Genomic DNA, 57,223 nt, shown 5'->3' with positions numbered 1-57,223 from the left:
TAGCGGCCTTTTCCGATGCCTACTTTGACCCGAAACGCGGCGCGGCGGCCCTCACCCACTACATCAAGCCCTCGGTGGATCGGTTTACCCAGCGCTACCGCCACGCCACGGAGGTGCTGCGGGAAGCCCGCAGCCAGATGAAGGCGATTGCAGCCGCTGGCGGCGACACCGAGAAGGCCAACGCCGAACGCTCGGTGAAAGAAGCCGAGGAGAACCGCAACTCCCTCGACCTGTTCAAGAAGGACGTACAGAGCTACATCCGCTTCTACGAGTTCGTCTCCCAGATCGTGCCGTTCGAAGACCCGGAACTGGAGCAGCTGAACGTCTTCTGCCGTCACCTGCACCCCATGCTGCGCCAGGAAGTGATCGAGGAAGACGACATCGACCTCTCCGCCGTGGTGCTGAGCCACTACAACCTCAAGTACAAGCGGACGCAGGATTTGAAACTGCGAGAGGACGAGGGCGAGTATTTGAAAGGCATTACCGGTATCGGTACCGCCAAGCCAAAGGAACCGAAGAAGGACCTGCTGTCGCAGATTCTTGATGCCCTGAACGACCTGTTCGGATCGGAAACCACCGAAGGCGACCGCCTCAACTTCGTGCATGGCCTGGCCACCAAGCTCAGCGAGAACACCGCGGTCATGGACCAGATCCGCCACAACTCCGACACCGCGGTGATGAACGGCGACTTCCCGAAAGCGCTGGATGAGGCGGTCATCGAGCGCATGGACACCCAAAAGGATATGTCGATGGAGTACCTGGCCAAGCCAGAAGTGGCAAAGCAGATACAGGCGTGGATGCTTCAATTGCTGCGGCAACAGCTGACTGGCGAGGCCTCGGGAAGCCCGGAAAGGCAGAGATGATCACGAGTTATTCAGCGGCTCTTTGATCGACAGCACCGATCCATGAAACGACGCATGAGGCGCAGGTACTCGCCCTGGTGCAGGTGCATGGCATGATTGCCGGGAAACCAGTGTATCTGGCTCCCTGGCCAGTGCTCGTGCAGGGCCTGGACACACTGCGGTAGCGTGAACCGGTCTCCGGCCCCGCCGATCACCAGCAGCCGTTCTGGCGCGATCACCGGCTGCCAGGTCAACGGAGAGTGCACGGCGGTGACATGGCGAAACTCCGACACGTCGATGCCGTAGCGGGCCATGTGGTGGCGGAGGATCCAGTTCAGGGGCGGTAAATGCAACGCCGTATCGACCAACATCACCGCGGGCGCATTGGGAATGGCAAAGGCCAGGCGAGCGTCCACCGATGCCGCCAGCGCGCTGACGTATCCCCCCAGGCTCAAGCCCGACACGCCAATGGCGGGCGCCCCCTGCCGTTGCAGATAGTCCATCCAGATGCGCAGATCATACACCGCCTGCAGGAAGACCTCGTTCATGTGCGACAGGCCATGAGCAACGATGCCGACCCCGCTGAAAAGGTCGTAGCGGTCGCTGCGATAGCCATGGAACGGCATGGTGTAAAGCAGGATGTCGTAGCCTTTGCGGTAAAACCAGCGCAGGGAAAACATGGTGCTGTTAAGCCAGAAGCTGTCGGCAAAGTAACCGTGCAGGAAGATCAGTGTCGGTCGGGGGCCGTCCGGGTGCCGCCAGTACTGGGCCACCACCTCGTGGCTGTAGTCATGGCGGGCATAATCCTCCCTGATTTCAGGATTCAGCGCGATATAGGGGCTCTGAAAACCGAGCAGCTCGAAATCAACGCCTTTGGGCTTGTAGCCGAACCGTCGCGGTTGCAGGGGGGCAACCTCCACGTTTTTAGGAGGCCGGGGGAACACTTCCTTGATATCCGCGCGATCGGCGCAGCCCTTATAGAACTGCACCATCTCCAGATCCCGTTCGAGTTTCTTGCGGGCAGTCAGATTGGCGGTTATGGCCAGCGTCACCATAGAGGCCAGACCGGTACGCAAGAGGATATCAATGGCAGCGGCGGCCTTGATTTTGACGGTGTGATGCTTGTCGATGCTGGTCACGTAGGAGTTCTGATTGAAATCCTGTGGCAATGCAGTCCACCAGGGGGGATTATTCATCTTGGCATCCCGGTCCCGCGACCATTCAGTCAGATTTCTTGATTGGATATGGCTCCAAAAGCCTGAGGAGCTCCGGAGTTAATCAGAGGCTTCTTAATCAGAAGCTCCTTAGCTTATTGTAGATAAAGCCAGCGATTCGGCCATTTCCGGCCCCATAACGCGCCACCAGCGGCGCTCATCCCCTTCTGACGCTGAAGGTTTCCCAATCGTCAGGGCGAAGTTGGCAGGCACAGCATTCACCGGCCACCCTGCAGGGTCCACGGGTAGGCTATCCTTAAGGAGTCTTTGAAAAACGCCTAAATCCAGCAAGGTATGGACCCCAACGGTAGGAACCACCCCGGTATGGACGACGTTGCCAACCAGTTTCTCACCAACAACCAGACCACCTTCCACCTCGCCATTGCCCTGCTGCTGGGCGCGTTGATTGGTCTGCAGCGAGGCTGGAAGGCGAGGGAGCGAAAATCCGGCGAGCGTATTGCGGGGATTCGCACTTACGCCCTGGTGGGGCTGCTGGGGGGCATTGCCGCCCTACTGGCCGATGCGCTGACACCCTGGGCCTTCCCGATGATTCTGCTGTGCCTGCTGGGGGCCACGCTGATTGCCTTTCACCATCGCCTGCAGGAGACCCGTAACTTCAGTATTACCGGTATCATCGGCCTGCTGCTGACCTTCTGTTTCGGCGCCATCGCGGTCGCAGTGGACCCGGTGCCCGCCGCGGCTGCGGCTGTGGGCACCGCCATTTTGCTGGACAACAAGGCCGAGATTCACAGCCTGATCAGCAAGCTGCAGGCCAACGAGCTGGATGCCGGCCTTAAGCTGCTGCTGATTACCGTGGTGATGTTACCGCTGCTACCCAACACCCGCATGGGTCCAGGCGGCATTCTCAATCCCTACGAGATCTGGTGGATGGTGGTGCTGATCGCCTCGGTCTCCTTTGTCGGCTATTTCGCCATCCGCATGGCCGGGGCCGCCAAGGGCATTTTGTTCACCAGCCTGTTTGCCGGTCTGAGCTCGTCCACCGCGCTGACGCTGCACTTTGCCCGCCAGTCACGGCAGACACCGGAGCTGAGTCCGCAGTTTGCCTCCGGCATCCTGATCGCCTGCGGCACCATGTTTCCCCGCATTCTGGTGTACTGCCTGCTGATCAATCGCGAGCTGCTGCCAACGCTGGTGTGGCCGGTGGTGGCGATGACGGTGGCGCTGTACGTTCCGGCCTTCGCCATCTGGCGCTCAAATCAGGATTCTTTGGCCGTGGAGCAACCTCAGCTGAGCATGAATCCCCTCGATCTGAAGACCGCCCTCGCCTTCGGCGTGTTGCTGACCGCCATCCTGTTTGTCGGCGAAATGCTGAAGGAATGGTTCGGCAACACCGGTATCTACGTGCTGTCGGCGACATCGGCCATCGCCGATGTGGATGCCATTACGCTGTCCCTCACCCGGCTGTCGCACACCTCCATCAGCGCCCCGACCGCAATTCTCGGCATCATCATCGCGGCGGCGGTGAACAACCTGGTCAAAACCGGGCTGGCCACCTCCATCGGCACCAAGGCCCTGGGGTTTCGGGTTGCAGGCCCCATGGTGCTGTCGATGATTGCCGGCCTGGCGGTCATCGCCCTGCAGTAAGTACCTACTGACCATCGAAAATTACGATAACCCGTCCGCATTTTCACGACATGCACTCTGCATCGACAGACGAACCGTGAATCACTTCATCTTTTACCTTACAGGAAATTAATAGCATGGACGGTGGCTAACCAGATCCACGGATTTATTCAATAACAAACGCAGTCGGGGAGCCTCAAAAAAACGAGAAAAATAGAGTAAAACAGAGAAGGGATGTCACATGAACGGCCTGAAGAAAAGGATCTACCCACTGCTACTGTCACCGGCCCTGCTGTTGCCGATGATCACCCACGCCCAGTTCAAGCCAATGACGGATGACTCGTTGGCCAGCGTAACTGGGCAATCCGGCATTTCCATCGACCTCAGCGCGAGGCTGAGCATCGGTGAGCTGCGTTACCAGGACGAAGGCAGCCTGGCGATCCGCAACATTCGCCTGGGCGGCGCCAACAAAACCGAATATTTCGGTTCCAACTGGGGCGCAGCCACCCATTCTGGCGACCGCCTCGACCACCTGCAACTGAACATCGACGTACTGGCGGACGGTGATCTGGTGCTGTTCGCCAAACCCGAGCCGGGCTTTGGCCAGGCGATCGACTTTCGCCTGAGCACCGACGAATGGGTGCTGCAGAAATCCACCGGCGGCGACGGCACCCGGCTGCTCAACTACCTGGACATGACCGGCCTGGCGCTGGACCTGCGCATGAAGGTAGACAACGAAACCAGTCACCTGCTCATTGAGAGCACCTTCGGCATCGATGACCTGGACACTGAGATCGGATTTCTCGGCATTGGCATTCAGGACATGAAGGTCGCCGGGATGAGCTATTTCGAATCGCTAGGGCAATGGGGCAGCATCGGCCTACCGGACATTGGTGCCGAGTTGGATTTGGACATCTACCACCGGCAGGTCCCAGGGCAGGTTGATGGGCTGGCCATCGATATCACCAAGTTCGAGGCCGATATCGACATGCCAATCATCACCCTGGGCAGTGGCCCGTCCATCGGCGCCGTCACCATCAACGACCTGCAGCTGAACAACACCTCAATGGTGATCTACGGCCATGACTGAAGCGCAGGCCGGGCGGTCGCCTCAGACCGCCCGGCGCAGGGTGAGATTGTAGCGACAGCCGCCGGTCAGCGGGTGGTGGCCCGGCTTCAGCGCCAATACTCCGTGGTAGCGTAAACGGGCGGGACCGCCCCAGACCACGACATCGCCGTGTTCCAGCAGTATTCGCTGGGGCCTGTCGTTTCGCCTGAGGCCACCAAACTGGAACAGCACCGGTAATCCCAGGGATACCGACACGATGGGCTGGTCGAAATCCCGCTCATTCCTATCCTGGTGCAACGACATCTTCGCCCCCGGCAGATAGCGGTTGATCAGACAGGCATCCGGCTCAAAGCCGTCGAAGCCCGCCGTACTGGCAGCGGCGTTGGCAAGCTGGCGAAACGGCTCAGGCATCGGTGGCCAGGGCTGGCCGGACTGTGGATCGGTAGGCTGGTAGCGGTAACCGGTGCGGTCGCTGACCCAGCCCAGCGGGCCGCAGTTGGTCATGGCGGCGGACATGGTGAAGCCACCGGGCGTTTCCATCTGGCGGAACGGCGCCTGCGACTGGACGCGGTCAATGCCGCTGACCAATTCGGCGGCCTGGTCTGTGGCGAACTGGCGCAGCACCACCGCCCCCGCCACCAGCGGCTGGATCTGGCGCTGGGTCACGGCCTGGTCAAACAGATCCCCGGTACGGCTATCGTACGGATTCACCTCATGCCTCTACATGCCTCTACACGCATCTACCGAACAACGTTAAGCCATTGTACCGCCAGTAGCTCAGCGCCCCCAGTCCCGCTCACACCTGAGCGTCGGCGCCCGGTGGCAACCGCCCGTGCAGTTTGCTCAGGCGCCGCATTGATCGCTGTAGCGTTTACGCATCCGCTCACGAAGGGCATCCCCCTCGGCATCGCTGAGAAATTCCCGTTCGCCTTGCGCATTAAGCCGATAAAACGTCGATATCGAATCCATATGACGAAGCCGGGCCGCCAGTTTCTGGCAACTCTGCTGGGCTTGCATCTCGATCCGGCTCTGCTCCGCGAGGCTTTGTTCGCGGGCCAGCCGCTCCTGTTCGAGACGATCCGCCATGGAGCGTAAGCGTTCACTGGCGCCGGACCCCGCTCCCCCGCTACCCAATGACGTGGGCGGAACCACCGCCACCGGCTCCGCCTCCACCGACGTCGGCGGCCGATCGCCGAAATGCACGCGTCCGTCGGCATCGGTCCATTTGTAGACGCCAGCACTGGCCGATGCCAGACACGCCCAGGCCAACGCGACGGTGACGAATTTGGCCCCAATTCCAAAGCGAATCATAACGAACTCCCCTGTTCTCACCTGTTTCCTCGACAAAAAACCGTATACTCTGCCGCTATGCATTAACCGGTAAGGATAGCACCATGTTGTTTCCCATCATCATCGGCGGCCTGATTGGCTACCAGTTCGGCCGGTTTCCAGGCTTTCTCATGGGTGCGGTCGCCGGTGTGCTGCTGGCGAGCTACCTGAAGAACCGGCTGAGAAGCCGTCTGGCCGATCTCCAGTCCGCCTTTATCGAGCCGATGTTCGCGGTGATGGGCGCGCTGTGCAAGGCCGATGGCGTGGTCACCCAAGACGAAATCCAGGTGGCGGAGCAGTTCTTTGACCGTTTCCGGCTGTCCGACCGCCAGCGCGAAACCGCCAAGGCGGCTTTCAGCCGGGGCAAGTCGCCAGACTTCGACCTCGACGCCGAACTCGACCGCTTCCTCCGTGTCAGCCGGGGCCAGGCCATGCTGCTGCAACTGTTTTTACAGCTACAGGTTTCCGCCGTGGCCGCCGACGGCCAGGTGCATCCGCAGGAGCACGCCATGCTGGTGCGGATCGCCCGCAAGTTGGGGCTACCGGATTCCCAGGTGGACCAGCTGAAGGCCATGCTGCGTGGCGCCCATGCCGACACCGCCGGCACCAGTGCCAGCCAACAGCTGGCGGACGCCTACCAGGTGCTGGGGGTTCCCGCCAGCGCCAGCGATCAGGAGCTGAAACGCGCCTATCGCAAGCTGATGAGTGAAAACCACCCTGACAAACTGGCCGGACGCGGCTTGCCGGAGAGTATGCGGGACATGGCGGAAGAGAAGACCCGGGAGATCAGCCACGCCTACGACATCATTAGCAACGCCCGCCGTAACGGCAACTAACCCACCGTCTGTGACGTGATTCGGACTCCCTGATGCCCCAGCAACGCCCTACCCCCTTGCACGCCTTCGGTGATGACGCTCTCGCGGATCACGATGCCACCGCCCTCGCCCAGTTGATCCGAACCGGAAAACTCAGCGCCGAGGAGGTGCTCTCGGCAGCCCAGGCCAGGGCCGCCCGGATTGCGCCCCAGCTCAACGGCGTGGTTGGGCATGGAGACGACGAGGTGCCGCCGGTGCAGCGCACCGCCAATTCCGGCTGTTTTGCCGGCGTGCCTACTTACGTCAAGGACAACACCGATGTCCGTGGCTACCGCACCGGTCATGGCAGCGCCGCCGTGACCGCCCCCATCAGCCGCCAGGACAGCCCCTTCGCCCGCCAATACCTGGCCCAGGGCTTCGTCTGCCTCGGCAAGAGTGCGCTGCCGGAGTTCGGTTTCAATGCCAGTACCGAACCTGCCCACGCCGAGCCCACCCGTAATCCGTGGCATACCGGCCACTCCGCGGGTGCCTCCTCCGGTGGCGCCGCGGCACTGGTGGCCGCCGGCGTAGTACCCATCGCCCACGCCAATGACGGCGGCGGCTCCATCCGCATACCCGCCGCCTGCTGTGGTCTGGTGGGGCTGAAACCAAGCCGGGGGCGCCTGGTGGACAACCCCGCTGCCCGGGCACTGCCGGTGAACATCATCGGTGAGGGGGTCGTGACCCGGACGGTGCGGGATACCGCCAATTTCTACGCCGAGGCCGAGGCCTACTACCACAATCGCAAGCTGCCGATGCTGGGCCGGGTCAGCGGGCCTGGCACACAAGCACTGCGCATCGGCCTGGTGACGGACTCGATCAATGGTTACCACACCGATGCGGATACCCGCACCGCCGTGGAGGCCACCGGCAGACTGCTGCAGGAGCTTGGCCACGATGTCTCGCCGATGCCGGTCCCGATTGATGCCCAGTTTGCGGAGGATTTCGCCCTGTACTGGGGCATGCTGGCGGCACTGATGAAACACTCCGGCCGCTGGTTGCTGGCGGGCGGCTTCGATCGCCACAAGGCGGATGGACTGACGGACGGCCTCAGCCGCATGTTTCGCAAACAGGCCCACCGCCTGCCCGGAGCGCTATGGCGCCTGCGCCGTTCCGGCCAGGATTTTGAAGCCGGCATGGCCGGCTACGACGCCGTACTGATGCCAGTGGTCGGCCATACCACCCCGCCACTCGGTCACCTGAGCCCGCGGCTGCCGTTCGACACCCTGTTTGAACGGCTGACCCACTACGTGGGATTCACGCCCCTGGCAAACGCCACCGGAGCACCCGCCATCGCCCTGCCCATGAGCAAAACCGAAGACGGCCTGCCAGTGGCGGTGCAGCTCATGGCCCGCCCCGGCCAGGACCGAGTCCTGCTGGAGCTGGCCTACGCACTTGAACAGGCAGCCCCCTTCCCCACGCTCGCAGATTGGACAGCCCCATGACCCGTTGCCATTATTAAGGAGCCTATGAATGTTCAGAGTCTCCCTGATAATGGCCCGGTGCTTGGGCTACGGCGGTGAGCCCCGACTAACCGTTAACCTGGAGCGGTGATCGCCCACCATGTCAGACAGCCGGCTCTTTACCCGCTTTCACGAACAGCTGATGCAACTCAGCCACAGCGCGGAATTCATCAACGATCACCGCGAGCAAAAGCTGGCGGCGCTGACGGAATTATGCGCGAAGGCGCTGGGCATGGACCGTGTCAGCGTCTGGCAACTGAGCCACGGTCATGACCGGCTAAACCGCGAGCACCTGTTTGACCGCAATCGGCGGCCAGCCGACGCGCCCGCCCCGGATACCGCCGAGCCCCCGGTGCTGTATCGGAGCGACCATCCCCGGTATTTCCAGCAGCTGGAAAAGGCCAGGTTAATCGATGCCAGCCATGCCCAGACCCACTCCGCCACTCAAAGCTTTACCGCCAACTACCTGATTCCTTTAGGCATCCAGTCCATGCTGGACGCGCCAATTTTCGACGGCGCCCGCCCCAGTGGTGTGATCTGCATTGAAAGCCTGGCACTCCACCACTGGACCCTGCCCGAACTGTCGTTCGTGGTGGCGGTGGCAGACACCATTAGCCTGATCAACACCCAGGAAGCCTGGCTCGACTCCAAGCGCAAACTGGAGTATGTCACCCGTTTCGATACCCTCACCGGCCTGGCCAACCTGAACAGCCTGCGGGACCGCATGGGGTATCTGATCAGCAAGATCCGGCGCAGAAAAACGGGCCGGTTTGCGTTGTTGTGGCTTGATCTGGATCGGCTGAAGACGATCAACGACGGTCTGGGGCCCCAGGTTGGGGATGCGGTCATCGCCGAGGTGGGGCGCCGGCTGAGCGATCTCAAACTACCGGGCAAGGACCTGCTGGCCCGCATCGGCGGCGATGAGTTTGCGCTGATTGTAGACCATGGGCCACTGCTGGACGCCCTGGACGAGCTCGTCAACCGCATTCGCCAGGAAATAGAGCCCCCGCTCAAGATCCATGGTCAACATCTGAGTTTGAGCGCCAGCCTGGGCATCTGCGAGTATCCCGACGACGGCCACGACGCCGAGTCCCTGCTGCGCAGTGCCGAAGCCGCCATGTATCACGCCAAGCAGCGGGGCCTGGGGCAGACCTGCCGATTCGACAGTTCCATTCAGACCACCGCCCGCTCACGATTCGCCATGGAGCGGGAGCTCCGCCAGGCCATCCTCAACGAAGCCCTGGAAGTGCACTACCAGCCCATTTACAGCAGCGATGTCCGCACTCCCGCCAGCGCTGAGGCTTTGGTCGGCGCTGAGGCTTTAGTCGGCGCTGAGGCACCGGTCAGTGCTGAGGCACTGGTACGGTGGGAACATCCCGACCGGGGCCTGTTAACGCCCATTGAGTTTCTGGAGGTCGCCCGCGGCGCCGGCCTGATGTACGAACTGGGAAGCTGCGTGCTGCGACTGGTTTGCCGGCACCTACAGCAAGCTCGCGCCCGACAGGCAAAATTGCCCGTCATCTCGGTTAACCTTGCCTCAGAGCAGGTATTGAACCCGAAGTTGCCGGATGACATTGCCTCAATCTGTCAGGAATTTGGGGTATGTCCGAGCGTGCTGCATTTCGAGGTGACCGAAGACGCCATACAGGGCGATTCCAAGACCCTGCGCACCACCCTCAACCGGATTGTCGCCGCCGGCTCCGAACTGGCCATCGACGATTTCGGCACCGGTTATTCCTCACTGGCCCGCCTCAAGAGCCTGCCGTTTTCCAAGATCAAGATTGACCGTTCGTTCATCATGGACATTCCCGACGACGAGGATGATTGCGCCATCACGCTGTCAATCCTCGGCCTGGCCCGGGGACTGGGACTGTCGGTGGTGGCGGAAGGGGTGGAAACACTGGCCCACGAGCAATGGCTGCGAGCTCAGCACTGCGAATTCCTGCAGGGATATCGCTACAGCAAGCCCCTGCCGTTTGAGGCATTCCTGGAGCGCTTTATCCTCAACCACGCCACGGCGATCCGGACGTAGCCGGGCTGAGGTATCCAGGCATGGTTTTCAGGCATGGTTTTCAGGCATGGTCTCCAGGCACAGTTTTCCAGGCTGCAGTACCAGGGAGACCTTTTGCCTATTGGCCGCCCCACGGCAGTGACGGCACCTCGGGAAAGATGTCCATCGCCTGCAGGAAGCTGGCCTCCGGCGGCGCCTCCAGGGTGATCCGCTGCCCGCTGACGGGATGACGAAAAGCCATGCTCACAGCAGCCAGCAGCAGCCTTCCCTGCCCAAACCGCTGGGCAAAGTAACGGTTGTGCCGGCCGCGGCCATGGTTGGCATCCCCAATGATGGGGTGGCTGATGTGTTTCATGTGGCGGCGAAGCTGGTGCTTGCGGCCAGTCTGAGGCATCAGCTCAACCAATGCGTAACGGCTGGTGGGATAGGTTTCAATCGCCACCGCCAGTTCGGTGGTGGCCAGGGTCCGGTAGAGCGTCCGAGCCTCCCGGACTGTCTGCTCACGGTGCCGAAGTCGACGGTCCTCTGGCTCATCCCTGAGGGGGTGATCGATCTCGCCACTGGCCTGGGGCCAACCCCGCACCACCGCCAGATAGGTCTTCTCAATCTCCCCCGCCATCATTTTCTGCCCCAGCAACCGTGCGATGTCTGGGTGGCGGGCAAACACCAGCACCCCGGATGTGGGCCGATCCAGGCGATGAACCGGGTACACGTGACGCCCGCCGTTCAGCGCCCGGGCATACTGCAGGGCAAACTCGGTTTCATGCCGGTCGATGGGGCTGCGGTGTACCAGCAGTCCCGCCGGTTTGTGGACCACCAGCAGGGCATCGTCCTGGTACAGCAGTGTCAAAGGATTGCGTGGGGTAAGCGAGGCAGTCATCGGATACGGTAGCTCTGGGGTTCCGCGCATTCTAAGCGGTTTTCCAACCCGTTCCCAACTGTTCCTGTCTCTCCCTTATTTTGACGGAGCCTCTGAACGCCCCCGCAGGACGCGCGCTGGAGAAGGCACCTGCCGCAGCTACCGCAAGGAACGACTATGTCAGCCGATCGCGCTCAGCCAATAGCGCTCACTAACACCAGCACGCCGGCAACAAAGGTGGCCAGGCCCAGGCCTACCGCCGCCAGCTTGAGTCCTTCGTGCACTTCCGCTTCGGTTGTCATAGCTCCCTCCGACGAGTCGATCCCTACACCACTCAAATAGTAACTGATAATGATTTTCATTTAAAAGGGAAAATGTCCATTACTTTCGTACGCCTGTTGCTGGTAACAAATATCAAACAAGCGTCACAATTAAGGCACAGATCGAACGCTGTCTTCAGCTAGACTGTTCGACTTTTTGCATCAACCAAACCCGATCGGAGCGCTCCCATGCAATGGTATTCACGCAGCATTCTCAATCGGGTACTGACCATCGTGCTCGCGGCCAACCTGGCCGTGGCGGTCGTTGCGGCGTTCTACCTTGCGTATTCGCTGCAGGCCAAGGATGAATATGACCACCTCGCAGGCAAGGATATGGTGAGTGCCCTGGAAGCCCAGGACATCCTGATCAGCTTCAAGACCCAGGTACAGGAATGGAAGAACACCCTGATCCGCGGCACAGACCCGGACCAGCGGGCAAAGTATTGGGACCGATTCCAGGAGCAGGAATCCGAGATCCAGTCCCGCCTGGAGCAGCTGCTTGGCAACCTGGACCAGGCGAAGGTTACCCAACTTCTGTCTGACTTCCAGCAAGCCCATCGGCGGATGGGCGATGCCTATCGTCAAGGCTACCAGGCGTTTGTGGATGCCGGCATGGACCCGTCGGCCGGTGACCGGGCCGTCGCCGGCATCGACCGGGAGCCCGCCCAACTGCTTGGAGACGCCACCGCGTTAATTCGCGCCCAGGCCCTGGCAGACGCCCAGAGCATCAGCAATGAGGTCTCTGCCAACACCTGGCGAGTCGGCTCCCTCCTGTTGCTGGCGATTGTGTTGGGGACGGTGGCCTGTCTTGTGGTGTTGATGCGTGCGGTTATCAAGCCCACCCAGGTCATCACCGCACAGCTGCAAAAACTGAGCGACGGCGACCTGTCCGAGCGCGTCAGTCTGCAGCGTGAGGACGAACTGGGCCGGCTCGCCGAGGCGGCACGGCGGCTGCACGACTTCCTCGCCACCACCGGCCGCCAAATGACCAGCACCGCGGAGCAACTGAACCACACCCGCGACATCATCGCCGGGAACGCCGACAAGGTGTCGTCACAATCCAGCGAAGCTCACCTGCGCATCGATCAGGTGGCGACCGCCATGAATGAAATGTCCGCCACGGCCCAGGATGTAGCGCAACATGCAGCGTCGGTCGCCACCCAGGTGCAGGAGACCTCCCAGCAGACCGGGCAGGCGGACCAGGAAATCCATCGCGCGATGGAAAGCATGAACCGGCTGGCGGCGCAGATTCGGACCTCGGCGGAAACCGTCAACCAACTGGCCGACGATGGCCGTCGGGTCAGCGACGTGATGAAGGTGATCCGGGAAATCGCCGATCAGACCAACCTGCTGGCCCTCAATGCGGCTATCGAGGCGGCGCGGGCGGGCGAGGCCGGCCGGGGCTTCGCCGTGGTGGCCGACGAAGTTCGAACCCTGGCGGCCAAAACCCAGGACGCAACGGTGGAGATCGATCGCATCATCGACGCCATCGCCTCCGGCTCCCGGGATGCCACGGAGTACATGCAGGCCAGCGAGATCGTCACCCAGGAAACCACCGAGGCAGTGTCGACGGTGCGAGAGACCCTGGTCCGCATCAATGGCAGCATGACCAGCGTCAGCGACGCCACCACCCAGGTGGCCACGGCGGCGGAGGAACAAACCAGCGTCAGCGAGGACATCAACCGCAATATCACGGAAATTGCGGAGATCTCCGAGACCATGAAACAGGCCGCCACCGAAAACCTGCAAACTGTGCCGCAACTGGAAGGCATGGCGACAGAGGCGGAGGCCATCGCCGGCCGTTTCCACCACTGACCACGGTCGCCACAACGATCCTTGCCGGCGGGTCCGCAGCCAAGACACGCCTCGCCGGCTAATCCCCCCGCCCCACATATAGACAGCCCACCCGCTGGCAGTCCCAGTTGCTGACAGTTCTACTTGCTGACAGTCCCAGGGGGCCTAATTCATCACGATTAGTGACAGTGTATCACGTATACTTTACTCTTCCGGACAACCCTTGGAACAACACCTGCGCAGGACCCCCGCCCATGTACACCGCCGGTTGGAGCAAACAGCAGATCCAGCTCACCCCGCAGGGCTATGCCATGCACGGTTATGGCCAGTGGCACCATCGCGCCACCGGCGTACAGTTGCCGCTGTACTGCCGCGCCTTGTATCTGGAGGATCAACGGGGACAGACGCTGATTTTCTGCTGCCTGGACCTGGGTTACGTGACCCACGCCATGCGCAGCGGGATCTGTGCCCGCCTGACCGACCTGCTGGGGGCGCGATTCTGCGAGCAACAGCTGGTGCTCACCTGCACCCACACCCACTCCGGGCCCGGCGGCTGCAGCCATGAGGCGCTCTACAATCTGGTCACCCCTGGTTTCGTCCCGGCCCATGTGGACGCCATCGTGAACGCCACCACGGCCGCCGTGACCGAGGCTTGGCAAACTGCACAGGCAACCGACATCAGCGTGGCCGAAGCGTCCTTCTCCCCGCAGACGCCGGTGGCCTGGAATCGTTCCGTGGAAGCCTACAACCAGAACCCGGAAGTCACCCAGCGCAACGCCCGAAACAGCCACCTGGCGCTGGATCGCACCATGCCGGTCATCGCGTTGCGGCGTCAGGGCCGCACCGAGGCACTGCTGTCACTGTTCGGCGTTCATGCCACCTGCGTCGGCAACCGCCGGCACCGCTACGACGGTGACAACAAGGGCTACGCCGCTGCCGAGGCCGAGGCCCGACTGCGGCGGGACGGTGCCCACCAGCCGGTGGCGATCTTCGCCCAGGGCACGGCGGGGGATGTGTCGCCTCATTATCACGGCCCAGGCGCCGCCCGCCGGCGTCGACGCCTGCGTGGCGAGGCCGAATACACTTACGCCCGCCAAAATGGCAGCTACCAGAGCGACCTTGCCTTCCAGGCGCTTCACCGCCAGCACCGCGGGATCAATGGCAGCGGCATCCAATCCCTGTTGAGTTACGTCGACTTTACCAATCGACAGGCCGATGCCCGCTTCGCCGATGGCGAGCAGATGGCGTGCACCAGCGAGCCCTGTCACGGTGTTTCCTTCTTTGCCGGCACCCCCATTGATGGCCCCGGCATGCCGGCGGTTCTGGCCAGGGGCGCCCGTTGGCTGGCACGTCGACTGCGTAAACAACGCCTTCAGGGCGCAAGCGCCACTACCGCAGAGCGAGCCTATTACCAGCGGCTCTACCAGGCTCAGGGGCCAAAGGACATCCTGCTCGAAGGCGGTCGCAAGCAGATTCTGGGCATGCCGCTGCAGCGACTGAAACTGCCAGACTTCGCCGACCCGGTGGTGGCGGAACTGAAACGGCAGGCCCGTGCCGGTGCCATCGAGCAGAGCGCGCTGGTGCCGACGGTACTGCCCCTGCAGATCGTCACGCTCGGCCAACTGGCCCTGGTGTGCTGCCCGGGCGAGTTCACCACCGTGGCCGGCCAACGGCTGCGGGAAACCGTCGCACAGGAACTGGCCGGTACGGGCGTTGAACAGGTGTTGCTATGCACCTATTGCAACGACTACATGGGCTATGTCACCACCCGTGAGGAATACCAGCTGCAGCACTACGAAGGCGGCCACACCGTCTTCGGCCAGTGGACCCTGGCGGCCTTCCAGACCGAGTTTTCCAGACTTGCCCGAGAGCTTCGAAAGCCGGCTGCCGAGCGCAACCACGACCGCAAAACCCGGCCGCCGCTGCCCCCGGCGGCGGAGCTGGCACTGCGCTCCAATCTCGCGCCCCCGGCCTGAGCAACGAACGGGGAATAATCCATTGAACTCAAAAAATGCTTGAAAGCCGATCAGCCCCTGGGGTAGATTCTGATCACTGTTGTCCCATTTTTAATTGCGAAGCCCGTAATTTCATGAAGTTCAACGCTGTGATCGTCCTAGTGAAACTGGTCCTGGTGGTCGTCGTACCACGCGGGGGCTTTTTCGTGGACGAGCAGGTGAAATAGCGACAACACCTGAACCGAACACCAAGAGCCCCCGGCATCGAAAGATTCCGGGGGCTTTTTTTTACACCCAGTTTTACATCCAACAATGTCATTGCGGCCATAACGAACCAGGGAATTCATCATGAACGGCGCACAACACATCTTGAAGGCGTTCCAGAACCACCACATCGACACGGTTTTCGGCTATCCCGGCGGCTGCATCATGCCGCTGTACGATGCCCTGGTGGATGCGGAGGGCGTGGAGCATGTGCTGTGTCGCCATGAGCAGGGCTGTGCCCTGGCTGCCGATGGCTACGCCCGCGCCAGCGGCCGGCTCGGTGTGTGCATCGCCACTTCCGGCCCTGGTGCCACCAACCTGATTACCGGCGTGGCCAACGCCCACCGGGATTCGATCCCCATGCTGGTGGTGACCGGCCAGGTGCCCTCCAGCCTGATTGGTACCGACGCGTTTCAGGAAACCGACGTACTGGGCATGGCGCTGGGAATTGTCAAACACAGCTATCTGATCACCGATGCCAACGAGCTGCCCTCGGTGATGGAAGAAGCGATGACGCTGGCCCAGAGCGGTCGCCCCGGCCCGGTCTGGGTAGATATTCCCAAAGACCTGCTGCTTGCCGAGGTCACCCGTCCCGCCCCCGCCCCGAACCAAGCCGTCGCGCCGGAAGCGATGGCCATCAGCGCCGCCCTGGAACTGCTGTATGACGCCCAACGTCCCCTGCTCTACAGTGGCGGCGGTGTTTCCCTGGCTGGCGCCGAATCCGCCTTCCGACGCCTTGCCGAAGCCTCCGGCCTGCCGGGCGTGGTGACGCTGAAGGGGATTGGCAATCATCATAAGGCCGATCCCAATCACCTGGGCATGCTTGGAATGCACGGATCCCGTGCCGCCAATGAGGCCGTGGAAGCCTGCGATCTGCTGTTTGTTATCGGTGCCCGCCTCGACGACCGGGCCACCGGCAACCTGGCTGGTTTCGCGCCGGGTGCCCGAGTGATCCATCTGGATGCCGATCACGCCGAGTTTGGCAAGCTGCGCGCCGCCGATGTCGCCTTGGGCGGAGACCTCGCCACCCTGCTGGACGGTTTTACCGAGGCCTTGCAGGCCCGCCCGCTGGCCACCCAAGCCTGGACCGAGCAGTGTCGCCGACAACGCACGCTCAAGGGCCTGCAGACCGCAGATAACGAGGAGGCGCTGGCGCCCATCAGCGGCCCCGGCTTTATCCGCCAGTTGTCACGGATAACCCCAGATGATGCCATCATCGCCTGCGATGTCGGCCAGCATCAGATGTGGGTGGCCCAGCACTACCAGTTCGACCATCCCCGTCACCACCTCAGCAGCGGTGGCCTCGGCACCATGGGTTTCGGCATGCCCGCCGCCATTGGCGCGCAGTTCGCCTGCCCCGGCCAGACCGTGATCAACGTCAGTGGCGACGGCTCGTTCATGATGAATGCCCAGGAACTGGCCACCATTCGCCGCTATAACCTGCCGGTGAAGTTGATCATCATGGACAATCAATGCCTGGGCATGGTGCGGCAACAGCAGGAGCTGTTCTACGGTAACCGGGAAAGTCAGATCGACCTCAATGACAATCCGGATTTTGTCACCATGGCCCGGGCCTTCGATATTCCCGCAATGCGCATTGAACGCAGCGACCAGATTCGACGGGGCATTGAAACCATCCTCGCCCTCGACGGCCCGATGCTGCTGCATGTCGCCATTGCCCGCGAGGAAAACGTCTGGCCGATCGTGAAACCCGGTGCCAGTAACCGGGACATGCTGGATGCCAGCCAACAACGACAACACCCAACCACCAGCAAGGAGATCACGGCATGAGCCAGCCAGCCCCCCGGGAGTACCAAATTGAGTGCCGCATGACATTCGAGCCCGCCGCGCTGGAGCGGGTGTGTCAGGTCGTTCGGATTCGGGGCTTCGAGGTCACCGAGGTCAACGCCTCGCTACAGGACACTGGCTGGCGCATCGCCTTGACGGTGCGCGGCAGCCGATCACTGGACATGCTGCGCAAGCAACTGGAAAAGCTTCACAACGTGGAGCGGGTGGTGGCAGACACGACGCAGCGGATCACCCAGCGCAGCGCCTGACGGCGACGAGGGAGGCGCCTGGCCCAGGAGCCTCCCGGGCAGGATCAATAGGTCCAGGAAACGGTCAGCTCGGCAACAGGATTGGCTCCAGATCGGAACAGTCCACCAGCGGGTCGTCCAGGTCGAGCACAATGCGGGACAGCGCCAGTGGCCAGGCCCGGCCGGTGATTTCGCTGTTCACTGCTTTAAAACCCGCGACCTGGGCCTCACCCAGAACCGTTGCGAGGAAGGAGCTACCCCTGGGCGAGACGGCCTCCAGGGTCTCGCCATCGCTGATCTGACCGCAGTCGTACATCAGCGCCAGTCGCGCCGACATCCCAGTGCCGGTAGGGCTGCGGCAGATCACGCCGGGATGAACGTAGGTGGCGGACGTGGATCGAAAACCGGTGTCGGTGACGTCCAACGGTCCCATGAAATGAGCAAACGGCAGCGGGCCCACCCGGCCCAGGCTGGGGTGATCCTGGGTCACCACCGGACGAGCCGCTTCCACGAAGGCCAAACCAAACCTGGCCAGTTCTGGCGTGTCGTGCGCATTCAGCTCGAAGCCCAGTCCCGGGGCGTCCAACAACGCAAAATAGGCGCCACTCCAGGCCAGGGTAAACGGCACCGTACCATACCCCGGCACCGAGGCCTTGAGGTGTCGCTCGGCGACGAATGCTGGCTCGCTGCGAGTGGTGACAGACTCTACCCGGCCGTTGCGATTGCGCGCGGTGATATAGGCCAGCCCGCCGGGAGATTCCAGCACCAGCTGCTGCACGCCGTCTTCCATCGGCACCAGGCCCTGCTCCAGAACGGCAGTGGCGGTACAGAGGGTGTTGGAACCCGAATACAGTGGGTATCCCATGGCTTCCATGATGATGTAGCCCGCATCGGCTCGGGGATCGGCGGGCGGTACGATCAGGTCAATGGACATGAATGGGTCGCCATAGGGCTCATTCAGCAGCCAGCGCCGAAAGCCATCGGCATAGGCCTGGATATAACGCATCTGCTCCAGAACGCTGCCGCCGGGAAGTGGGCCCACCCCGTCCAGGACTATGCGGCTGACATCGCCACCGGCCTGCATATCCACCAATTGGATGGAGCGCATCCGGCGCCCCTGGGGGACTCGCTGACTAGTCCACCGCATGGCGCGCACCTATCTCATCCCATTTGCAATCCGGCACCACCACCAGCTTGCCAACGTAATGTTTGGCCATGAACGCCGTCTGGGCCCGGTGAAAATCCGAAAGCTTAAACGTGCGCTCCAGCAACGGTTTGATCCGGCCCTGCTCGATGTAGCCCAACACCCGGCGGAAGGCCGTGCGGGTACCCTGGGATGAGCCGTGCAGCGCCAGCTGCTTGAGGTACATGGTCCGCAAGTCCAGCTGCACCACGGGACCGCCAATGGCGCCGGCGGTGGTGTAGCGGCCTTCCATTTTGAGGATGCGCAGCAAGTCGTTGAACAGACGCCCGGCCACCAGATCCGCCACCACATCGATGGGTTTTCCGCCGGTCATGGCGTCCACTTTCTCCACCAGGTCGCCGCTGCCCCTGAAAGTGACGCCTTCGGCACCCAAGGCGGTCAGCGCCTCGGCTTTTTCCGGTACCGTCACCGCGTAGGGAATTGCGCCCCGGGCCCGGGCCAGCTGGATAATGGCAGAACCCACGCCACCGGAAGCGCCGGTCACCAGTACCCGCTCGCCAGCCGCCAGGCGGGCCCGGTCGAGCATATGCTCGCCGGTGAGATAGGCGCAGCAAAAGGTAGCTAACTCGGCGTCGTCGAGGTCGCTGTCGATGGGGTAGGCATTTTCGGCCGGCACGGTGGTGAACTCGGCATAGCCGCCGTCGCGGCCATGGCCGATGTAATCGATGTCCGCCAGGCTGTCGTCACCTTCGGGACGGTGGTAGAGACTGAAATCAACGATGACCCGCTCGCCGATGCGGCCGGCCGGTACGCCTTCGCCTACCGCCGCAACCACCCCCACGGTGTCTGCGCCCTGGATGCGGGGAAACGCCAGGGTGGAGCGTCCGCGCCGCCAGGTGGAGATCGAGCTGGGATCGGTCTCACTGCCATAGGCGCCCTCTCGTACCCAGACATCGGTATTGTTCATACCGCAGGCACTGACCTCAATCAGCACCTCGCCAACGCCTGGGGATGGCACCGGGACATCCTCACGGTAGATGAGCTGGTCCAGCCCGCCGTGACCGATGAGCTGGACCGCCTTCATAACGCTAGGAAACATCATCCTCTCCTGATCCAGGTCTGGCTTGCCTGACAAGCCAGAGCATCCCGATCAGGATAGGTCAATAATTGACCGATTGCGCGTTATTGCTCCCCTTCCAGGAACAGGCGCTGGATGCTGGAGAAGTCCAGTGTGCCGTTGCCCTTCAGCCCGTGCAGGGAGAACAGATTGCGAGCCAGCGCCCCCATGGGAATCGGCGCCTGGTTCTTGACCGCGTTGTCATAGGCCAACCCCAGATCCTTATTCATCAGGTTGACCTGGAACCCGCCCTCATAGCCCCGCGATGCAGGTACCCCCTCCATCACCCCCGGCCAGGGATTGTAGACGTTGAGGGCCCAGTTACCGCCGGAGCTCTGTTTCATGATCTCGGACAGCACGGCTGGATCCAATCCATTCTTCACCCCCAGCGCCAACGCCTCGCAAGTCCCCGACATCAGGATGGCCAGCAACAGGTTGTTGCAGATCTTAGCCACCTGGCCGGCACCGTGGCCGCCCGCATGGAAGATGTTCTTGCCCATGTTCGCCAGAATCGGCTTGGCACGCTCAAACGTGGCAGCGTCGCCACCGCAGATAAACGTCAGGGTACCGGCCTGGGCGCCGCCCACGCCGCCGGACACGGGTGCGTCCAGAAAGGCGATGCCCTGTTCGGAAGCAACCTTCGCTACTTTTTGGACCGTATCCGGTGCAATGGTGGAGGAGTCAATCACCAGAGTATCCGTGGCCAACTGCGCCAGCAAGCCATCCGCCCCCAGATACACCGACTCCACATGCTGGCCCGCTGGCAGCATGGTGATCACGCACTCCGCCCCCGCAGCGGCTTCCCCAGCCGAGCCGGCGGCTACCGCGCCAGCCTCCACCGCATGTTCCAAAGCGGCCTTGGCAAGATCAAATACCACCACCTCATGGCCCGCCTTGACCAAATTGGCGGCCATGGGGCCACCCATATTTCCCAATCCAACAAACGCTATCTTCGCCATACGCCTTTCTCCTTGTTCTTGTCTCGGTTGTAATGGACAACGCGTCCCGCTTAGCGGAAAAAGTCTTCGATCCAGCCCGGATCGATGTCATTGAGTGCCGGATACCGCCAGCGGGGTTGCTGGTCCTTATCGATCAGCAGCGCCCGCACCCCTTCAGCGAACTCGCCTTTTTGCAGGCATTTCAGCGACAGCCCCAGCTCCAACGCAAAGACTTCGGACAGGCTCATGTGACGGGCCAGTTGCAGGTGGCGGAAAAACACGGTCTGGGACGTTGGCGAGGCACCGTCCAGCGCTCGCACTGCCTTGCGCAACCAGTCGTCGCCCTCAGCGGCATTGCGCAACTGCTCGACGATCTGCGCCAGGCTGTCGCCATCGGTCAACTGGTTGATCAGGTCCAGATGAGCCCGCACCGGCGACGCCGGTTTTAACTCTGCGGAGGCCGCTTCAAAATGGCGCAGCGCCTGGCTGACCACCACGCTGGCCGCATCAGTGCGCCAATCCGCGGCCTTGAGCCGATTGACCACCTCCACCTTGAGATCGTGACGGATAAACCGGTCCGCCAGCCCCAGGAACAACGCGTCGGCGCCGTTGATGCGGGCTCCGGTCAGCCCGAGGAACAGCCCGGCCCGCCCCGGCATGCGGTTAAGGAACCAGCCCGCGCCGACATCCGGGTACAGCCCGATGTTTACTTCCGGCATCGCCAGCATGGAGCGCTCGGTCACCACCCGGTGGCTGGCCCCGGCCATAATGCCTATGCCGCCGCCCATGACGATGCCATGGCCCCAGCAGACGACCGGTTTGCCGAACCGGTGAATGAGCTGGTCCAGCTCGTACTCCTCGGTGAAGAACGATGCTCCGATGCCCGCGCCCTGACCGGCAGGTTGCGGCTCCACCATATCGCGGTACAGCGCGACAATGTCACCACCGGCACAGAAGGCCTTGTCGCCTTCGGCTTCGAGCCACACCGCGAGGATCTCCTCATCCCGCTGCCACTCGGTCAGCTTCGGCGCCAGCAGCCGAATCATATCCAACGACAAGGCGTTGAGGGATTTGGGGGCGTTCAGGCGGGCGACGGCAAGCCGACCGCCGTTGACTGGCCACTCTTCAAATACGATGGCGTCGTTATTCATAGTGCGTTCCACTCAGGTTTTCCACGACCGTTAACGGTTTTTCCACTGCGGGCTACGTTTCTGCAAGAACGCGTTCACCCCTTCACGCTGGTCCTCGGTGGAGAACAGCTCGACAAACAATTCCCGCTCCATACGCCAGCCATCCCGATGACTGCGGCCATCACGGGCGCTCATCACCAGGGACTTGCAGCGGGCAATGGACGACGGGCTCTGCTGGCAGGCCTGCTCGGCCAGCTCCAGCGCCTTGGCAAAGGCTTCGCCCTTGGCCACCACCTCTTCCACCAATCCGATCTGCAGGGCCCGCTCGGCGCTCACCCGCTCGCCGCACAGGATCATCCGCTTGGCCCAGCCTTCGCCCACCAGCCACGGCAGGTTCTGGGTGCCGCCGGCGCAGGGCAACAGGCCAACCCGGGCCTCCGGTAGCGCCAGTTGGGCCTGTGCTTCGGCCACCCGGATATCACAGGCCAGGGCACATTCCAGGCCACCGCCCATGGCGTAGCCATTGATGGCCGCGATGGACACCCCACGGAAACTGCTCAGGGCCTCGAAGGCGTCGCCAAAGGCCTTGGCCATGACCGTCGCCTGGCCAACATCGCCCTCGGCAAAGGCGTTCAAATCTGCGCCCGCCGAGAAGAACTTCTCGCCCTCCCCGGTGATGACCAGGGCAAAAATGTCCTTGTCACGGTTGAGGCGCTGGACCGTGTCCCCCAGGTCCGCCAGCGATTCCTGGGTCCAGGTGTTCGCCGGCGGGTTGCTGATGGTGATAATGGCAACGTGACCGCGCTCTTCCAGTTGAATGGTTGCGCTCATGTTTTCATTCCTTCTGTCGTTCTTCGCCGTTCGGTTTCGCTGATTACTGGATGGCTTCCGCCACCCCCGGTTGCAGTAGCCGCCGGGCCACAATCAGCCGCATGATTTCGTTGGTGCCTTCCAAGATCTGGTGAACCCGCAAGTCGCGCACATAGCGCTCCAACGGATATTCACGAATGTAACCATAGCCACCATGGAGCTGCAGCGCCTCGTTACAGACGTCGAAGCAGGCATCGGTGGCGAACCGCTTGGCCATGGCGCAGTGAAGGGTGGCCTCGGGGTCGCCCTGATCGAGTTTGAAGGCGCCGAGCCGCACCATCTGTCGTGCCGCCACCAGGTGAGTGGCCATGTCGGCGAGCCGGAACTGCAGGGCCTGAAATTCCGCCAGCGGCTTGCCGAACTGGGAGCGCTCGTGGAGGTAGTTCCGCGAACGCAGCAGCGCCGCCTGAGCACCACCCAGGGAACAGGTGGCGATGTTCAGCCGTCCCCCGTCCAGCCCCTTCATGGCGATCTTGAAGCCTTCGCCTTCCTCGCCCAGGCGGTTGGCAACCGGTACCCGGACATCCTCAAAGGTGATCTGGCGCGTAGGCTGCGAACGCCAGCCCATCTTTTCTTCATTCTTGCCGTAATGGATGCCGCCGCTGTCCGCCGGCACCACGAACGCGGTGATGCCTTTGGCTCCGCTGTCGGCTGCGCCGGTGCGGGCCATCACCACCAGCACCTGGGTGCTGCCGGCGCCGGATATGAACACCTTGCTGCCATTCAGTACGTAGTGGTCACCCTCGCGCACCGCACGGGTACGCAGGTTGCCGGCGTCGGAACCGGCGCCGGGTTCGGTCAGGCAGTAGGAGCCCAGCCATTCGCCTCTGGCCATGCGCGGGGCAAAATCGTCCCGTACCTGGCCGCTGGCAAAGCAGGCCACCATCCAGGTGGCCATGTTGTGAATGGTGATGTAGGCAGCGGTGGACGGACACGCCGCCGCCAGCTCTTCCACAATCACCGAGGTATCCAGCCGGGACAGGCCCATGCCGCCCTGCTCCTGCGGGGTGTAAATCCCGCAGAAGCCCATCTCGCCAGCGGCACGGATCACCTCGACCGGGAAGATATGCTCGTCATCCCAGCGGGCGGCGTGGGGCGCCATTTCGTGCTCGGCAAAGGCCCGGGCCGCTTCGCGGAACGCCAGCTGATCCTCATTGAGGTTAAAGTCCATGCAACTACCCTCTCCCGTCTGGATCAGCGCAGGTGGATGGAGAAGTTGGCGTCCACCTCCATCTCGCTGTGGAACCAGCGGGCGGTGATGGTCTTGGTCTCGGTGTAGAACCGGACCGCCTGCTTGCCATAAGCGTGCTGATCGCCGTAGAACGAGCCCTTCCAGCCGGTGAAGGAGAAGAACGGCAGGGGCACCGGGATGGGAATGTTCACGCCCACCTGGCCCACATCGATTTCATGCTGGTAACGGCGTGCGCTGCCACCGCAGTTGGTAAAGATCGAGGTCCCGTTGCCATAGGGGCTGTTGTTGACCAGCTCGATGGCATCGCCGAGGCTGTCCACTTCCACGCAGGACAACACCGGCCCGAAAATCTCCTGGTCGTATACGTCCATGCCCGGTTTCACCCCGGCAAACAGGGTAGGCCCGACCCAGTTGCCATCCGACAGACCTTCCACGGTGCAGCCACGGCCATCCAACAGCAGCTTCGCACCCTGGGCTTCACCACTGGCGATGAGGGATTCCACCCGATCTTTCGCCTGCGCACTGATCAGCGGCCCATAGGCGGCAGCCTTGTCGTTCCAGGCGCCCGGACGCACTTTGGCCAGCGCCTCCTTGAGCTCCGGAATCCATTCCTGGGATGAGCCGACGAACACCGCCACGGAGATTGCCATGCAGCGCTGACCGGCGGCGCCGACGGAGGCACCAACCAGGGCGTTGATGACCTGCTGCTTATCGGCATCCGGCATGATCACCATGTGGTTCTTGGCACCGGCAAAGCTCTGCACCCGTTTCATGTTGCGGGTACCGGTTTCGTATATGTAGCGGCCAACGGGTACCGAACCGACAAAGGAGACCGCCTTAATGACCGGATCGGTCAGCAACACGTCCACTTGCTCTTTGGCGCCATGCACTACTTGCAGTACGCCCTTGGGTGCACCGGCCTGTTCAAACAGCTCCACCAGCCGGGTCGGCGTCAGCGGGTCCTGCTCGGACGGCTTGAGGATGAAGGTATTACCGCAGGCAATCGCCATCGGGAACATCCACAGCGGAATCATCGCCGGGAAGTTGAATGGCGTGATGCCGGCACAGACACCCAGCGGCTGGATATAGGAGTAGGTATCCACTTCCCGGGCCACGTTTTCGACGGTCTCGCCCATCATCAGCGATGGGATGTTGGCGGCGTGCTCCACCACTTCAATACCCCGCCAGACATCCCCCTTGGCGTCTTCAAAGGTTTTGCCGGTTTCCTGGGACAGGATCTCGGCAATTTCGTCGTGGTGCTCTTTGAGCAGGGCCTGATAACGCAACATCACCCGTGCCCGCTCGGACACTGGGGTTTCCTTCCAGGTCTTGAAGGCCTCGGCAGCGCTGAGTATGGCCTGTTGCATTTCATCGGCGGTGGCGCAGGGGACCTTGGCAATGACCTCGTTGGTGGCCGGATTGGTGACATCGATCCACTGGTCGCTCTGACTCTGGACAAACTCACCGGCAATGTAGAGGGGTACATTCTTCATGGCAGTATCCTGTGTTTGTTGTTGTAGGCAAGCACCCCGAGAGCGGGGCCAATCGTTGAAGCATGGTTTGATGCTAGCAGAGGATAGGTCTGGCCATGATTGACTAAATTTCGCGCGTGATGGATTATCTTTAGACTGCCACCCAAAAAAGAGCACTATGACCCAAACCTCGCAATGGCCCGTACCCAGGGACAGTGTCAGATACGTGTTGCCCGCCCCGGCCATCCAGGCACTTTCCGAGCATCCCTTGACCCGCGATCTTTATCCGCTGGCGTTCGGCCACTACCGCAGTGCGAAGGGGCATCACATGCACCGGGAGCATCACCGCGACCATCTTTTGATCTACTGCACGGATGGCCGCGCCTTCCTCAACGTCGAGGACACGCCCTACACGGCGGAAGCGGGCGATCTGATCCTGCTCCCCGCCGGCGCCGCCCATCGCTATACCGCCGATCCGGACAACCCCTGGACCATCCACTGGGTGCACTATGCCGGGCCACTGGCCGATGAGTTCCAGCAATACATGGGCTTCGATGCCGACACTCACCTGCTGCACCTGGGCCAACAACCGCGGGTATTGGTGGATTTCAACGGCTTGCTGTCGGTCAGACAGACCGGCTTCCGGCAAAAAGGCCTGGTACACGCCGCCAACCGGCTGCGGCAGCTGCTGACCGCAATTCCGCTGACGATCGACGACCGCACCAGCGCCCAGCAACCGGAGCTGGAAATCATCCACAACTTCATGCGTGAGCACCTGGAGGAACGTATTACCCTGGACCAGCTGGCGGAACTGGCCGGACTGTCGCCCGCCCACTTCGCCACCCGTTACCGGGCCCAGACCGGATCGCCCCCTATCCAGCATTTTATCCACCTGAAAGTGGAACGGGCCTGTCAGCTGCTGGACACCACCGGGCTGAGCTTTGCTGCGATCAGCGCCCGCCTGGGCTACGACGACGCCTATTACTTCTCACGGTTGTTCAAAAAGGTGATGGGGCAATCTCCGAAGAACTACCGGCATACCAATCGCCATTGATGGCCGTTGAGGTGCCTCGGACCATTCGGTGGGTCCGGGGCAAGGCGCGCACTTTGATCATATTTGCTACAAAGGTGTGAACATCAGTTCAATAACGCACCAGAGTCCGCCAGCCCTTATGGGACGGGCCATTAGGCGCCTTGTCCTCGAGTTGCTCACATAGTTATCCACTGAATCTGTGGACAACCGCCAGCAACGTCGGTCGCAGCCAGGGAAAACACACCAAGCCAGGCGGCGTCGACAGGACACCGTCGCCGCAACGAATCCCCCCTTGATCCCGGTAGCACTTGCGCGCACAGGTCCGGGCCGTGCCCCAACCGCCTCCAGACTCCAAGGGCCGACAGCACAAGCGTTCCAGGGCATCCGCCCAAATTTCCACCAGCCTGATCAAATTAAATCCAAAGCGATGAACCACCGTTCAATTAAACGCCAGAAGTCGGCAACGCCTGTCCCGTGCGGGCTGGGGAAAACCGTCCTAGGGTTGCTAACAAAGTTATCCACAGTTTCTGTGGACAAAGCCGGGGGCAGCCGCAATTTCAGCGACTCAAGACGTTACCCCTGATGATCCGCAATTCAGAGGCTCCATTAGCACTTCCTAAATCATGATGAACCCATTAGGCTGATCAGATCGAACCCACGACGAGTGAGACATCGCTATGTATATCATTGAAGTTGATGAAACTTTTGATGTGCCAAGAAAGAAGGTATTCGCCCTGTTCGCCGAGCATGAACGCTTCGGCAAGCTGCTCGGCGCCCCCGCCAAGCGCATCAAGGACAGTGACCAGGCAGACCCCAACGGCCTGGGATCGGTTCGCAAGATCGGCATCGGCCCCATCGGTTTGGAAGAAACCGTCGTCGGCTTCGAGCCGGACTCGCTGATTGAGTACAGCATCACCAGCTTTAGCCCGCTGAAGAACCACATCGGCCGCATCCGCTTCGAAGACACTCCCGATGGCCAGACCCGGGTCAACTACACCATCACCTTTGATGACATCATCCCGTTCACCGGCAAACTGATCCAGACGGCACTGGAGCAAGGTATTCGCAAAGGCATCAAACGCGTACCCCGCTTCGCCTGAGCCACTCCGGCGCCTGGGCAGCTCCATCCGGTGCAGCCCAGGCCGCCCTTTCCCCAGCCCCTCCCCCGTTTTAGCCCACTCGCCACCGCCCGTACGCCTTGACGACATAGGTACAAACCACATTGTCATTAAGGGTCATCGCAAGCCAAAGCCCTACCCAAAGCCACTTGATCTTGTGTACATTCGTGCACAACAATGACAAATGAGGTCAGGACGACCCGTAATTTTAAACGACCAAAGGGGTCTCGTTTGGGAATGGATGAATGGTGATTTCGCCCTTCGGAGGTTCCTTAATTACAGATGAAAAGGAGGCTCACCATGAGCATCAGTTCAAACCGCATCATTGGCCTGACGCAGGAACTTGCTATTGAGAAGGCCTGCAACGTTGTCGATCTGCACATCGGCTGGCAAAACGAGTACGAAGCCCAGCAGCAGAAAGATCCCAACGGCCACCACCACCGGGCGCCGGTGGTCACCTGGCAGCGTGATGGCATCACCTACCAGTTTGTACCGACGCTGACCTTCGAGCCATCCGCCAAGGGTTACGCGGTAAGCGCCGACGCACTGGTCGCGGACATCGAAACACAGCTGCTGACACGAGGTGTACCTAGACCCCAAGCAGCATGATGCATCGATACGGGGCGGTTCTCCGCCCCGGTTACTGTCTGCATAACCGCTTTCCGCCCGAATACCGCCCTCCCATTGACGGCATTCCCGGTTTCCTCAGCTCGCCTGCCCGTCACCTTCCCTGAGCCATCCGGCTGACGCCGGCTATGTTGCCCAGTCGCCTTTCCTTATCCCCAATCCGTTTCTACTATGGTGATATCCCCCGCTCCCTCACCGATAGGGATTTATCCGCATGAACAAGAAGCTACGGTTAGTTCTCTGGGGCACCCTGCTGGTCTTCATGGCGGGCTGCGGCGATCAGGAACCCGCCCCGCAGCCTCCGGTGACCCAGCCGGTGAAAGTCATCACCATCGGCAGCGGAAACGATCTGCGGCAGCGTGATTTCCCGGGCACCGTGCGGGCAACCCAAAGGGTCACCATGGCCTTCCAGGTTCCGGGCAGGCTGGTGGAACTGCCGGTCACAGAGGGACAACAGGTACAGGCAGGCGACCAGTTGGGGCTGTTGGACGATTCCGACTATCGCAGCAATCTGGCCGCGGCGCAGGCGGAACTCACCCGCACCGAAGCCAACTTCAATCGGGCCCGGGAGTTGATCGAACGGAATTACGTCTCCCAGGCAGACTTCGACACGATCCAGGCCAACTACAACATCGCCCAGTCCAATCTGCAGAAGGCGCAAAAGGCGTTGAACGATACCCGGCTGGTAGCCCCCTTCGACGGCGTGGTGGCCCGCACCTTTGTCCAGAACTTTGAGGAGGTGCAGGCCAAGGAGCCGGTGCTCAGCCTGCAAAACAACCGGGAACTGGAAGTGGTGGTCAATGTCCCGGAAAGCCTGGTGGTCCGGGGGAAAGACACCACGGGACTGGTGCTGTCCGGTCGCTTTGACGGCATCCCCGGCGTGACCTTTCCGCTGCGGGTCAAGGAGTTCGCCACCGAGGCCAGCCCCGACACCCAAACCTTTGAGTATGTGCTCGCCATCGAGAACACCCGGGGCCATAACCTGCTTCCGGGAATGACCGCGCTGGTTCATGCCGAACGATCGCTGCCCACCGTCGATACCGACGCCCCCCTGTCCATTCCGCTCTCTGCCCTGGTTGCGGGCCCGGAGGATAAAGCCAGCGTCTGGGTGGTCGGCGAAGACGACCGGGTCAGCCAACGCCCGGTGGTGACCGGGGAACTGGTCGGCAACGACCGTATCGAAGTGCGCTCCGGCCTGGCGCCCGGCGACACCGTCGTCACCGCCGGAGTCGGTGAACTGCGGGACAACATGCAGGTGAAACCCATCACCAAAGTGGAGTTCTGACCCTCATGAACATCGCGGAATGGAGCATCCGGAACAGTGTCATTACCTGGACCGTCGCCATTTTGCTGGTGCTGGTGGGTTATCTCTCCTTTACCAGTCTCAGCCGGCTGGAAGACCCGGAATTCACCATCAAGGAGGCCAAGGTCATCACTCCCTACCCTGGTGCCACCGCGGCCGAGGTGGCGGAGGAGGTCAGTGACCTGATCGAGCAGGCGGTCCAAAAAATGGGCCAGCTGTTCTATGTGGAGTCCCACTCCTACCGGGATCGCTCGATTGTCTCGGTCAAGGTGCTCGATCAATACGACCAATCCACCCTGCCCCAGGTCTGGGACGAACTGCGCCGCAAGATCAGCGATGTCCAGGGCGAGCTGCCGCCGGGGGCTGGACCGTCGGCGGTGGTGGACGACTTTGGTGACGTTTACGGGGTGTACCTGGGCATCACCGGGGAAGGCTACAACGCCCAGGAAGTCTATGAGTTCGCCAAGTTCCTCAAACGGGAACTGCTCCTGGTCGAAGATGTTAAAAGTATCGTCCTGTATGGCGCACCGGAAGAAGTCATCTATGTGGAACTGCGGCGGGAGAAGATGTCGGCCCTCGGCATCGCGCCCCACGACATCTATAGCGCCCTCGGCGACAAGAACACCGTCGCCTACGCCGGTTACGCCCGCGCCGGCGACGCCCGGCTGGCGGTGAAGGTGTCCGGCGAGCTGGATTCGGTCCAGCAGTTCTCAACCCTGCTGATCACCAGCGCCAGCGACGCCAGCCAGCAAATTGTGCTGGGCGACGTCGCCACCATTCGCCGCGAGCTGAAGGCCCCTCCCACTAACCTGCTGCGATTTGACGGCCAAGCCGCCATCGGCCTGGCCATTGCCACCCGCAGCGGAGGCAATGTGGTGACCATGGGCGCGGGCCTTTACGCCAAGCTCGATGAGTTGCGCCCCCAGATTCCCCTCGGCATGACGCTGAACGTGGTGTCCATGCAGTCCGACGCCGTCACCGAAGCCATCCGTGGCTTTACCGTCAGCCTGCTGCAGGCCATCGCCATCGTTATCCTGGTGCTACTGGTGTTCATGGGGCTACGCAGCGGCCTGATCATCGGCGCGGTGTTGCTGATCACCATCATGGGCACCTTCATCTTCATGGCCGTCTTTGACATCACCCTGGAGCGAATTTCGTTGGGCGCGTTGATCATCGCGCTGGGGATGCTGGTGGACAACGCCATTGTAGTGACGGATGGCATCCGCATGCGGTTACAGCAAGGTGACGACACCGTGACCGCCTCCCGTGAGGTGGTCCGGCAGACCGCCGTGCCCCTGCTCGGCGCCACCGCCATCGCCATCACCGCCTTTGCCGCCATCGGCACCTCCCAGGATTCCACCGGGGAATACACCCGCTCCCTGTTTTCGGTGATTCTGATTTCGCTGACCATGAGCTGGTTCACCGCCGTCACCATCACCCCGTTGCTGTGCCATCAGTTCCTGCAACCTGCGGCCAACGCCGGCGGCCAAGAGGCCTACGCTACCGGCATATTCCCGACCTACCGCCATTTGCTGGAAGGCGCCATTCGTTTTCGCTGGATCAGCCTTGGGGTTACCCTTGCGGTCTTCCTTTGCGCTGGCGCGGGGTTTGGTTGGGTGAAACAGAGCTTTTTCCCCGATTCCACCCGCCCCCAGTTCTATGTCGATCTGTGGTATCCGGAGGACAGCGACATCTCGACAACCCGCCACGGTGTGCAAGCGTTTGAGCAGGAACTGGCCCGGTACGATCACGTCACCCACGTCACCACCCAGATCGGCGGAGGCTCGCCACGCTTCCTGCTCACCTACACGCCAGAGCAACCCGCAGCCAACTTCGCACGCCTATTGGTGGACGTGGACGATTACAGGGTCCTGCCGGAGATCACCCGCAAGGTGCAGCAGGACCTGGAATCCCTTCAGCCGGGTGTCATTGTTAACACCCGCCAGTTCGTGCTCGGCCCCGCCACCGGTGGCAAGATCCAGCTGCGCATCTCCGGGCCCGATCCCAACGTGTTGCGACGATTCGCCGACAACGCCCGCAGCGTCCTTGCCAGCCACCCCAACATCAAGGGCTTGCGTGATGAATGGGGCCAGAAGATCAAAGTCATCGCCCCCATCGTCGCCGATACCCAGGCCCAGAAGCTCGGCCTGACCCGTGCCGATATTGCCCAGGCGATGGCATTCGCGGTGGACGGGGTGCGTGCCGGCACCTACCGCGAACAGGACGAACGGCTGCCGATCATCACCCGCGCTCCGGAGTCCGAGCGGCTCGGCCTCCACAATCTGGACCAGGCCTCCATCTGGAGCCCCACCGCCCAGCGCATGGTTCCCCTGGGCCAAGCTGTATCCCGCTTCGACGTTGAGTTCGAGAACGGCCATCTCTGGCGCCAGGACCGGGTCACCATGCTCCGACTCCACTTCGATCCCCGCACCGGCCTGTCATCGGAGCTACTCCGCGACATCAAGGCCGACGTGGAACGGGCCCTCGACGTGGACCTCCACAGCTACCTCGGCCAGCCCGCCTCCGCCGACATCGAACACACCGCCGATACCCTGCCGATTCGTTACCGCGACCGGCTACCCATCGCCGGCATGCCCGGCTACTACTTTGCCTGGGGCGGCGAAAACGAGGATTCGGTCAAGGGCTCGGCCTCCATAGCGGCGTCCGTTCCGGTATTCTTCGGCCTGATGGTGTTCATTGTGCTGTTGCTGTTCAACTCCCTCCGCAAGACCCTGGTAATCTGGCTGGTGGTGCCCTTGGCCATCGTCGGCGTCACCATTGGCCTGCTGACCTTCAGCCAGCCGTTTGGCTTCATGGCGCTGCTCGGCTTCATGAGTCTGGCGGGGATGTTGATCAAGAACGCGATTGTGCTGGTGGATCAAATCAACGTGGAACTCGCCCAGGGCAAGGCCCCGGTACCGGCGGTCGTGGAATCCGGAGTGAGCCGGCTGGTGCCCGTCGCCATGGCGGCACTGACCACCATTTTGGGCATGATCCCGTTGCTGGGCGACGCCTTCTTCGTCGCCATGGCGGTCACCATCATGTTCGGCCTTGGCTTCGCAACCATTCTCACACTGGTGGTGGTCCCGGTGCTCTACGCCACCATTTTCAATTTCCGCAATGACACGGACTGACCCACTGAAAAGGAGAGCTCGCCATGAGCGTCAGACTCACAACCGCCCTTACCCTGACCTTGATCCTGTCCGCCTGCGCCAGCAGCCAGACCGAACTGGTCTCGGTCTCGCTCGACCGGGACAGCCAGGCGCATTACCGCAAGGTCCTGGTACTGGTGATCAGCGGTGATCAACAGGTACGGCGGACGGTGGAGCAGTCTCTGGCCAACCGCATCGGCAAGACCGGCACCGAAACCGTGGTCGCCAGCCAGTACATCACCGGCGACCTGGAAGTTTTGGGAGTGGAAGAACTGCGCCAGCAGGCACTGCAGGTGGTGCTGAAGACCCGTGCCGACAGCGTGCTGGTCGCCTCCCTGCTTCGTGACGAGGTGCGCGAGGAGTATGTCGCGCCCCAGGCCAGCCAGGTGGCGATCCCTACCGTGGAGCCACGCTTCGGGCCTTATGTGGGTTATCACTACGACACCGTGGTCACACCTGGCTACTTCACCTCGCAGCGGGAGGTGTTCGTGCAAACCTCACTGTTTGATGTCGATACCGGACACGTGGTGTGGCGGGCTCGATCCAAGACCATCAACCCCAGCAGCCTTCAGCAAGGCGTCGACGACTTCAGCAACGTGATGACCAACCGGCTGTGGAACGACGGCATGCTGGCGGGCGGTCGCCAGGGAGCCAGCCAGCGATAGCTGCGCGCAGGCCTGGCATGACACGGCCGAAACGGCCACCGCTTCAATTAGCCCTGTCCCCCATTTCGATAGTCCAGTAAAATTCCTCGTTTTCCTGCCGGGCCGCCACCGGAACTCCCGCCGGCGGCCCGGGGTTGAGCCATCCGATTTTTGGAACCAGTGAGGCAGCGCAATGGGCAGAGCCTATCAGAACCGCAAAGAGTCCATGGCCAAGACGGCCGCAGCGAAGACCAAGGTGTACAGCAAGTACGGTCGTGAAATCTACATGTGTGCCAAGCAAAGTGGCATCGACCCGGACGGCAACCTCACGCTGCGAGGCTTGATCGACCGCGCCAAGAAAGACCAGGTACCTGCCCACGTCATCGATAAGGCCATCGATAAAGCCAAGGGCGGCGCCGGCGAGGATTTCAACCCGGCCCGCTACGAAGGCTTTGGCCCGGGCAACTGCATGGTCATTGTCGACTGCCTCACCGATAACCCGAACCGGACCTTTGGTGACGTGCGCCTGTGCTTCACCAAGACCAAGTGCAAGATCGGCACCCAGGGCAGCGTCAGCCACATGTTTGACCACTGCGCGATCCTTGCCTTCAAGGGCGATGATGAAGATGCCGCGCTGGAAGCCCTGATGATGGCCGACGTGGACGTCTCCGACATCGAGAACGAAGACGGCCTGATCACCGTATTTGCGCCCAACACCGAGTACGCCAAGGCCAAGCAGGCGCTCGCCGAGGCGTTTGAGGGCATCGAGTTCGAGGTGGACGATATCCAGTTCATTCCCCAGACGACCACACCGGTGGAAGGCGACGACGTGGAGATGTTCGAGAAGTTCCTCGACATGCTCAACGACCTGGACGACGTTCAGAACGTTTACCACAACGCCGAGCTGTAACCCCCTGCCAGGCCATCGCCGGGGGCACGGATCGGCTCCCGTCGATGGCGATGCCCCTGCTTTCGCCTTCCCAGTTCGTCAATTCTCGACTAAGCTCCTGAAAATCGGATATTTCTACTCTCGCTTGAGGTTCGTTTGGCTCTCGCTCGACTGGCTCTTGCTTGGCTAACGCTTTTTTGACTCACTAAGGGAATGCCGTCATGACCGTACTCGTATTGGGACTCATCCTGTTTCTGGGGGTCCATTCACTGTCCATCGTCAATGAACCCTTTCGGGACCGCCTGGTGGCACGCCTCGGCGAATGGCCGTACAAGGGGCTCTATTCACTGATCGCGCTGGCAGGGCTGCTCGCCATCGTCTGGGGCTACGGTCTGGCCCGCCAGGCACCGGTACTGATCTATGCGCCGCCCAGCTGGCTGAGCCACGTGGCCATGGTGCTGCTGTTGCCGGTGTTTCCGTTGTTTCTGGCCGCCTACCTGCCGGGACGGATCAAACTCAAACTGAAACACCCCATGCTGGTGGCGGTTAAGCTGTGGGCGCTGGCCCACTTGCTGGCCAACGGCATGGCGCACGATGTGCTGCTGTTTGGCGGCTTCCTGGCCTGGGCGGTGGCCGACCGCATCTCGCTCAAGCGGCGCCAGCCCAGGGCTGTTCCGGCGTTGCCCGCCTCGGGCTTCAACGATCTGATCGCCGTGGTCCTGGGCCTGGCCATCTACGGCGCATTCATCACCGGCGGGCACTACTGGCTGATCGGGGTGGAACCGGTCGCCTTCTAGGCGGCCCTTGCCGACCCTGTCTTTTTAGGCCACCATCCGGGCTGAGCACCAGTCTGAAGGACGCCCTATGAGTCGTGTCGTAATATTGAAAACCGGCAGCACCTACCCTGCCATCGCCAGCAGCTTTGGTGATTTCGAGGACTGGTTTGTGGCGGGGCTGTCGCCAGAGCTGGCGCTGTCCATCGTCGATGTGGAACGGCAGCTGCCTGACGGGCAGGGACAGGACTGGGACGGCATTGTGATCACCGGCTCGCCTGCCATGGTGTCCGATTGCGCCGCCTGGAGTGAACGCACCGCCCAATGGCTGGCACAGGCGGTGAAGCAACAGGTGCCGGTGCTCGGCGTCTGCTATGGCCATCAACTGCTCGCCCACGCCTTGGGTGGACGCGTCGGCAATCACCCCGAAGGCCGGGAGTCCGGCACCTTTACCGTGACCGTCAATGAGCAGGGGCGCCAGGACCGACTGTTGGGCAAGCTGCCGCAACGCTTCCCGGCCCAGCTCACCCACCTGCAATCGGTCCTCGCCTTGCCGGCCGGTGCCACCGTGCTGGCCTCGTCGGAGTTCGAGCCGCACCAGGCCTTCCGGGTCGGGGCAAACGCCTGGGGCGTGCAATTCCATCCGGAGTTCAGCGCCCCGGTCATGCGTGCCTACCTGGAGGTGCAAGCCCCGTCGCTGCGGGAGGAAGGCCTCGATCCGGACGCCCTGATCGCTGCCGTCACCGACACTCCGGCAGCCGGCTCCCTGCTAAGACGTTTCTCGCAACTGGTTCTGCGACAGGCCTGACCTCTGCCGCTGGAATCTTGGCCTGAGCGTGAGACTCAGGCCTTCTTGACGAACATCGACTTCAATTTCATCGCGCCGATGCCATCGATCTTGCAGTCGATGTCGTGATCGCCATCCACCAGACGGATGCTCTTGACCTTGGTGCCAACCTTTACCACAGCTGAGGACCCCTTGACCTTGAGATCCTTGATCACCGTCACGGTATCGCCATCCTCCAGCTCATTGCCGTTGGCATCCCGCACCACCTTGCCTCCTTCCGTGGCAGAGGCGGCGGAGTCGTGAGCCGACCATTCGTGGGCGCACTCCGGACAGATCAGCAGGGCGCCGTCTTGGTAAGTGTATTCAGAGCCGCATTGAGGACAGGGAGGGAGCTTGGACATGACGAACGTTCCGGAAGTAATAGCCAGTTGGGTAACGAGTTGAGATGGTGCGAATAATAACAGCAAACCGGGGTACTGCGTATTTCGCCGAGGTCAGCCCCGTGTCGAAGACAACCGAGAGGCAAGCACCGGACCTCGGGATGGCCCGGTGCTCGAACAAGCAATCCTGCTGGCCTAGCGACAGGCAGCGGGCAGGTGCTTTTCCACCACATTCTGGCCGTAACAGACCCAGTTCATGCCGGACTTGGTCATCTTGGCCTCGATAACCAGATAGCGGGGCTCGCCGTAGGCATCTTCGCCCATGTTGGCGCCAATGGCTCCGCCGCCAAGCAGCGCAACGTCGTAATGACTGCCGACATTGACCACCGTGCTTTCGGCAAAGCCCAGATCCTGCAAGGTCGACGGCCACTGCTCATGGCTCTGAAGGTATTCGTCTACGGCAACCTGGATTTGCTGGGCTTCGGCATAGGCAGAGGCGTACCGGGCGCGTTCGACATAGTCCTGATAGGCCGGCACAGCGACCGCCGCGAGGATGCCGATCATCGCCACGGTAATCAGGATGGACAAGGCGCCGCCCCCAGCACCCACCCGAGGCACGAACAGCGACAGGAACCAGGCAAAGCCATGACGACGGGGATGCCGGATCGCCTTGCCCTGGCTCAGCGCCACCGCTTCGGCCATCCGTTTGGTCAGCCAGGGATAGTCCGCGGTCAGTTCGTTGAACGACATCCAAAAGCCGTTGGATGCTTCCGCCTGGCGAAGGTAGGCCGTCACGTTCAGGGTCTTCCAGCGAGTATCCCCGGCAGCAATGGCGGCAATGGCGGCCTTGATGTCATTTTCGGACTGGCAGCAGGCCACGCCGTAGCGATCACAGGTGTATTCCTCGGCCCGGCGCAGTGCCGAACCCAGCACCGGCAACAGGGAGGCGGGCGCCAGGAACGTGCGCCAGGTCAGGTGCTTTCGATGGATATGCCCCAGTTCATGGCCGATATAGAAATCGATGGCTCCTGGTTGGTCCTCCAGGGCATCCACCACATCGGTGAACAGCACGACAAAATGGCGCCCCCGGAACTTGGTCGCCAGGGCATTGAAGAAATCAGCCCGGAGCAGATAGGCATCGGGTATGTCCTTGAGCCCCACCTTGCGGCAACCTTCCACCAACTTGGCGTGTAGGTCTGGATACTGATCCTCGCTGATGCGAACCCCAGAGCCTTTGAGGTGGGAGATAAACGCCGAATGGGCAAAGAGGAAAAACAGATACCCCAGCAGCAGGTAAATCAGAAGCACACCAAACGTGGCGATGAGCAGCCCCAACCAAAACAGGCCGGACAGGACGACAGCGATTGCAAACAACGGTTTTTCATTCTTATAGACCAGATTCATTCATGTTCCCTCATTGACAGCGCCCCGGTGACGATTCGTGGAATCCTGGGGCTGCCGATAGTCTTTTCCTAGCTGGATGATGTCAGGTCACAGCCCTGCCATCGGACACTAGCCTACGAAAAAATCTGGATAACTGTCACAATTTTGTTGGTAATGTATTGTTAATCACGCGATCTACGAGAAAGTCGTCTCAAGCATTGAAGAACCGGTCAATCTGCCTGGCATGACTCTGGGCATCCTTGTAGCCCAGTTCGATCAGCGCCGAGGAGAACCGTCGATCGAACAACAGGTAGCTGGCCAGGCTGCCGCCAGTCATGGAATTGCCGCTGCCCCCTCCTACCAGATTGCGCAACACCAAGGGCATGCCGTCCATGAACTGGGCCGCGATTTCGTCGACCCGTTCGCTCGGCGAGATCTCCAGCAACCGGATCGGCTTCAGATCGAGCCCCGATGCCGCCAGGGCCTCAGGCGGTATCAGATCGACCAGCTGGTTGAGTAGCCGCAGCCGATCAATGTCGTAGTCCAGGGTATCCAGAAACATGCCGTTGAAGACGTGGGCAATGATCTGGGAAAACGCCGGTACCTCCTGTTTATCCGGTCGACTGGATGGACACATGCTGTTGGCGCTCACCCCCACCACCAAGACCCGTTCCGCCCCCAGCCGCAGCGCGGGGCTGATGTGCGCCATTTGCCGGGTAACGCCATCACCGAAATACTCGCGATTGATCAACACCGGTGGGAACACGGTAGGAATGGCCGACGACGCCATCACATGCGCCAGTTTCAGCTCCGTTCTGGAGCCGGCCCGCTGCCCGACGCTCCAGCTTTGCAAGCGTTCGTGACCGTCAAAGAAACACACGTTCTGCCCGGTGGCGTAGCCACAGACGTTGACCCCGACCGCCGAGAGATCACCCTTGAGAATGGCTTGTCGAACCGCCGCAAAATCGACCTCACGGTCCAGCAACTCGTGCAGCGGGCTGTTGTCCAACATTGACAAAGGGCCACGCCCCCCGCCCCCGGCGAGCAGCCGGCGAGCGACACCGGTCATGTTGCGAAGGATCGCGTAGGAATTACTCCGATAGACGTGTTCGGACGCCAACTCTGCCCACAGCCGCTCCAGTCGCGACACGTTATGCCGAAAGATATCGCCGCCACCCGCCAGCGCCAGGGCATTGATCGCTCCCGCCGAAGTACCGACAATCACCCTGAACGGGTGGGACCAGGTCGGAAACATATCGGAGATCGCCCGCAGCACCCCTACCTGGTATGCGGCTCGGGCGCCGCCGCCCGTGAGCACAACGCCTACTTCCTGCATGCCACCTCACTTTGGCTAGACCGTTGAGCGGAGCCGTTGCCGCCGCTTTATAGAGGTTGTCGCCGTTTCGGTCTGTTGTCGCCGCTGGTTTGTGCCGCCACGTCTGATGTGTGTTGCTGCTTGCTTCAGCTTAGTGCAATGCCGCCAACTCATTCAGCGCCGTCTCCCCCATGGCGGGAAATGCCACCAGGCCAGGCCCACCACACCGGCAAACACCGTATAGACCAACACAAACACCCAGGCCGGGGCCTCGTAGTACAGCAGTGCCTGCAGCCAGTGCTCGATAAAACTCCCGGCATAAACGCCGTCACCGCCCGCCTGCTCGCGCAACCACATTTCCAAGGTGGTCAGCGGACAAATCACCCCCAGCCAGGCCTGGGCCACCACCACTAGAATGGCGCCCAGGTGACCAAAGCGAAACCAGCGATTCCGTACCCAGCGCCAGCCGCGCACGCCGCCGATCAGGATCGACACCAGCCCCAGCACCACGAACGCCACAACCGCAACGTGCAGGAACAGCACGCCATCGGCCAGCCATTGGTAAATTTGCATGTCACTCATGGCGCCCTCCCCCTTCAAGCTTTGCACATGCTGGGCCGGATGCCAGTACCGGGGCGGCATCATTCGGCCCAAAAGGACATTTTCAACCATCCCCGTCAGGAACAGAATGGGACTGAATGAACGTTCATTCATACCCAATTCCAAGAGAGGAGACTGCCGCCGATGAGCGTCCGAGCCGCTGCATCATCCACCTCAGGCAACGGCAACTCAGACAAGCGCCAGCGTATCCTGGATGCGGCGCTCAAGGTATTTGCCGCCGAGGGCGTGCACGGCACCCCCGTGCCCCCCATCGCCCGGGAAGCCGGGGTCAGCGTGGGCAGTCTGTACCGTTACTTTGACAGTAAAGAAGCGCTGGTGAACGCTCTGTTCCAGGCCACCAAAGACGACCTGAGCCAGCATCTACTGACCGGGCTGCCCTTGCTTAAGCTGGACCGGTCCATTTTCGATGAGGTCTGGCACCGCCTCTGCACCTTCGCCCGGCAAAAGCCCGACGCCTTCCGTTTCCTGGAGATGCAGGACCACCACAGTTATCTGAACGACACCAGTCGCAACAGTGAATACATGTTACTGCTCCCAATCCGCCAGATCATCGAGCTGGGCCAGCAGAATGGATTGCTGAGCGATCACCTGCGTCCCGAAGTTGCCATAGCCCTGTTCTGGGGGTCCCTGGTTGGCCTGTTCAAGGCCGAGCGGCTGGGTTACCTCAGCCTTTCCGATGACGACCTCCGCCAAGCCCGTGACGCCTGTTGGAAAACCATTGCCAAGCCCATAGAAGGGAAGACACAAGAATGAAACCTCAACACATCCTGATCACCGGCGCCGGTGGCGCCATTGGCAGCCAACTGGCGTCACTGTTCCGCCAACAGCACCCAACCGCGACCCTGACCCTGGTTGACCTGAACGCCAAGGCTTTGGAAGACAAGGCAGCCGCGTTGAATGCCCACCTGGAAGTCTGCGATCTGACCGATGTCGAGGCCCTGCCAAACTGGTGGCAAGCCCTGGAAGATCGCCACGGCACAGTGGATGTGCTGGTCAACTGTGCCGGCATCATGGACATCATGAGCATCACCGGTACCGGCTGGGAGCGCGGCAAACGGCTGCTGGACATCAACTTTATCGCCCCGATGCGTCTGATGGACCTGGCCCTGCCCAAGATGATCGACAACCGCCACGGCTGCGTGATCAACATTGCCAGCATGGCGGGCCGGGTCCCCATCCGCGGCTGCAGTTACTACGGCGGCGCCAAGGCCGGATTTGGCATGGCCTCGGAAATCGCTCGGCTCGATCTGAAAATGCACAACGTCAATGTCATCACGGTCTACCCGGGCCCCATCTTCTCCGGCCTGGAGAGCCATGCGCGCAGTCAGGTGAAACGGGGCCCGGTATCCCGCTTCATACCGACCGGTAATCCGGAAGAACTGGCCAAACGCATCTATCGCACCTTCAGCAAGGGCGGCACCCGAGTGATCTATCCGGATATCTACAGCGTGGCCAAGCAGGTGGCGAACCTTGACCTCACCTACCGGGCCATGGACTTCTTCAGCCCGGAACCCAACCAATAAAGAGACAACTACCGATGACCCAACAAATCACACCCGCGATCTACGACGTATTGGCGGTCGGTGCTGGCATTTCCGGTATCGGACTGGGCATTCGCCTGAAAGAGGCTGGGATCGACAATTTTGTGATTCTGGAGAAAGCCGGCGACCTGGGCGGCACCTGGCGCGACAACACCTACCCGGGCTGTGCCTGTGATGTGCCCTCGGCCCTGTATTCTTATTCCTTCGCCCAGAAACCCGACTGGAGCCGCGCCTTCGCCGGCCAGGCGGAAATTCTGGAGTACGTGCGGGAGGTGGGCGAACGCTATGGCATCGGCGATTACATCCGCTTCAACCAGGCCGTGGAACGGGCCCAGTGGCGTGAAGCCAAGGGGCTTTGGGAAGTCCAGACTGCAAACCAGATCTACTTTGCCCGCACGGTCGTGGCCTGTTCGGGCTACCTGCACGAGCCCATTGTCCCGGATATCCCGGGCCTGCGGGACTTTAACGGCAAGGTATTCCATTCCTCCCGCTGGGATCACGACCACGACCTCAGCGGCGAACGGGTGGCGGTCATCGGAACCGGCGCCTCCGCCATTCAGTTCATTCCTGAAATCCAGCCCAAGGTGGCCAAGCTTGCGATCTTCCAGCGCACACCTCAATGGGTGCTGCCCAAGCCGGACCACGCCATTCCGGACATCGAGCGACGTTTCTTCGAACTGCCCATGACGCTACAGGCCTGGCGCTCGATTTTGTACAGCGGCTTTGAGACCTTCGGCATCGGCTTCCGCAACCCCCGCCTGCTGGAACAGTTGGAGAAGGTGGGGCTGGCGCACCTGCGTTGGGCAGTCAAGGACCCGGAGCTGCGAGCCCGGCTGACCCCGGATTACACCCTGGGCTGCAAGCGGGTTCTGATGAGCAACAACTATTACCCGGCGCTGAGCCAGCCCAATGTCGAGGTCTTCGCCACCGGGCTGAAGGAAGTTCGAGGCAACACCGTGGTCGGTCAGGATGGCAGCGAACGGGAGGTGGACACCATCATCCTGGGAACCGGTTTCCATGTCACCGAGCCGCCTATCGCCGAGCACATTTTCAACGACGCCGGCCAGTCCCTGGGCCAGATGTGGGCCGATGGCATGCAGGCCTACCGGGGCACCACCATCAATGGCCTGCCCAATGCCTTTATGGTGCTGGGGCCCAACCTGGGTATTGGTCACAACTCGGCGTTCATTGTGATCGAAGCCCAGCTCAACTACATCATCAGCACCCTACGTACCATGCGCGAGCGCCAGCTGGAACGAATCGAAGTCAAAGCCGATGCCCAGCGGAGCTACAATCGCAAGGTCCAGAAAGACCTGCAAGGCACGGTATGGAACACCGGCGGCTGTTCCAGCTATTACCTCGACAAGAACGGCTTCAACAGTATCGGATTTCCCTGGAGCACGCTGAAGATGCAGCGCCTGCTCAAATCGTTTGATGCCGCTAACTACACACTCACACCGGCCACTACGCCGGTGTTTGGAGGTCGGTCATGACGGCGGCAAAGGGCAATACGCCCCGTCGGGCGCTGGTCCTCGGTTGTGGCGGTGTTGCAGGCGCTGCCTGGACCATTGCCATGCTCTCGCAGCTGGAGCAGCAGCTGAACTGGGACGCGCGAACCGCCGACATCCTGGTGGGCACGTCGGCAGGCGCGGTACTGGCGGCGCTGCTGGGTGCCGGGGTGCCGGCCTCAACGTTGCTCGACTGCCAGCACGGCACCGCCAAGGCCTGCCAATGGAATCATGACAGTGACAGCGGGGGCGCCCTGCCCCCGCTGCCGGCAGCCAGCCTGACCAGCCCCAGCCTGTTGCTGCGCGGGCTTAAGGCGCAGGTATCCGCCTTGACGGCCATCAGCGGTGTGCTTCCAGCCGGCCAATTCAACATGGCTCCCTTCCGCCAGCTGATAGACAGTGTGGTCCCTGCGGGGGAATGGGCGCCGCATCCGGCGACCTGGATCATGACGGTGGACACGGCGAGTGGCCAGCGAGTGGCCTTTGGCAAGCAACATGCGCCCACGGCGGCCTTGAACGATGCCGTCTGCGCCTCTTACGGCGTACCGGCCTGGTGCCCCCCCGTCACCATCGGTGGCCGGCGCTACTTTGACGGCGGCGTGGCCTCCCCCACCTCGGCCGATCTGCTGGTGCATCAGCCGGTGGAGGAGGTGATCATTCTGGCGCCCATGGCCAGCCGCCAGCCCGATCGACCGCTATCGCCGCTGAAACTGGTGGAACGCCAGGTACGCCGGTACATGACCGCGATCGTGGATCGGGAAGAGCAGCTGTTGCGCGACGCCGGCAAACGGGTAATCCGGGTGGAGCCCAACGCCGCCGACCTGACCGCCTTCGGCTACAACATGATGGACCCGGGCCGCCGCACCAAGGTGCTGTCCCAGGCCCTGCTCGGTGCGCCGGCAACGGTGGCAATGGCCATCGCCTCGGCCTGAGTGGTTAACGCTCGCCCTACTGCGGAGCAAACTTGGCAAACAGCTCCGCGCCGGTCAGGTTTTCGGTCCGGTTGGCGAACTCATAGAACGCCGGTTTGTGGTCGATGAAGACCTGGTGGGTGAGCGCCAGCCGGTCCTGGTTTTCGGTGAACAGGCCGGCGGGCAGCACATACTGGCCGTTGGCCTTGAGGCGATAGAACAGATGGGTGCCGCACCGGTTGCAGAAGCCCCGCTGGGCCCACTCTGACGAGTCAAAGACGCTGACGTGCTGGCTGCCCTCGATGGAAACCTCGGTACCGGCATCCAGCGCCAGCAAGGGGCCTCCGCCCCATTTCCGGCACATGGCGCAGTGGCAGACGTCTGCCTTCGAGCTGACTGCGGCAGCGTGGATGCTGACGGCGCCACACAGGCAGTTGACGGTTTCAGAAAATGTATCGGCCATTTCGTTCTCCCTGATTTATGTCTCGATGCGTTCCAAGCGAGTGCCCTGATAGCATAGTCGAGACCAGCCTCGCCGTAAGACTATTTTTTACGCCCCGACCGCGTCCTCAGGGCCGCCCCGAAAGACCGCCGTGCCCACTCGGCAGCGGCATCCGGATCCTCCAGCACCTCCTCCGGTGCCTGGTAATAGGACATCGTCATCCGCTTCCCCTGCTTCTCGTACTCGAAAGGGGGCAGTCCTGCCTCGATGAAAGCCTCCCGGCATTGGTCGTCGGCCTTCAGGTACAGGGTCTCGTCGCTGACCAGCGCAAACATCAGGCCGTCGTGGAAGATGCCATGGCCGCCAAACATGCGCCGAGCCTGGACCGGACCGAATTGAACGAACACTTCCTGCAGGTAATCGGTGTACTCACTCATCGTCCCGCCCCCCGGGCACGGCGCCTCGCACCCCCGATGAGGCAGGTCCAACGGACTGGAGCGCCAGAAAGTTCGGCGGCATGCGGTGATCCTCCTTGATGATCGGTCGGCCGATAGGGCCCATCGGGGAACAACTATTATAGTGGTTTCCGGATCGACCTTAGCGGTTTCCACATCGACTACAGCGGCTTCTGAAACAAGGCTACGTCCTTGACCGGCACCTGCAGGCGCCAGCCGAAACGCCGGCCGATATGGGCCAGCGTCGACTCCCGGTAGAACACCACATGGGTGGGATCGCGGCGGTAATGCCAGTTGGCAAACCGGTCGTCGTCGGTCTGGAAACAGGTCATGATCCCCAACCAGCCGCCCGGTTTCAGCAGACCGTCAAGCAGGCCAAACGTTGTCCAGGGATCGTGCAGATGCTCGGCCACTTCAGTGCAGGTGATGAAATCGTAGGTCCGGTCCAGCGTAGCGGGCTGCGGGTGGTAGTAAGGATCGTACAACGTCATGGCGAACCCCCGCTCGGACAGCATGGTGGCCAACGCCGGACCGGGGCCGCAGCCGAACTCCAGGCCGGAAGCAGCTGGCGTCAGCTGCTGGGTCAGCGGGTCGATGAGCTTGGCAAGAAAACGCCGGTAGCCGGGATCGGCCGGGTTGTTGTCGTGGAGGTCGTAGATCTGCTTTTCGCTGACCGAATCCAGCCAGCAGCCCGGGTCCATCAACGTCGCCTCGCAGACTGGGCAGCGCCAGTAGGGCACGTCCCGAACGGTCAGGAAGTGCCGCAGCGTAGAATGGTGGCAAACGGTACAGGCGGGGGCGGTCAGGGCCGCCGGCTCGCGCGCCATGGGGCTACACCGGTCGTCCTGGCCGGCTAATGATTGTGGTGCATCTGGCCATGGTTCATTTCGCCATGATCCCTATTGCCAGTGCCCTTGTCTTCATTGTCCTTGTCTTCATTACCCATGCCGTCTTTGTCCATAACGGGTGCCATCGGCTCAGCCGCGCCATCCAGCGGCTCCACCGCCAGCTCCACACTGACTTCCAGGCCGCCCTCAAACGTCAGGGTCAGCGGAAGCCGCTCCCCTTCCCGCAGCGGGCTCCGCAGCTGTTCGAGCATCAGGTGGTAGCCGTGGGGCTTGAGTTCTATCCGTCCGCCGGCCGGCACGGTCAAGCCACGTTCCAGGGCTTCCATGCGCATCAGGCCATTGTCCATCCGGCTCTGGTGCAGCGTCACCCGAGCCGCCCTGGGGCTCTGGACCGAGACCAGCGTGACCGTTTGGTCGCCACCGTTATGGATCGTCATATAACCGGCCCCGATCATCACTCCGGGCGGTGTTGGCCGGGCCCAGGGGTGCGCAATCGACAGTTGGCCGAAGGCGTATTCATGGGCACTGCCGGACAACGGCAACAGCAAAGCGGTCACACTCAGTAACAGGGGGATCAGGCGTCTCATGGTCTCTCACTTCGAGTCATTGAACGGCGGCACCGGCGAGGCAAGCCGGCACCGTCATGGCAAAGTCCGCACTATAGTGTCGTGAGTGGCGCCCGATCGCAAGCGTCAGGGCTGGCCCAGAGCCTCCAATAGCGACGCCATGAAACGCGCAGCCTCGCCGCCCGTTGCGGCCCGGTGGTCGAACGTCAACGACAGCGGAAGCACCCGTCGCACCGCCGGTTTGCCTTTATAGGGCACAACTTTCTCCCGTATCCGACCGGCGCCCACGATCGCCACCTGAGGCGGGGTGACGATGGGGTTGGCGTATTGGCCGGCCATGGTGCCGAAGTTGGACAGGGTAATGGTGGCGCCCTGCATTTCCCGCGGCGGGATTTTTCGGGACGCCACCGCTTCCCGCAGGTTTTCAAGTCCCTGGCGCAGATCCGCCTGGTCACGGTGATTGACGTCCCGCAGCACCGGCACGAACAACCCTTCCGGGGTATCGACGGCGATGCCGACGTGGACTTCCGCCAGCAGGCGACGACTCAGATTGTCGCCATCGAACCAGGCATTGAGCACCGGCACCGCCTCACACCCCTGGGCGATGGCTTGAACCAGGCGCATGGTGATGTCGGTGCCCGCCGCCCAGTCGCCGATGTCCACATCTTCAAAGATCGACACCGGCACCACCTGGGCATGGGACAGTGACATGGTCTTGGCCATGGTGCGGCGGGGACCGCGCAGCGCCTCCGCGTCGCCCAGGGCCTTTTGGTGACTGGCCTGCTGGTGCACGTCGTCGTTGGTGATCAGGCCGCCGGGGCCACTGCCTTTGATGGACTCCAGGCTGACCCCCAGTCGTTCCGCCAGCGCCCGCACGCCGGGCGTTGCCCGCTGGTGGCGAGCCTGCCGGCTGGACTGGGCGGCGCCGATGATGAACTGGTCCTGACGGCTCTCGGCCTCGGCCCGCTTCAGTTTACCGACCACCGTGCCGCTGTCGTCGCCCTCGCCCTCAAACCCCAGCAGGGGCTCGCCGGTGTGAATGATGTCACCCGGTTCCCCAAACAGCTGAGCCACCACACCGGCCTGCGGCGACGGCACCTCCACGATGGCCTTGGCGGTCTCCACCGACACCAGCACCTGATCCTCGTCGACCCGGTCGCCCACCTTGACGTGCCATTCCACGATCTCCGCTTCCGGCAGGCCCTCTCCCAAATCGGGCAGTTTGAAGTACTTCATAGCGCAATCACCTGTTCGACGGCGTGGAGAATGTCGGCCACCTGGGGCAGGTAGGCTTGCTCGTTGCGGTAGTACGGCATCACCGTGTCGTAGCCGGTCACCCGAACAATCGGTGCCTGCAGGTCGAGGAACGCCGCCTCGGCCAGGGAGGCCGCAATTTCCGCACCGACCCCGCCGTTGCGACAGGCCTCATGGACAATGACCGCCCGCCCGGTCTTGGCCACCGAACACAACAGGGTTTCCCGGTCCAGAGGGCTGATGGAGGCGACGTCAATCACCTCGGCGGACACCCCTTGCTCGGCCAGCCGGACCGCCGCCTCCAGGGTCTCCATGATGGACGCGCCCCAGCTGATCAGGGTGACGTCGTCGCCCTCCCGCAGCGTGAAGCAGGTATCCAGTGGCAGTGCCTCGCCGTTATCGTCCACGGCCTGGGTGACCGCGCGATAGATGCGCTTGGGTTCCAGGAATATCACCGGGTCCGGGTCGCGGATGGACGCCAACAGCAGGCCATAGGCGCGCTGGGGCGAACTGGGGATCACCACCCGCAGGCCGGGAATATGGGCGAACAGTGCCTCGGTGCTCTCGGAATGGTGCTCGGGGGCGTGAATCCCGCCGCCGAACGGCGCCCGGTAGACCAGCGGGCAATGCAGCCGGCCCCGGGTGCGGTTACGCATGCGGGCGGCGTGGCAGATGATCTGGTCCATGCCGGCATAGATGAAGCCCATGAACTGGAACTCCGCCACCGGCTTCAGCCCCTGCACCGCCATACCGACGGCGGTCCCGGCGATGAGGTTCTCCGCCAGCGGGGTGTCCATCACCCGCTTATAGCCAAAGCGATCCTTGAGTCCCACGGTGGCCCGGAACACGCCGCCGTTGGTCGCTACGTCCTCACCGAGCACCACTACGTCCTCGTCATGGGCCATTTCCCAGGCCAACGCCATGTTGACCGCTTCCACCAGGGTAACATCGCTCATGACACACCTCCCTGCCGATACTTCTCGGCTAACCGCTCCCGCTGCCCCTGCAAGGCTGCCGGCAGGGTCTCGAACAGGAAGTCCATCATGGCGGTGGGCGGTTCCGGTTCCGAGGCCAGGTAGGCTTTCACCGCGGTCTCGACAAAGCCCTTGCACTCACTCTGCAGCTTCTGCTCTTTCTCGGCGTTCCACAGGCCAGCCTGGTGCAGGTAGTTCTGCATCCGTTTCACCCCTTCCCGCTCCCAGGCCCGTTTCAGTTCTTCGGCACTGCGATAACGGGTGGCGTCGTCAGCGGTGGTGTGATCCCCCAGACGGTAGGTCTCCGCCTCGATCACCGCCCCGCCCTTACCGGCCCGGGCACGCTCCAGCGCCTGGGTCAGCACCTCGGTCAGGGCAAAGTAGTCGTTGCCATCCACCACATGTCCCGGCAAACCGCCACTGATGGCCTTCTGGGCAATGGTCTCGGCGCCGCTCTGCAGGCTGCGGGGGGTGGAAATGGCCCATTGGTTGTTGCTGGCCACAAACACCACCGGCAGGTGCCAGGCGCCGGCCAGGTTCACGCTCTCCAGGAAGTCACCCTTGGAGGAGGCGCCATCGCCCAGACAGCAGACCACGGCGCGATGCTGCTCGCGTATGCGCATGGCCGACGCCACCCCCACTGCGTGGCAGCACTGGGTGGCTATGGGTACGGCAATGGGCAGATCCTGCGGGCAGTGCGCCCAGGCACTGCCCCGTTCGTCACCGCCCCAGTACAGCAGCAACTCGGTCAGGGTGACACCACGCTGGATCTGCGCCGCCTGGTCGCGGTAGTACGGCACCAGCACGTCGGACTTGGCCATGCACTGGCCGATCACCGTGCCAATCACCTCATGCCCCAGCACCGACGGGTAGGTGCCGCACTGGCCGGTCCGTTGCAGGGCGATGACCTTGTTGTCGAAGGTGCGGGTCAGCACCATGTTGGCGTAGGCCGCCAGCAGGCGATCATGGTGGTTCGCCAGGTCGGGCAAGGTATCCAGGGGAACGCCATGGTCGTCCAGGTAGCGGACGCGGTCGACGTGGAAATCGTAACGGTCTTTCATTCGAGCCTCCCATCTACAACGGGCACCGCTGGGTGAATCCGCTTGTGGCAGATTGGTTCGCGATGCGATCCGCGGATCACGCGGGGAATCGGGGAAGTACTGTTGGTCAGAAACTACTTTAAGGTTTAGTCGCCGGCCTGGGGATAATCAACCCGAATTCCTTCCGGCCACCGCCCTGACCGGGTATGCTAGGGAGCCTCTGAACAACCTGTAAGGACCGTCCATCATGGCAATCTGGGTCGATGCCGACGCCTGTCCGGTGGCCATCAAGGAAATTCTCTGCCGCGCCGCCGACCGCTGGAAAATCCAGACCACCTTTGTGGCCAACCAGGCCATCCGGGTGCCCAACAGCCCCTTTATCCGCACCCGCCAGGTCAGCCAGGGATTTGACGTCGCCGACCAGGAAATCGTGGACCAGCTCAGCACCGGTGACCTGGTCATCACCCAGGACATCCCGCTGGCCGCGGAGGCCATCGACAAGGGCGCCGACGTCTTCAACCCCCGCGGCCAGGCGTTCACCCGGGAAAATATCCGCCAGCGACTGGCCATGCGTAACTTCATGGAGGAGCTGCGCAGCGCCGGCCAGGTCACCGGCGGGCCGTCCGCGTTCTCCCAGACCGACCGCAAGGAATTTGCCGACCAACTGGACCGCTGGCTACAGAAGAACGCCAGGCACTAACACCCATGCAGTTGCAAATGATTCTATTTTAACCGGCAAACAAATTGGTTACTCTTGCGTTTTGCCGCAGGAGGCCAACATGTCGCACCCCCACCCTTCAGCAGGCAGCAGCTTTGCGGCCCTCGCCCGCCTGCTGCGCTACGCCCGCGGTTACCGCCGCCAGATTCTCGCCGCCACCACCTGCTCCATCATCAACAAGCTGTTCGACATCGCACCGGAAATCCTGATCGGCATCGCCATTGATGTGGTGGTCAACCAGGAGACCAGCTTCGTTGCCTCGCTCGGGTTCGAATCAGCCCAGGATCAGATCGTCCTGCTGGGCATCCTGACGTTCTTTATCTGGGCCGGTGAATCGCTGTTCGAGTACCTGTTCCAGATACTGTGGCGCACTCTCGCCCAGCGTCTGCAGTCGGACCTGCGCCAGGACGCCTACGAACATGCCCAGCAACTGGATATGGGGTTCTTCGAGAGCCGCAGTTCCGGCCAGCTGGTGGCCACCATGAACGATGACGTCAACCAGCTCGAACGATTCCTCGACGGCGGCGCCAATGCGATGATCCAGGTCGCGGTCACGATCCTGGCGGTGGGTGCGGTGTTCTTCATCCTCTCGCCACTGGTGGCGCTGCTGGCGTTCACCCCGATTCCGGTCATCGTCTGGGGGGCGTTCTTTTTCCAGCGCAAGGCCGGGCCACTCTACGCGGATGTCCGTGCCAAGGTGGGCGACCTGTCGAGCCGACTGTCCAACAACCTGGCGGGCATCGCCACCATCAAGAGCTTTACCGCCGAGCAGCGTGAAGCGGAGCGCCTGCGGGTCAGCAGCGAGGCCTATGTTGAGGCCAATCGCAAGGCCATCCGGGTCAGCTCTGCCTTTATACCGGTCATTCGAATGGCGATTTTAGCGGGCTTCCTGGCCACCTTTACCGTGGGCGGCATGTTGGCCCTGGCGGGGGATCTCAATGTCGGGGCCTACGGCGTGCTGGTATTCCTGACCCAGCGCCTACTGTGGCCGTTGACCGGGCTGGCGACGGTGATTGACCTGTTTGAGCGGGCCATGGCCAGCACCCGCCGTATCCTGGATCTGCTGGAAGAACCGATCCGGGTAACCGACACGGCGGGCCAGCCGTTGCCGGCGCCGGTACGTGGTGACGTGGTGTTCAGCGGTGTGGCCTTCCGCTACCCCGGCAGCGGCGCCGGCCTTTCGGATATCTCGCTGTCGCTGCCAGCGGGCCAAACCCTGGCGCTGGTGGGCGCCACCGGCTCGGGCAAGTCCACCCTGATCAAGCTGTTGATGCGATTCTATGAGCCCCAGGGCGGCAGCATTACCGTGGACGGAGTGCCCATCGATCAGACCAGTTTGCGATCGTTGCGGGAGGCCATTGGCCTGGTGAGCCAGGATGTCTACCTGTTCGAGGGCACCGTTCGGGAAAACATTGCCTATGGTCTGCCGGGCGCGTCAGATCATGACATCATCGAGGCCGCCAGAACTGCCGAAGCCTGGGCGTTCATCGAGCAACTACCGGAAGGTCTGGATACACCCGTGGGCGAACGGGGCGTGCGCCTCTCAGGTGGTCAACGCCAGCGACTGTCCCTGGCCCGCGCGCTGTTGAAGGATCCAGCCATACTGATTCTCGATGAGGCCACCAGCGCCGTGGACAATGAGACCGAAGCGGCGATCCAGCGCTCGCTGCGGCACATTCGCCACAACCGGACCGTCATCGTGATTGCCCACCGCCTGTCCACCGTGGTGGATGCCGACACCATTGCGGTAATTGATCAGGGCAAGCTGGCGGAGATCGGCAGCCACCAAAGTTTACTGCGGGATAACGGCCTGTACGCTGCCCAATGGCGGGTGCAGACCGGTCAGGCCGAGGAAGCGGAATTCGCCTGAACCGACTGGGAGTGTCCCCCCGAGGGTGCTATCTTGTCTCAAACACGCCGGCTTGTCTCAAACATGCCTGCCGGAGTGGAGCTGGCCCATTCCGTCCATGAGCGGAGGCTCACCATGTTGCGCACTGTCAAAGCCGCCATCGCAGGCGCCGCGCTCAGCCTGACTCTGGCCTGCGGCGCCGCGCCGGAGGTCTACCATTCCGAGCGGACCAGTTTCCGGCTGGAAACCGTCGCCGGCGGCCTGCAACACCCCTGGAGCCTGGCCTTTCTGCCGGATGGCTCGCTGCTGGTAACGGAGCGGGAGGGCCGTCTCCGGTTGATTCGCGCCGGCCAGCTGGAGCCAGTGCCCGTCGCAGGCGTCCCAACAGCGACGGTCGCCGGCCAGGGCGGTTTGCTGGAGGTGGTACTGCATCCGGATTTTGCCGATAACCGTTTGCTGTTCCTCAGCTATGCTCACGGGAACGACCAGGGTAAGACTACCCGGGTCAGCCGCGCCCGGTTCACCGGCGACCGACTGGAGGATGTGCGGGTTATCTTCGAGGCCCTGCCCCGTTCCGGCACCAGCCGTCATTTTGGCGGCCGTATGGTGTTCGATGCCGACGGCTACCTCTACGTTGCGGTGGGAGACCGTGGCGACCGGCCCAGGGCCCAGGCTACCAATGACGACGCCGGCGGCGTCCACCGCCTGACCATTGACGGCGACCCGGCCCCGGGCAATCCGTTTCTTCAACGCCCGCAGTTCCGACCCACGCTCTTCACCTACGGCAACCGCAATATCCAGGGCCTGACCCGTCATCCGGAAACCGGCGAGATCTGGTCCCATGAGCATGGGCCCCGTGGCGGTGACGAAATCAACGTCCTTACGGCGGGCACCAACTACGGCTGGCCGGTCATTACCTATGGTATCGGCTACTCGGGCCTACCCATCACCGACCAGACCGCCATGCCTGGCATGGCCCAGCCCCTGCATTACTGGGATCCATCCATTGCGCCTTCCGGCATGGCCTTTTACACCGGCACTGAGGTGCCCGACTGGCAGGGCGACCTGTTCGTCGGCGCGCTCAAGCTGCAGAAGCTGGTACGCCTGAAAATTCACGATGGCCAGGTGGTGGAAGAGGAGGACCTGCTGCGCGAGTTCGGCAAACGCATCCGCGATGTCCGCATGGGGCCGGATGGCGTGCTCTGGCTGCTGACCGACGAGCGGGACGGTGAGGTCCTGAGGCTATTGCCTCAGTGAGGATCGTTGGTCCTTTCGGTTTTGTCGTACTGGGGAATGTCGTCGGTGATCGGGAACCAGTCGGACTTGGAGCCGACGTAGATGTGGGCGGCCGGCCCCTTGCCCAGAGGGCCATCGATCACCCCCACTCGCAGGCGCAGGATACCGGGGATGGCATCCACCCGGCTGTACAGCGGGCTGCCGCAATTAACGCAGAAGGCCCGGTATTTGCCCGGCCGTGATTCAAATTCGCGGATCTGTTCTTCACCCGAGGTGACCTGGAAATGGACTTTCTGCACCGGTGCACTGGCAGAAAAGGCATTGCCCTGGGCGCGGCGGCACTGGCTACAATGACACAGAGAGATCGGCCCGAGCGGCCCCTGGTACTCAAATTTGACGGTGCCGCAAAGGCAGTGGCCGGTCAGCATATTCGTCCTCATCAGTCAGGTATGTGGGCGGGGTCAGCGGGCTGCGTGCCAGCCGCCAAAGCGAGCGAAAATGATACCCGCTGGATACTTGAAGAACTACCGCAGAAGTACCACCGTATAGAACAACCGTTGCGATTTCTCTGGAGGTCACTATGGCATTCGACGCACTTCCGCCCATTGGGATAGGGACCTTTCGGCTGACCGGCGATATCGCCAGGGACGCGGTCAAGATAGCGCTTTCCCTCGGCTATCGACACATCGATACCGCCCAGATGTACCAGAACGAAGCGGAAGTCGGCGATGGCATCACGTCCAGCGGCATTCCCCGTCGCGAGATCTTTATTACCACCAAGATCTGGCACGATAACCTGCACCGCTCGAAGCTGATGCACAGTCTCAAGCAAAGCCTTCAACGGCTGAAAACCGACCACGTCGACCTGGCACTGGTGCATTGGCCGTCACCCAACGATGACGTGCCCATGGCCGACTACCTCACCGCCCTGCAGGACGCTCAGCGCGATGGCCTGACCACACACATAGGCGTGTCCAACTTCACCATCGCCCAGATGGACCTGGCCCGGGATATCCTCGGTGAAACTCCGATCTTCACCAACCAGATTGAAGTTCATCCGTTCCTGGCCAATCGCAAGGTCGTGGACCACGCCCAAACCCTCGGCATCACTGTGACCGGCTACATGCCCCTGGCTGTCGGCCGGGTGATGGAGGACGAATGCCTGCAGGGCATTGCCCGCCAGCACGGAGTGACCGCAGCGGAAGTGGCCATCGCCTGGGTGGCATCCCGGGGGATCGTGCCCATTCCATCGTCCACTCGGCCCGAGCACCTCAAGGCCAATCTGGACGCCCTGCAGATCGTGCTGACACCGGAAGAGTTGATCTCCATCGACCGGCTGGACCGGGGCGAAAGGATTGCCAATCCGGACTTCGCCCCACCCTGGGATTGAGCGGCTTCAGGCGCCGTAGGTACGATCCAGGTACTGCAGGATAGCGGCGGATTCAAACAGCCCCTCACCGGTGTTCGGGTCTTCCAGGTAGGGCACCTGCACCCGCTGGTGCTTCTGGAAGAACTCGTCGCGCTTGCCACCGGCCTTGGGCTCGTAAGGCCCTGGCTTGAGACGCTGCCGTGCCGGTCCCACCTCGGTCCAGTGCTCCTTGCCGATGTTATGCAGGGTGTAGGGGATTTCGTACTCGCACAGGCGCTCACGCACCAGCCGTGAGAAGGGACTGCCTTCAAAACTCCACAAGTGCAGCGGCTGCTCCGGCCGACGGGCCGACTTCGCCCGCAGGCCCCGCAGGCCACTGGCGGCAGAGGCCAGCGAACTCAACAAGGGCTGGTACACCCGGCTACGGTACAAGCCCGGCACCCCGCGATTGGCGTATTGCTGGAACAGGTAAGTCACAATATCGGTGGACTCATACAGGGCTTTGCCGGTGTTTTCGTCCACCAGCATCGGAAATTGCTGCTTGCCGCCCAGGGCTTCCGCATCCTGACGAAAGCTTTTGCCGCCTTTCGGACAAGGACGGATTTCCACATCCAGCTGTAAGGCAGAGAGTGCTTCCCGCACCCGACGACAGTACGGACAAGCCTCCATATCGTAGAGGATCAACGGTTTTTCCGGCTGGGGCACGGACTTGACCACCAGACAGCCACGCCAAGCGGTCAAGGAGGAAGTGGCCACCGAGCCAAGAATATTGAGGTTGTGAATCACGGCATTCGACATCGATTCTGTCCTTCCATCTCTGCGTTGTACCCATTAGACCATGGGCGATTGATTTCACACAGCGACCATTATCCTTGTGGACCGGGACTCGCCATTGGCCTTCGGGGCCCATCGGAGCGTCACGTCAGAACCATCACACCCACCGGCTGCCCCGCCCCATCGACAGAGACCAGCGCTAACTTACTGAATCCAAAGAGGCCATTACAAAGCGAAACAAAAGTCTCATAGAAACAATGATCCTGGGGGCATTTTTTAACGTCATGTAGAACTTTTCTGCATAGTATAAAAGGCGAAGATGGGCTACTGTAAAAATCAATAGCGAACTCCATTTACCAAGGGAGCCTCTGAATCACTCCGGACCCTTCCTGGCATTCGGAGTTGTTCAGGCTCCCAAGCTCGGAACTGACACCATGTTGCGCAGTTTTTTTCCAAGGACAGGCCCATCTGGTGCCTCCAGATCCGATCAATGGAGCAAGCGCTGGAGCCTCGCTCCACTGATTTCCCTAGGCCTGGCTGCCGCTACGGCTAACGCCCTGGCAGCGGAACCGGCGATGGAACGTACCTGGAGCAACCAGATGCGCGACTACGCCGACCGTTCCCTCAGCGGTCAGGAGGCATTCAGCCTGGCGGCCATTCCGCTCAATGGCCCGGGCATCGAGCAATACATCAACGCTGACCAGCAGATGAGCCCCGGCTCCATCATGAAAGTGGTCACCACTTACGCCGCCCTGGAATTGCTGGGACCAACCTACAGCTGGGACACCCGTTTCTATACCGATGGCACCCTGTCCGGGGGCACCCTGAAGGGAAATCTCTTCGTCGAGTTCGGCGGCGATCCCAAGCTCACCATCGAGCGACTATGGAGCACCCTAAGGGAGCTGCGCGGCATGGGGATCGACACCATTACCGGTGATCTGGTGCTCGATGGCAGCGTGTTCCAGCTTTCCGGCGGGCTGCCCGCCTTTGAGGACAACGGCGATAACCCTCATGCACCATTTCTGGTGGCACCCTCGGCCTATTTAAGCAACCTGAACCTGGTGCACTTCCAGGTGCGAGCCGATGAGCGAGGCACCCAGGCCTGGAGTTCGCCGGCCCTGGACAACGTGGTGATTGATAACCGGGTAACCGCTGCGGCCGAAGCGCCCTGCCCGTCCCGCCGGCGCTTCAGCTGGAAGCCGATTATCGACGACCAGCGGGTGACCGTGCGCGTCACGGGCCAGTTACCTCAGGGCTGTCGCACCATGGCTTACCTATCGCTATTGCCCCAGGAGCAATACAGTGCCGCCCTCATTCGTTCGTTGTTGTCCGAACTCGGCATTGCCCTGCAGGGCGAAGACCGCATGGCCGTCACCCCCGAGGAGGCCCGGCTGATCCTGACCATGACCTCGCCGGATCTGGTGACCACCATCCGCGACATCAACAAATGGAGCAGCAATGTCATGGCCCGTCAGCTGTTGCTGACCATTGGCGCCGAAAACCGGGAAGAAGGTGACGACGATGACCGGGCAGCGGGCATTCGCGCCGTGTATAACTGGTTGGAAAGCAAGGGCATCAACACCGCCGGCATGGTGATCGACAATGGCGCGGGCCTCAGTCGCCACGGCCGCATCACCGCCCGCCAGGGCGCCCAGATTCTTTTGAGCGCCTGGAACAGTCCGTTTTCTGCCGATCTGATGGCATCTCTGCCGCTGATCGCCATGGACGGCACCATGGCACGGCGACTGCGCAACACCGGCATGGAAGGTCAGGGCCGGATCAAGACCGGCTACCTGGAAAACGTCCGCTCCATTGCCGGCTTTAGCCGGGATGAAGCCAACAACACCTGGGTGGTGGTCGGCATGATCAATGACGACCCGGCATGGAATGGCCAGGCCATACTGGACCGGGCTCTGTACTCCCTGCATTACCGGCCACCGGTAGGAACCACCCTGTCCAAGGCCGAGGTGGCGGAAGCGACCGAATAGGCGAACCGCAATCAAAATAAGGGGGACGGATTTCAGATCCGTCCCCCTTATTTTTGCTTTTCCTATTTCTCCTTCCCCCTAGCCCCCAACGGCTAGACCGTCAGATAACCGCCGTCGGCGTTGATACAGGCGCCGGTGGTATAACTGCTGGCACCAGACACCAGATACAGCACCGTTCCCGCCATCTCGTCCGGGTCGGCGACCCGCTTCATGGGGATATGGGCCATGGCCTTCTGTTTGATGGCGTCGTTGGTGGTCAGGGCGCTGG

General features: G+C 62.0%; 53 protein-coding genes (2 of these 53 cut by a window edge). 28 read left to right on the top strand and 25 right to left on the bottom strand.

Annotation, left to right across the window (positions count from 1 at the left end; translation table 11 throughout):
* On the top strand, positions 1-863 hold the end of the coding sequence (locus N6L25_RS09340) for a type I restriction endonuclease subunit R (RefSeq protein ID WP_271979564.1). Its footprint begins 2,326 nt before the window's first position; the window shows 863 of its 3,189 coding nt (coding positions 2,327-3,189); its start codon lies off the left edge, out of view; the stop codon is at positions 861-863.
* An 11-nt stretch (positions 864-874) separates the two neighbouring features.
* Here the strand turns inward: N6L25_RS09340 and N6L25_RS09335 are convergent, their stop codons facing one another.
* On the bottom strand, positions 875-2,038 hold the full coding sequence (locus tag N6L25_RS09335; RefSeq protein WP_271979563.1) for an alpha/beta hydrolase: 1,164 nt from the start codon (positions 2,036-2,038) through the stop codon (positions 875-877).
* 342 nt (positions 2,039-2,380) lie between these two features.
* Between N6L25_RS09335 and N6L25_RS09330 the strand changes: the two genes are divergently transcribed.
* Both N6L25_RS09330 and N6L25_RS09325 read left to right on the top strand, forming a co-directional pair.
* Complete coding sequence (locus N6L25_RS09330) at positions 2,381-3,661, top strand: MgtC/SapB family protein (RefSeq protein ID WP_271979562.1); 1,281 nt, start codon at positions 2,381-2,383, stop codon at positions 3,659-3,661.
* A gap of 220 nt (positions 3,662-3,881) precedes the next feature.
* On the top strand, positions 3,882-4,730 hold the full coding sequence (locus N6L25_RS09325; protein WP_271979561.1) for a DUF6160 family protein: 849 nt from the start codon (positions 3,882-3,884) through the stop codon (positions 4,728-4,730).
* A gap of 21 nt (positions 4,731-4,751) precedes the next feature.
* Here N6L25_RS09325 and alkB read toward each other — a convergent pair whose 3' ends face one another.
* Both alkB and N6L25_RS09315 read right to left on the bottom strand, forming a co-directional pair.
* Positions 4,752-5,390 carry a DNA oxidative demethylase AlkB gene (gene alkB, locus N6L25_RS09320; protein WP_442915226.1) on the bottom strand — a complete coding sequence of 213 codons (639 nt, stop codon included), beginning with the start codon at positions 5,388-5,390 and terminating at the stop codon, positions 4,752-4,754.
* Between the two features lie 162 nt (positions 5,391-5,552).
* Positions 5,553-6,020 (bottom strand): DUF4124 domain-containing protein, encoded by a 468-nt coding sequence (locus N6L25_RS09315; protein ID WP_271979558.1) that lies wholly within the window; start codon positions 6,018-6,020, stop codon positions 5,553-5,555.
* Between the two features lie 83 nt (positions 6,021-6,103).
* On the opposite strand from N6L25_RS09315, the gene djlA reads away from it, so the two are divergent.
* From djlA to N6L25_RS09300, 3 genes are all read left to right on the top strand, one after another.
* On the top strand, positions 6,104-6,874 hold the full coding sequence (gene djlA, locus N6L25_RS09310) for a co-chaperone DjlA (RefSeq protein ID WP_271979557.1): 771 nt from the start codon (positions 6,104-6,106) through the stop codon (positions 6,872-6,874).
* A gap of 32 nt (positions 6,875-6,906) precedes the next feature.
* Positions 6,907-8,337, top strand: coding sequence for an amidase (locus N6L25_RS09305; protein ID WP_271979556.1), 1,431 nt, complete (start codon positions 6,907-6,909; stop codon positions 8,335-8,337).
* A gap of 118 nt (positions 8,338-8,455) precedes the next feature.
* Positions 8,456-10,387 carry a putative bifunctional diguanylate cyclase/phosphodiesterase gene (locus tag N6L25_RS09300; RefSeq protein ID WP_271979555.1) on the top strand — a complete coding sequence of 644 codons (1,932 nt, stop codon included), beginning with the start codon at positions 8,456-8,458 and terminating at the stop codon, positions 10,385-10,387.
* A gap of 97 nt (positions 10,388-10,484) precedes the next feature.
* Here N6L25_RS09300 and N6L25_RS09295 read toward each other — a convergent pair whose 3' ends face one another.
* On the bottom strand, positions 10,485-11,246 hold the full coding sequence (locus N6L25_RS09295; RefSeq protein ID WP_271979554.1) for a pseudouridine synthase: 762 nt from the start codon (positions 11,244-11,246) through the stop codon (positions 10,485-10,487).
* 488 nt (positions 11,247-11,734) lie between these two features.
* Here N6L25_RS09295 and N6L25_RS09290 point away from each other — a divergent pair, with 488 nt between their 5' ends.
* The 4 genes from N6L25_RS09290 to N6L25_RS09275 all read left to right on the top strand — a co-directional run bounded on the left by N6L25_RS09290 (position 11,735) and on the right by N6L25_RS09275 (position 17,615).
* Complete coding sequence (locus N6L25_RS09290) at positions 11,735-13,360, top strand: methyl-accepting chemotaxis protein (protein WP_271979553.1); 1,626 nt, start codon at positions 11,735-11,737, stop codon at positions 13,358-13,360.
* 233 nt (positions 13,361-13,593) lie between these two features.
* Positions 13,594-15,315: a neutral/alkaline non-lysosomal ceramidase N-terminal domain-containing protein gene (locus N6L25_RS09285; RefSeq protein ID WP_271979552.1), complete on the top strand. Its 1,722-nt coding sequence runs from the start codon at positions 13,594-13,596 to the stop codon at positions 15,313-15,315.
* Between the two features lie 327 nt (positions 15,316-15,642).
* Positions 15,643-17,349: an acetolactate synthase 2 catalytic subunit gene (ilvG, locus tag N6L25_RS09280; protein ID WP_271979551.1), complete on the top strand. Its 1,707-nt coding sequence runs from the start codon at positions 15,643-15,645 to the stop codon at positions 17,347-17,349.
* Positions 17,346-17,615: an ACT domain-containing protein gene (locus N6L25_RS09275; RefSeq protein WP_271979550.1), complete on the top strand. Its 270-nt coding sequence runs from the start codon at positions 17,346-17,348 to the stop codon at positions 17,613-17,615. Before ilvG ends, N6L25_RS09275 begins: the two co-directional genes overlap by 4 nt.
* Positions 17,616-17,679: 64 nt before the next feature.
* Here the strand turns inward: N6L25_RS09275 and N6L25_RS09270 are convergent, their stop codons facing one another.
* From N6L25_RS09270 to N6L25_RS09240, 7 genes are all read right to left on the bottom strand, one after another.
* Complete coding sequence (locus tag N6L25_RS09270) at positions 17,680-18,741, bottom strand: proline racemase family protein (RefSeq protein ID WP_271979549.1); 1,062 nt, start codon at positions 18,739-18,741, stop codon at positions 17,680-17,682.
* Positions 18,728-19,837: an alcohol dehydrogenase family protein gene (locus tag N6L25_RS09265; protein WP_271979547.1), complete on the bottom strand. Its 1,110-nt coding sequence runs from the start codon at positions 19,835-19,837 to the stop codon at positions 18,728-18,730. The genes N6L25_RS09270 and N6L25_RS09265 overlap by 14 nt, the downstream gene beginning before the upstream one ends.
* Positions 19,838-19,920: 83 nt before the next feature.
* Positions 19,921-20,814 (bottom strand): 3-hydroxyisobutyrate dehydrogenase, encoded by an 894-nt coding sequence (gene mmsB / locus N6L25_RS09260; protein WP_271979546.1) that lies wholly within the window; start codon positions 20,812-20,814, stop codon positions 19,921-19,923.
* A gap of 50 nt (positions 20,815-20,864) precedes the next feature.
* On the bottom strand, positions 20,865-21,944 hold the full coding sequence (locus tag N6L25_RS09255; RefSeq protein ID WP_271979545.1) for an enoyl-CoA hydratase/isomerase family protein: 1,080 nt from the start codon (positions 21,942-21,944) through the stop codon (positions 20,865-20,867).
* Between the two features lie 30 nt (positions 21,945-21,974).
* Positions 21,975-22,754: an enoyl-CoA hydratase gene (locus N6L25_RS09250; protein WP_271979544.1), complete on the bottom strand. Its 780-nt coding sequence runs from the start codon at positions 22,752-22,754 to the stop codon at positions 21,975-21,977.
* A 43-nt stretch (positions 22,755-22,797) separates the two neighbouring features.
* Positions 22,798-23,964: an acyl-CoA dehydrogenase family protein gene (locus N6L25_RS09245; RefSeq protein ID WP_271979543.1), complete on the bottom strand. Its 1,167-nt coding sequence runs from the start codon at positions 23,962-23,964 to the stop codon at positions 22,798-22,800.
* Between the two features lie 23 nt (positions 23,965-23,987).
* Positions 23,988-25,478: a CoA-acylating methylmalonate-semialdehyde dehydrogenase gene (locus tag N6L25_RS09240; protein WP_271979542.1), complete on the bottom strand. Its 1,491-nt coding sequence runs from the start codon at positions 25,476-25,478 to the stop codon at positions 23,988-23,990.
* Between the two features lie 157 nt (positions 25,479-25,635).
* Here N6L25_RS09240 and N6L25_RS09235 point away from each other — a divergent pair, with 157 nt between their 5' ends.
* The 9 genes from N6L25_RS09235 to N6L25_RS09195 all read left to right on the top strand — a co-directional run bounded on the left by N6L25_RS09235 (position 25,636) and on the right by N6L25_RS09195 (position 35,804).
* Positions 25,636-26,511, top strand: coding sequence for an AraC family transcriptional regulator (locus N6L25_RS09235; protein ID WP_271979541.1), 876 nt, complete (start codon positions 25,636-25,638; stop codon positions 26,509-26,511).
* A 656-nt stretch (positions 26,512-27,167) separates the two neighbouring features.
* Complete coding sequence (locus N6L25_RS09230; protein ID WP_271979540.1) at positions 27,168-27,590, top strand: SRPBCC family protein; 423 nt, start codon at positions 27,168-27,170, stop codon at positions 27,588-27,590.
* Positions 27,591-27,908: 318 nt separating this feature from the next.
* Positions 27,909-28,217 carry a hypothetical protein gene (locus N6L25_RS09225; protein WP_271979539.1) on the top strand — a complete coding sequence of 103 codons (309 nt, stop codon included), beginning with the start codon at positions 27,909-27,911 and terminating at the stop codon, positions 28,215-28,217.
* Between the two features lie 232 nt (positions 28,218-28,449).
* Positions 28,450-29,520 carry an efflux RND transporter periplasmic adaptor subunit gene (locus N6L25_RS09220; protein WP_271979538.1) on the top strand — a complete coding sequence of 357 codons (1,071 nt, stop codon included), beginning with the start codon at positions 28,450-28,452 and terminating at the stop codon, positions 29,518-29,520.
* 5 nt (positions 29,521-29,525) lie between these two features.
* On the top strand, positions 29,526-32,672 hold the full coding sequence (locus N6L25_RS09215; RefSeq protein ID WP_271979537.1) for an efflux RND transporter permease subunit: 3,147 nt from the start codon (positions 29,526-29,528) through the stop codon (positions 32,670-32,672).
* A gap of 23 nt (positions 32,673-32,695) precedes the next feature.
* Positions 32,696-33,355 (top strand): hypothetical protein, encoded by a 660-nt coding sequence (locus N6L25_RS09210; RefSeq protein ID WP_271979536.1) that lies wholly within the window; start codon positions 32,696-32,698, stop codon positions 33,353-33,355.
* Between the two features lie 172 nt (positions 33,356-33,527).
* Entirely contained in the window at positions 33,528-34,244 is a 717-nt protein-coding gene (locus N6L25_RS09205; protein ID WP_271979535.1) for a YebC/PmpR family DNA-binding transcriptional regulator, read from the top strand.
* Positions 34,245-34,444: 200 nt separating this feature from the next.
* Complete coding sequence (locus N6L25_RS09200) at positions 34,445-35,020, top strand: NnrU family protein (RefSeq protein ID WP_271979534.1); 576 nt, start codon at positions 34,445-34,447, stop codon at positions 35,018-35,020.
* Positions 35,021-35,087: 67 nt separating this feature from the next.
* Positions 35,088-35,804: a glutamine amidotransferase gene (locus tag N6L25_RS09195; RefSeq protein WP_271979533.1), complete on the top strand. Its 717-nt coding sequence runs from the start codon at positions 35,088-35,090 to the stop codon at positions 35,802-35,804.
* Between the two features lie 35 nt (positions 35,805-35,839).
* Here the strand turns inward: N6L25_RS09195 and N6L25_RS09190 are convergent, their stop codons facing one another.
* From N6L25_RS09190 to N6L25_RS09175, 4 genes are all read right to left on the bottom strand, one after another.
* Positions 35,840-36,184, bottom strand: a complete 345-nt coding sequence (locus N6L25_RS09190; protein ID WP_271979532.1) for a zinc ribbon domain-containing protein YjdM — start codon at positions 36,182-36,184, stop codon at positions 35,840-35,842.
* 174 nt (positions 36,185-36,358) lie between these two features.
* Positions 36,359-37,567: a pilin gene (locus N6L25_RS09185; protein WP_271979531.1), complete on the bottom strand. Its 1,209-nt coding sequence runs from the start codon at positions 37,565-37,567 to the stop codon at positions 36,359-36,361.
* 190 nt (positions 37,568-37,757) lie between these two features.
* Positions 37,758-38,882 carry a patatin-like phospholipase family protein gene (locus N6L25_RS09180; RefSeq protein ID WP_271979530.1) on the bottom strand — a complete coding sequence of 375 codons (1,125 nt, stop codon included), beginning with the start codon at positions 38,880-38,882 and terminating at the stop codon, positions 37,758-37,760.
* A 153-nt stretch (positions 38,883-39,035) separates the two neighbouring features.
* Positions 39,036-39,443: a DUF2784 domain-containing protein gene (locus N6L25_RS09175; RefSeq protein WP_271979529.1), complete on the bottom strand. Its 408-nt coding sequence runs from the start codon at positions 39,441-39,443 to the stop codon at positions 39,036-39,038.
* Between the two features lie 162 nt (positions 39,444-39,605).
* Here N6L25_RS09175 and N6L25_RS09170 point away from each other — a divergent pair, with 162 nt between their 5' ends.
* The 4 genes from N6L25_RS09170 to N6L25_RS09155 are packed head-to-tail and all read left to right on the top strand — an operon-like array spanning position 39,606 to position 43,463.
* The gene (locus N6L25_RS09170) at positions 39,606-40,235 is read left to right on the top strand and encodes a TetR/AcrR family transcriptional regulator (protein ID WP_271979528.1); all 630 of its coding nucleotides are present in this window, start codon (positions 39,606-39,608) and stop codon (positions 40,233-40,235) included.
* Entirely contained in the window at positions 40,232-41,005 is a 774-nt protein-coding gene (locus N6L25_RS09165; protein WP_271979527.1) for an SDR family NAD(P)-dependent oxidoreductase, read from the top strand. Before N6L25_RS09170 ends, N6L25_RS09165 begins: the two co-directional genes overlap by 4 nt.
* Before the next feature lie 14 nt (positions 41,006-41,019).
* Positions 41,020-42,516 carry a flavin-containing monooxygenase gene (locus tag N6L25_RS09160; protein WP_271979526.1) on the top strand — a complete coding sequence of 499 codons (1,497 nt, stop codon included), beginning with the start codon at positions 41,020-41,022 and terminating at the stop codon, positions 42,514-42,516.
* Positions 42,513-43,463: a patatin-like phospholipase family protein gene (locus tag N6L25_RS09155; RefSeq protein WP_271979524.1), complete on the top strand. Its 951-nt coding sequence runs from the start codon at positions 42,513-42,515 to the stop codon at positions 43,461-43,463. The genes N6L25_RS09160 and N6L25_RS09155 overlap by 4 nt, the downstream gene beginning before the upstream one ends.
* A 16-nt stretch (positions 43,464-43,479) precedes the next feature.
* Here the strand turns inward: N6L25_RS09155 and N6L25_RS09150 are convergent, their stop codons facing one another.
* From N6L25_RS09150 to N6L25_RS09120, 7 genes are all read right to left on the bottom strand, one after another.
* Positions 43,480-43,905 (bottom strand): GFA family protein, encoded by a 426-nt coding sequence (locus N6L25_RS09150; protein ID WP_271979523.1) that lies wholly within the window; start codon positions 43,903-43,905, stop codon positions 43,480-43,482.
* Between the two features lie 80 nt (positions 43,906-43,985).
* Entirely contained in the window at positions 43,986-44,321 is a 336-nt protein-coding gene (locus tag N6L25_RS09145; protein ID WP_271979522.1) for a TfoX/Sxy family protein, read from the bottom strand.
* A 179-nt stretch (positions 44,322-44,500) separates the two neighbouring features.
* Positions 44,501-45,166 (bottom strand): class I SAM-dependent methyltransferase, encoded by a 666-nt coding sequence (locus tag N6L25_RS09140; protein WP_271979521.1) that lies wholly within the window; start codon positions 45,164-45,166, stop codon positions 44,501-44,503.
* Positions 45,167-45,192: 26 nt separating this feature from the next.
* Positions 45,193-45,774 (bottom strand): copper chaperone PCu(A)C, encoded by a 582-nt coding sequence (locus tag N6L25_RS09135; protein ID WP_271979520.1) that lies wholly within the window; start codon positions 45,772-45,774, stop codon positions 45,193-45,195.
* A gap of 105 nt (positions 45,775-45,879) precedes the next feature.
* Positions 45,880-46,989, bottom strand: a complete 1,110-nt coding sequence (locus N6L25_RS09130; protein WP_271979519.1) for a dihydrolipoamide acetyltransferase family protein — start codon at positions 46,987-46,989, stop codon at positions 45,880-45,882.
* Positions 46,986-47,963, bottom strand: a complete 978-nt coding sequence (locus N6L25_RS09125) for an alpha-ketoacid dehydrogenase subunit beta (RefSeq protein WP_271979518.1) — start codon at positions 47,961-47,963, stop codon at positions 46,986-46,988. Before N6L25_RS09125 ends, N6L25_RS09130 begins: the two co-directional genes overlap by 4 nt.
* Positions 47,960-49,042: a thiamine pyrophosphate-dependent dehydrogenase E1 component subunit alpha gene (locus N6L25_RS09120; protein WP_271979517.1), complete on the bottom strand. Its 1,083-nt coding sequence runs from the start codon at positions 49,040-49,042 to the stop codon at positions 47,960-47,962. The genes N6L25_RS09125 and N6L25_RS09120 overlap by 4 nt, the downstream gene beginning before the upstream one ends.
* A 226-nt stretch (positions 49,043-49,268) precedes the next feature.
* Here N6L25_RS09120 and N6L25_RS09115 point away from each other — a divergent pair, with 226 nt between their 5' ends.
* From N6L25_RS09115 to N6L25_RS09105, 3 genes are all read left to right on the top strand, one after another.
* Positions 49,269-49,721 (top strand): YaiI/YqxD family protein, encoded by a 453-nt coding sequence (locus tag N6L25_RS09115; RefSeq protein ID WP_271979516.1) that lies wholly within the window; start codon positions 49,269-49,271, stop codon positions 49,719-49,721.
* A 79-nt stretch (positions 49,722-49,800) separates the two neighbouring features.
* Positions 49,801-51,609 (top strand): ABC transporter ATP-binding protein, encoded by a 1,809-nt coding sequence (locus N6L25_RS09110; RefSeq protein WP_271979515.1) that lies wholly within the window; start codon positions 49,801-49,803, stop codon positions 51,607-51,609.
* Between the two features lie 114 nt (positions 51,610-51,723).
* Positions 51,724-52,845 (top strand): PQQ-dependent sugar dehydrogenase, encoded by a 1,122-nt coding sequence (locus N6L25_RS09105; protein WP_271979514.1) that lies wholly within the window; start codon positions 51,724-51,726, stop codon positions 52,843-52,845.
* Here N6L25_RS09105 and N6L25_RS09100 read toward each other — a convergent pair.
* A complete protein-coding gene (locus N6L25_RS09100) occupies positions 52,839-53,252 on the bottom strand; it encodes a GFA family protein (protein WP_271979513.1) in 414 nt (137 codons plus the stop codon). The genes N6L25_RS09105 and N6L25_RS09100 overlap by 7 nt on opposite strands.
* A 152-nt stretch (positions 53,253-53,404) precedes the next feature.
* Here N6L25_RS09100 and dkgB point away from each other — a divergent pair, with 152 nt between their 5' ends.
* The gene (gene dkgB / locus N6L25_RS09095; protein ID WP_271979512.1) at positions 53,405-54,214 is read left to right on the top strand and encodes a 2,5-didehydrogluconate reductase DkgB; all 810 of its coding nucleotides are present in this window, start codon (positions 53,405-53,407) and stop codon (positions 54,212-54,214) included.
* 6 nt (positions 54,215-54,220) lie between these two features.
* On the opposite strand, the gene N6L25_RS09090 is transcribed toward dkgB, so the two are convergent.
* Positions 54,221-54,991: a glutathione S-transferase N-terminal domain-containing protein gene (locus N6L25_RS09090; protein WP_271979511.1), complete on the bottom strand. Its 771-nt coding sequence runs from the start codon at positions 54,989-54,991 to the stop codon at positions 54,221-54,223.
* A 509-nt stretch (positions 54,992-55,500) separates the two neighbouring features.
* Between N6L25_RS09090 and dacB the strand changes: the two genes are divergently transcribed.
* A complete protein-coding gene (dacB, locus tag N6L25_RS09085) occupies positions 55,501-56,955 on the top strand; it encodes a D-alanyl-D-alanine carboxypeptidase/D-alanyl-D-alanine endopeptidase (RefSeq protein ID WP_442915225.1) in 1,455 nt (484 codons plus the stop codon).
* 92 nt (positions 56,956-57,047) lie between these two features.
* On the opposite strand, the gene N6L25_RS09080 is transcribed toward dacB, so the two are convergent.
* Positions 57,048-57,223 carry the end of an SDR family oxidoreductase gene (locus tag N6L25_RS09080; RefSeq protein ID WP_271979509.1) on the bottom strand. The gene runs 592 nt beyond the window's last position, so only the last 176 of its 768 coding nucleotides appear in the window; its start codon lies off the right edge, out of view; its stop codon occupies positions 57,048-57,050.

The sequence above is a fragment of the Marinobacter sp. SS21 genome (genome assembly GCF_028369065.1).
Classification (GTDB): Bacteria; Pseudomonadota; Gammaproteobacteria; order Pseudomonadales; family Oleiphilaceae; genus Marinobacter.
The sequence above is the reverse complement of the archived record's forward strand: the minus strand, read 5'-3'. Positions and strand labels throughout refer to the sequence as shown.

Bases quoted from the DNA above. Each gene is read 5' to 3' on its own strand.
- N6L25_RS09335 (WP_271979563.1), bottom strand. From the start codon at position 2,038: ATGAATAATCCCCCCTGGTGGACTGCATTGCCACAGGATTTCAATCAG.
- N6L25_RS09330 (WP_271979562.1), top strand. From the start codon at position 2,381: ATGGACGACGTTGCCAACCAGTTTCTCACCAACAACCAGACCACCTTC.
- N6L25_RS09325 (WP_271979561.1), top strand. From the start codon at position 3,882: ATGAACGGCCTGAAGAAAAGGATCTACCCACTGCTACTGTCACCGGCC.
- N6L25_RS09315 (WP_271979558.1), bottom strand. From the start codon at position 6,020: ATGATTCGCTTTGGAATTGGGGCCAAATTCGTCACCGTCGCGTTGGCC.
- djlA (WP_271979557.1), top strand. From the start codon at position 6,104: ATGTTGTTTCCCATCATCATCGGCGGCCTGATTGGCTACCAGTTCGGC.
- N6L25_RS09305 (WP_271979556.1), top strand. From the start codon at position 6,907: ATGCCCCAGCAACGCCCTACCCCCTTGCACGCCTTCGGTGATGACGCT.
- N6L25_RS09300 (WP_271979555.1), top strand. From the start codon at position 8,456: ATGTCAGACAGCCGGCTCTTTACCCGCTTTCACGAACAGCTGATGCAA.
- N6L25_RS09295 (WP_271979554.1), bottom strand. From the start codon at position 11,246: ATGACTGCCTCGCTTACCCCACGCAATCCTTTGACACTGCTGTACCAG.
- N6L25_RS09290 (WP_271979553.1), top strand. From the start codon at position 11,735: ATGCAATGGTATTCACGCAGCATTCTCAATCGGGTACTGACCATCGTG.
- N6L25_RS09285 (WP_271979552.1), top strand. From the start codon at position 13,594: ATGTACACCGCCGGTTGGAGCAAACAGCAGATCCAGCTCACCCCGCAG.
- ilvG (WP_271979551.1), top strand. From the start codon at position 15,643: ATGAACGGCGCACAACACATCTTGAAGGCGTTCCAGAACCACCACATC.
- N6L25_RS09275 (WP_271979550.1), top strand. From the start codon at position 17,346: ATGAGCCAGCCAGCCCCCCGGGAGTACCAAATTGAGTGCCGCATGACA.
- N6L25_RS09270 (WP_271979549.1), bottom strand. From the start codon at position 18,741: ATGCGGTGGACTAGTCAGCGAGTCCCCCAGGGGCGCCGGATGCGCTCC.
- N6L25_RS09265 (WP_271979547.1), bottom strand. From the start codon at position 19,837: ATGTTTCCTAGCGTTATGAAGGCGGTCCAGCTCATCGGTCACGGCGGG.
- mmsB (WP_271979546.1), bottom strand. From the start codon at position 20,814: ATGGCGAAGATAGCGTTTGTTGGATTGGGAAATATGGGTGGCCCCATG.
- N6L25_RS09255 (WP_271979545.1), bottom strand. From the start codon at position 21,944: ATGAATAACGACGCCATCGTATTTGAAGAGTGGCCAGTCAACGGCGGT.
- N6L25_RS09250 (WP_271979544.1), bottom strand. From the start codon at position 22,754: ATGAGCGCAACCATTCAACTGGAAGAGCGCGGTCACGTTGCCATTATC.
- N6L25_RS09245 (WP_271979543.1), bottom strand. From the start codon at position 23,964: ATGGACTTTAACCTCAATGAGGATCAGCTGGCGTTCCGCGAAGCGGCC.
- N6L25_RS09240 (WP_271979542.1), bottom strand. From the start codon at position 25,478: ATGAAGAATGTACCCCTCTACATTGCCGGTGAGTTTGTCCAGAGTCAG.
- N6L25_RS09235 (WP_271979541.1), top strand. From the start codon at position 25,636: ATGACCCAAACCTCGCAATGGCCCGTACCCAGGGACAGTGTCAGATAC.
- N6L25_RS09230 (WP_271979540.1), top strand. From the start codon at position 27,168: ATGTATATCATTGAAGTTGATGAAACTTTTGATGTGCCAAGAAAGAAG.
- N6L25_RS09225 (WP_271979539.1), top strand. From the start codon at position 27,909: ATGAGCATCAGTTCAAACCGCATCATTGGCCTGACGCAGGAACTTGCT.
- N6L25_RS09220 (WP_271979538.1), top strand. From the start codon at position 28,450: ATGAACAAGAAGCTACGGTTAGTTCTCTGGGGCACCCTGCTGGTCTTC.
- N6L25_RS09215 (WP_271979537.1), top strand. From the start codon at position 29,526: ATGAACATCGCGGAATGGAGCATCCGGAACAGTGTCATTACCTGGACC.
- N6L25_RS09210 (WP_271979536.1), top strand. From the start codon at position 32,696: ATGAGCGTCAGACTCACAACCGCCCTTACCCTGACCTTGATCCTGTCC.
- N6L25_RS09205 (WP_271979535.1), top strand. From the start codon at position 33,528: ATGGGCAGAGCCTATCAGAACCGCAAAGAGTCCATGGCCAAGACGGCC.
- N6L25_RS09200 (WP_271979534.1), top strand. From the start codon at position 34,445: ATGACCGTACTCGTATTGGGACTCATCCTGTTTCTGGGGGTCCATTCA.
- N6L25_RS09195 (WP_271979533.1), top strand. From the start codon at position 35,088: ATGAGTCGTGTCGTAATATTGAAAACCGGCAGCACCTACCCTGCCATC.
- N6L25_RS09190 (WP_271979532.1), bottom strand. From the start codon at position 36,184: ATGTCCAAGCTCCCTCCCTGTCCTCAATGCGGCTCTGAATACACTTAC.
- N6L25_RS09185 (WP_271979531.1), bottom strand. From the start codon at position 37,567: ATGAATCTGGTCTATAAGAATGAAAAACCGTTGTTTGCAATCGCTGTC.
- N6L25_RS09180 (WP_271979530.1), bottom strand. From the start codon at position 38,882: ATGCAGGAAGTAGGCGTTGTGCTCACGGGCGGCGGCGCCCGAGCCGCA.
- N6L25_RS09175 (WP_271979529.1), bottom strand. From the start codon at position 39,443: ATGAGTGACATGCAAATTTACCAATGGCTGGCCGATGGCGTGCTGTTC.
- N6L25_RS09170 (WP_271979528.1), top strand. From the start codon at position 39,606: ATGAGCGTCCGAGCCGCTGCATCATCCACCTCAGGCAACGGCAACTCA.
- N6L25_RS09165 (WP_271979527.1), top strand. From the start codon at position 40,232: ATGAAACCTCAACACATCCTGATCACCGGCGCCGGTGGCGCCATTGGC.
- N6L25_RS09160 (WP_271979526.1), top strand. From the start codon at position 41,020: ATGACCCAACAAATCACACCCGCGATCTACGACGTATTGGCGGTCGGT.
- N6L25_RS09155 (WP_271979524.1), top strand. From the start codon at position 42,513: ATGACGGCGGCAAAGGGCAATACGCCCCGTCGGGCGCTGGTCCTCGGT.
- N6L25_RS09150 (WP_271979523.1), bottom strand. From the start codon at position 43,905: ATGGCCGATACATTTTCTGAAACCGTCAACTGCCTGTGTGGCGCCGTC.
- N6L25_RS09145 (WP_271979522.1), bottom strand. From the start codon at position 44,321: ATGAGTGAGTACACCGATTACCTGCAGGAAGTGTTCGTTCAATTCGGT.
- N6L25_RS09140 (WP_271979521.1), bottom strand. From the start codon at position 45,166: ATGGCGCGCGAGCCGGCGGCCCTGACCGCCCCCGCCTGTACCGTTTGC.
- N6L25_RS09135 (WP_271979520.1), bottom strand. From the start codon at position 45,774: ATGAGACGCCTGATCCCCCTGTTACTGAGTGTGACCGCTTTGCTGTTG.
- N6L25_RS09130 (WP_271979519.1), bottom strand. From the start codon at position 46,989: ATGAAGTACTTCAAACTGCCCGATTTGGGAGAGGGCCTGCCGGAAGCG.
- N6L25_RS09125 (WP_271979518.1), bottom strand. From the start codon at position 47,963: ATGAGCGATGTTACCCTGGTGGAAGCGGTCAACATGGCGTTGGCCTGG.
- N6L25_RS09120 (WP_271979517.1), bottom strand. From the start codon at position 49,042: ATGAAAGACCGTTACGATTTCCACGTCGACCGCGTCCGCTACCTGGAC.
- N6L25_RS09115 (WP_271979516.1), top strand. From the start codon at position 49,269: ATGGCAATCTGGGTCGATGCCGACGCCTGTCCGGTGGCCATCAAGGAA.
- N6L25_RS09110 (WP_271979515.1), top strand. From the start codon at position 49,801: ATGTCGCACCCCCACCCTTCAGCAGGCAGCAGCTTTGCGGCCCTCGCC.
- N6L25_RS09105 (WP_271979514.1), top strand. From the start codon at position 51,724: ATGTTGCGCACTGTCAAAGCCGCCATCGCAGGCGCCGCGCTCAGCCTG.
- N6L25_RS09100 (WP_271979513.1), bottom strand. From the start codon at position 53,252: ATGCTGACCGGCCACTGCCTTTGCGGCACCGTCAAATTTGAGTACCAG.
- dkgB (WP_271979512.1), top strand. From the start codon at position 53,405: ATGGCATTCGACGCACTTCCGCCCATTGGGATAGGGACCTTTCGGCTG.
- N6L25_RS09090 (WP_271979511.1), bottom strand. From the start codon at position 54,991: ATGTCGAATGCCGTGATTCACAACCTCAATATTCTTGGCTCGGTGGCC.